This is a genomic window from Pseudarthrobacter sp. MDT1-40-2, from assembly GCF_059383595.1.
The window spans coordinates 686,846-744,516 of record NZ_JBWZCL010000001.1 but is presented as its reverse complement, the minus strand read 5'-3'; the positions used below and the strand labels follow the sequence as shown (position 1 = coordinate 744,516).

50 protein-coding genes and 1 tRNA gene (2 of these 51 running past the window's edge) are annotated in these 57,671 nt (G+C 64.3%); 36 read left to right on the top strand and 15 right to left on the bottom strand.

Annotation, left to right across the window (positions count from 1 at the left end):
• The 8 genes from glmS to AC50X5_RS03400 all read left to right on the top strand — a co-directional run.
• Positions 1 to 320, top strand: partial view of a glutamine--fructose-6-phosphate transaminase (isomerizing) gene (glmS, locus tag AC50X5_RS03435; RefSeq protein WP_494974729.1) — the 3' end only. 1,573 nt of this gene lie to the left of the window's left edge; 320 of the gene's 1,893 nt are visible here — the last part of the coding sequence; its start codon lies off the left edge, out of view; its stop codon occupies positions 318 to 320.
• Between the two features lie 4 nt (positions 321 to 324).
• A complete protein-coding gene (locus tag AC50X5_RS03430) occupies positions 325 to 672 on the top strand; it encodes a holo-ACP synthase (RefSeq protein ID WP_463934625.1) in 348 nt (115 codons plus the stop codon).
• A gap of 14 nt (positions 673 to 686) precedes the next feature.
• On the top strand, positions 687 to 2,303 hold the full coding sequence (locus AC50X5_RS03425; RefSeq protein ID WP_494974728.1) for an NAD(P)H-hydrate epimerase: 1,617 nt from the start codon (positions 687 to 689) through the stop codon (positions 2,301 to 2,303).
• Positions 2,304 to 2,372: 69 nt separating this feature from the next.
• The gene (gene glgX, locus AC50X5_RS03420; protein WP_494974727.1) at positions 2,373 to 4,631 is read left to right on the top strand and encodes a glycogen debranching protein GlgX; all 2,259 of its coding nucleotides are present in this window, start codon (positions 2,373 to 2,375) and stop codon (positions 4,629 to 4,631) included.
• A complete protein-coding gene (gene treY, locus AC50X5_RS03415) occupies positions 4,628 to 6,955 on the top strand; it encodes a malto-oligosyltrehalose synthase (protein ID WP_494974726.1) in 2,328 nt (775 codons plus the stop codon). The genes glgX and treY overlap by 4 nt, the downstream gene beginning before the upstream one ends.
• Positions 6,952 to 8,730 carry a malto-oligosyltrehalose trehalohydrolase gene (treZ, locus tag AC50X5_RS03410; protein ID WP_494974725.1) on the top strand — a complete coding sequence of 593 codons (1,779 nt, stop codon included), beginning with the start codon at positions 6,952 to 6,954 and terminating at the stop codon, positions 8,728 to 8,730. The genes treY and treZ overlap by 4 nt, the downstream gene beginning before the upstream one ends.
• 177 nt (positions 8,731 to 8,907) lie before the next feature.
• On the top strand, positions 8,908 to 9,936 hold the full coding sequence (gene mgrA / locus AC50X5_RS03405; protein WP_494974724.1) for an L-glyceraldehyde 3-phosphate reductase: 1,029 nt from the start codon (positions 8,908 to 8,910) through the stop codon (positions 9,934 to 9,936).
• Positions 9,937 to 10,102: 166 nt separating this feature from the next.
• Positions 10,103 to 11,188 carry an inositol-3-phosphate synthase gene (locus tag AC50X5_RS03400; RefSeq protein WP_494974723.1) on the top strand — a complete coding sequence of 362 codons (1,086 nt, stop codon included), beginning with the start codon at positions 10,103 to 10,105 and terminating at the stop codon, positions 11,186 to 11,188.
• Positions 11,189 to 11,242: 54 nt separating this feature from the next.
• Here AC50X5_RS03400 and AC50X5_RS03395 read toward each other — a convergent pair whose 3' ends face one another.
• From AC50X5_RS03395 to mshA, 3 genes are all read right to left on the bottom strand, one after another.
• A complete protein-coding gene (locus AC50X5_RS03395; protein ID WP_494975221.1) occupies positions 11,243 to 11,740 on the bottom strand; it encodes a uracil-DNA glycosylase family protein in 498 nt (165 codons plus the stop codon).
• 816 nt (positions 11,741 to 12,556) lie between these two features.
• Positions 12,557 to 14,236, bottom strand: coding sequence for a formate--tetrahydrofolate ligase (locus AC50X5_RS03390; RefSeq protein WP_494974722.1), 1,680 nt, complete (start codon positions 14,234 to 14,236; stop codon positions 12,557 to 12,559).
• Between the two features lie 68 nt (positions 14,237 to 14,304).
• A complete protein-coding gene (mshA, locus tag AC50X5_RS03385; RefSeq protein WP_494974721.1) occupies positions 14,305 to 15,615 on the bottom strand; it encodes a D-inositol-3-phosphate glycosyltransferase in 1,311 nt (436 codons plus the stop codon).
• A gap of 102 nt (positions 15,616 to 15,717) precedes the next feature.
• Here mshA and alr point away from each other — a divergent pair, with 102 nt between their 5' ends.
• The 5 genes from alr to tsaD are packed head-to-tail and all read left to right on the top strand — an operon-like array spanning position 15,718 to position 19,931.
• Entirely contained in the window at positions 15,718 to 16,962 is a 1,245-nt protein-coding gene (gene alr / locus AC50X5_RS03380; RefSeq protein WP_494974720.1) for an alanine racemase, read from the top strand.
• A complete protein-coding gene (tsaE, locus tag AC50X5_RS03375) occupies positions 16,959 to 17,654 on the top strand; it encodes a tRNA (adenosine(37)-N6)-threonylcarbamoyltransferase complex ATPase subunit type 1 TsaE (RefSeq protein WP_494974719.1) in 696 nt (231 codons plus the stop codon). Before alr ends, tsaE begins: the two co-directional genes overlap by 4 nt.
• Entirely contained in the window at positions 17,654 to 18,316 is a 663-nt protein-coding gene (tsaB, locus tag AC50X5_RS03370; RefSeq protein WP_494974718.1) for a tRNA (adenosine(37)-N6)-threonylcarbamoyltransferase complex dimerization subunit type 1 TsaB, read from the top strand. The genes tsaE and tsaB overlap by 1 nt, the downstream gene beginning before the upstream one ends.
• A 59-nt stretch (positions 18,317 to 18,375) precedes the next feature.
• On the top strand, positions 18,376 to 18,846 hold the full coding sequence (rimI, locus tag AC50X5_RS03365) for a ribosomal protein S18-alanine N-acetyltransferase (RefSeq protein WP_494975220.1): 471 nt from the start codon (positions 18,376 to 18,378) through the stop codon (positions 18,844 to 18,846).
• On the top strand, positions 18,843 to 19,931 hold the full coding sequence (gene tsaD / locus AC50X5_RS03360; RefSeq protein WP_494974717.1) for a tRNA (adenosine(37)-N6)-threonylcarbamoyltransferase complex transferase subunit TsaD: 1,089 nt from the start codon (positions 18,843 to 18,845) through the stop codon (positions 19,929 to 19,931). The genes rimI and tsaD overlap by 4 nt, the downstream gene beginning before the upstream one ends.
• Positions 19,932 to 19,971: 40 nt before the next feature.
• Here the strand turns inward: tsaD and AC50X5_RS03355 are convergent, their stop codons facing one another.
• Positions 19,972 to 21,123, bottom strand: a complete 1,152-nt coding sequence (locus tag AC50X5_RS03355; protein ID WP_494974716.1) for a glutamate--cysteine ligase — start codon at positions 21,121 to 21,123, stop codon at positions 19,972 to 19,974.
• Between the two features lie 258 nt (positions 21,124 to 21,381).
• Between AC50X5_RS03355 and AC50X5_RS03350 the strand changes: the two genes are divergently transcribed.
• Genes AC50X5_RS03350 through AC50X5_RS03335 form a run of 4 tightly spaced genes read left to right on the top strand, consistent with a single transcriptional unit; the run spans position 21,382 to position 25,064 of the window.
• Positions 21,382 to 22,941 carry a glycoside hydrolase family 3 N-terminal domain-containing protein gene (locus AC50X5_RS03350; RefSeq protein ID WP_494974715.1) on the top strand — a complete coding sequence of 520 codons (1,560 nt, stop codon included), beginning with the start codon at positions 21,382 to 21,384 and terminating at the stop codon, positions 22,939 to 22,941.
• 37 nt (positions 22,942 to 22,978) lie between these two features.
• Positions 22,979 to 24,070 carry a GTP-binding protein gene (locus AC50X5_RS03345; RefSeq protein ID WP_494974714.1) on the top strand — a complete coding sequence of 364 codons (1,092 nt, stop codon included), beginning with the start codon at positions 22,979 to 22,981 and terminating at the stop codon, positions 24,068 to 24,070.
• The gene (gene ykgO, locus AC50X5_RS03340; protein WP_494974713.1) at positions 24,067 to 24,189 is read left to right on the top strand and encodes a type B 50S ribosomal protein L36; all 123 of its coding nucleotides are present in this window, start codon (positions 24,067 to 24,069) and stop codon (positions 24,187 to 24,189) included. The genes AC50X5_RS03345 and ykgO overlap by 4 nt, the downstream gene beginning before the upstream one ends.
• Positions 24,190 to 24,236: 47 nt before the next feature.
• Positions 24,237 to 25,064 (top strand): shikimate 5-dehydrogenase, encoded by an 828-nt coding sequence (locus tag AC50X5_RS03335; protein ID WP_494974712.1) that lies wholly within the window; start codon positions 24,237 to 24,239, stop codon positions 25,062 to 25,064.
• 6 nt (positions 25,065 to 25,070) lie between these two features.
• On the opposite strand, the gene AC50X5_RS03330 is transcribed toward AC50X5_RS03335, so the two are convergent.
• Positions 25,071 to 26,318, bottom strand: a complete 1,248-nt coding sequence (locus tag AC50X5_RS03330) for a THUMP-like domain-containing protein (RefSeq protein ID WP_494974711.1) — start codon at positions 26,316 to 26,318, stop codon at positions 25,071 to 25,073.
• A gap of 90 nt (positions 26,319 to 26,408) precedes the next feature.
• Between AC50X5_RS03330 and AC50X5_RS03325 the strand changes: the two genes are divergently transcribed.
• The gene (locus AC50X5_RS03325; RefSeq protein ID WP_494974710.1) at positions 26,409 to 26,795 is read left to right on the top strand and encodes a hypothetical protein; all 387 of its coding nucleotides are present in this window, start codon (positions 26,409 to 26,411) and stop codon (positions 26,793 to 26,795) included.
• 9 nt (positions 26,796 to 26,804) lie between these two features.
• Here AC50X5_RS03325 and AC50X5_RS03320 read toward each other — a convergent pair whose 3' ends face one another.
• A complete protein-coding gene (locus AC50X5_RS03320) occupies positions 26,805 to 27,740 on the bottom strand; it encodes a DMT family transporter (protein ID WP_494974709.1) in 936 nt (311 codons plus the stop codon).
• Positions 27,741 to 27,966: 226 nt separating this feature from the next.
• Here AC50X5_RS03320 and groES point away from each other — a divergent pair, with 226 nt between their 5' ends.
• From groES to AC50X5_RS03295, 5 genes are all read left to right on the top strand, one after another.
• Positions 27,967 to 28,263, top strand: a complete 297-nt coding sequence (gene groES, locus AC50X5_RS03315) for a co-chaperone GroES (RefSeq protein WP_463934603.1) — start codon at positions 27,967 to 27,969, stop codon at positions 28,261 to 28,263.
• 80 nt (positions 28,264 to 28,343) lie between these two features.
• Positions 28,344 to 29,954 (top strand): chaperonin GroEL, encoded by a 1,611-nt coding sequence (gene groL / locus AC50X5_RS03310; RefSeq protein WP_463934602.1) that lies wholly within the window; start codon positions 28,344 to 28,346, stop codon positions 29,952 to 29,954.
• A gap of 240 nt (positions 29,955 to 30,194) precedes the next feature.
• Positions 30,195 to 31,718 carry an ATP-dependent DNA ligase gene (locus AC50X5_RS03305; RefSeq protein WP_494974708.1) on the top strand — a complete coding sequence of 508 codons (1,524 nt, stop codon included), beginning with the start codon at positions 30,195 to 30,197 and terminating at the stop codon, positions 31,716 to 31,718.
• Between the two features lie 307 nt (positions 31,719 to 32,025).
• Positions 32,026 to 33,537, top strand: coding sequence for an IMP dehydrogenase (gene guaB, locus AC50X5_RS03300; protein WP_494974707.1), 1,512 nt, complete (start codon positions 32,026 to 32,028; stop codon positions 33,535 to 33,537).
• Positions 33,538 to 33,542: 5 nt separating this feature from the next.
• Positions 33,543 to 35,399 carry an ABC transporter ATP-binding protein gene (locus AC50X5_RS03295; protein ID WP_494974706.1) on the top strand — a complete coding sequence of 619 codons (1,857 nt, stop codon included), beginning with the start codon at positions 33,543 to 33,545 and terminating at the stop codon, positions 35,397 to 35,399.
• Positions 35,400 to 35,434: 35 nt separating this feature from the next.
• On the opposite strand, the gene AC50X5_RS03290 is transcribed toward AC50X5_RS03295, so the two are convergent.
• The 3 genes from AC50X5_RS03290 to AC50X5_RS03280 are packed head-to-tail and all read right to left on the bottom strand — an operon-like array spanning position 35,435 to position 37,671.
• Positions 35,435 to 36,082: a hypothetical protein gene (locus AC50X5_RS03290; RefSeq protein ID WP_494974705.1), complete on the bottom strand. Its 648-nt coding sequence runs from the start codon at positions 36,080 to 36,082 to the stop codon at positions 35,435 to 35,437.
• Between the two features lie 5 nt (positions 36,083 to 36,087).
• Positions 36,088 to 36,711 carry a hypothetical protein gene (locus tag AC50X5_RS03285; RefSeq protein WP_494974704.1) on the bottom strand — a complete coding sequence of 208 codons (624 nt, stop codon included), beginning with the start codon at positions 36,709 to 36,711 and terminating at the stop codon, positions 36,088 to 36,090.
• 51 nt (positions 36,712 to 36,762) lie between these two features.
• Positions 36,763 to 37,671, bottom strand: coding sequence for a WXG100 family type VII secretion target (locus AC50X5_RS03280; RefSeq protein ID WP_494974703.1), 909 nt, complete (start codon positions 37,669 to 37,671; stop codon positions 36,763 to 36,765).
• A gap of 109 nt (positions 37,672 to 37,780) precedes the next feature.
• Between AC50X5_RS03280 and AC50X5_RS03275 the strand changes: the two genes are divergently transcribed.
• The 7 genes from AC50X5_RS03275 (at position 37,781) to AC50X5_RS03245 (ending at position 48,821) form a co-directional block, all read left to right on the top strand.
• Entirely contained in the window at positions 37,781 to 38,917 is a 1,137-nt protein-coding gene (locus tag AC50X5_RS03275) for a GuaB3 family IMP dehydrogenase-related protein (protein ID WP_493984369.1), read from the top strand.
• 131 nt (positions 38,918 to 39,048) lie between these two features.
• On the top strand, positions 39,049 to 40,788 hold the full coding sequence (locus tag AC50X5_RS03270) for a glycerol-3-phosphate dehydrogenase/oxidase (protein WP_494974702.1): 1,740 nt from the start codon (positions 39,049 to 39,051) through the stop codon (positions 40,786 to 40,788).
• Positions 40,789 to 40,833: 45 nt separating this feature from the next.
• Positions 40,834 to 41,322, top strand: a complete 489-nt coding sequence (locus AC50X5_RS03265) for a PTS sugar transporter subunit IIA (protein WP_463934593.1) — start codon at positions 40,834 to 40,836, stop codon at positions 41,320 to 41,322.
• Between the two features lie 59 nt (positions 41,323 to 41,381).
• Complete coding sequence (locus tag AC50X5_RS03260; RefSeq protein ID WP_494974701.1) at positions 41,382 to 42,239, top strand: SURF1 family protein; 858 nt, start codon at positions 41,382 to 41,384, stop codon at positions 42,237 to 42,239.
• Entirely contained in the window at positions 42,232 to 42,738 is a 507-nt protein-coding gene (locus AC50X5_RS03255; RefSeq protein ID WP_494974700.1) for a DUF3817 domain-containing protein, read from the top strand. The genes AC50X5_RS03260 and AC50X5_RS03255 overlap by 8 nt, the downstream gene beginning before the upstream one ends.
• An 82-nt stretch (positions 42,739 to 42,820) precedes the next feature.
• Positions 42,821 to 44,410 carry a glutamine-hydrolyzing GMP synthase gene (guaA, locus tag AC50X5_RS03250; RefSeq protein WP_494974699.1) on the top strand — a complete coding sequence of 530 codons (1,590 nt, stop codon included), beginning with the start codon at positions 42,821 to 42,823 and terminating at the stop codon, positions 44,408 to 44,410.
• 115 nt (positions 44,411 to 44,525) lie between these two features.
• Positions 44,526 to 48,821: an AAA family ATPase gene (locus AC50X5_RS03245; protein WP_494974698.1), complete on the top strand. Its 4,296-nt coding sequence runs from the start codon at positions 44,526 to 44,528 to the stop codon at positions 48,819 to 48,821.
• A 20-nt stretch (positions 48,822 to 48,841) separates the two neighbouring features.
• Here the strand turns inward: AC50X5_RS03245 and AC50X5_RS03240 are convergent, their stop codons facing one another.
• The 3 genes from AC50X5_RS03240 to AC50X5_RS03230 all read right to left on the bottom strand — a co-directional run bounded on the left by AC50X5_RS03240 (position 48,842) and on the right by AC50X5_RS03230 (position 50,828).
• A complete protein-coding gene (locus AC50X5_RS03240; RefSeq protein ID WP_494974697.1) occupies positions 48,842 to 49,432 on the bottom strand; it encodes an RcpC/CpaB family pilus assembly protein in 591 nt (196 codons plus the stop codon).
• Between the two features lie 369 nt (positions 49,433 to 49,801).
• Positions 49,802 to 50,077: an FmdB family zinc ribbon protein gene (locus AC50X5_RS03235; RefSeq protein ID WP_494974696.1), complete on the bottom strand. Its 276-nt coding sequence runs from the start codon at positions 50,075 to 50,077 to the stop codon at positions 49,802 to 49,804.
• Between the two features lie 118 nt (positions 50,078 to 50,195).
• The gene (locus AC50X5_RS03230) at positions 50,196 to 50,828 is read right to left on the bottom strand and encodes a 5-formyltetrahydrofolate cyclo-ligase (RefSeq protein ID WP_494974695.1); all 633 of its coding nucleotides are present in this window, start codon (positions 50,826 to 50,828) and stop codon (positions 50,196 to 50,198) included.
• A gap of 73 nt (positions 50,829 to 50,901) precedes the next feature.
• Here AC50X5_RS03230 and galU point away from each other — a divergent pair, with 73 nt between their 5' ends.
• The 5 genes from galU (at position 50,902) to AC50X5_RS03205 (ending at position 54,425) form a co-directional block, all read left to right on the top strand.
• Positions 50,902 to 51,807, top strand: coding sequence for a UTP--glucose-1-phosphate uridylyltransferase GalU (galU, locus tag AC50X5_RS03225; RefSeq protein WP_494974694.1), 906 nt, complete (start codon positions 50,902 to 50,904; stop codon positions 51,805 to 51,807).
• 7 nt (positions 51,808 to 51,814) lie between these two features.
• Positions 51,815 to 52,432: a GNAT family N-acetyltransferase gene (locus tag AC50X5_RS03220; RefSeq protein WP_494974693.1), complete on the top strand. Its 618-nt coding sequence runs from the start codon at positions 51,815 to 51,817 to the stop codon at positions 52,430 to 52,432.
• A gap of 298 nt (positions 52,433 to 52,730) precedes the next feature.
• Complete coding sequence (locus AC50X5_RS03215; protein WP_494974692.1) at positions 52,731 to 53,462, top strand: hypothetical protein; 732 nt, start codon at positions 52,731 to 52,733, stop codon at positions 53,460 to 53,462.
• Positions 53,463 to 53,475: 13 nt separating this feature from the next.
• Positions 53,476 to 54,297, top strand: a complete 822-nt coding sequence (locus AC50X5_RS03210) for an SDR family oxidoreductase (protein WP_494974691.1) — start codon at positions 53,476 to 53,478, stop codon at positions 54,295 to 54,297.
• A 55-nt stretch (positions 54,298 to 54,352) separates the two neighbouring features.
• Positions 54,353 to 54,425: transfer RNA gene (locus AC50X5_RS03205), tRNA-Ala, on the top strand.
• 15 nt (positions 54,426 to 54,440) lie between these two features.
• Here the strand turns inward: AC50X5_RS03205 and corA are convergent.
• Genes corA through AC50X5_RS03190 form a run of 3 tightly spaced genes read right to left on the bottom strand, consistent with a single transcriptional unit; the run spans position 54,441 to position 56,453 of the window.
• Complete coding sequence (gene corA / locus AC50X5_RS03200) at positions 54,441 to 55,436, bottom strand: magnesium/cobalt transporter CorA (RefSeq protein ID WP_494974690.1); 996 nt, start codon at positions 55,434 to 55,436, stop codon at positions 54,441 to 54,443.
• A 25-nt stretch (positions 55,437 to 55,461) separates the two neighbouring features.
• Complete coding sequence (locus AC50X5_RS03195) at positions 55,462 to 55,887, bottom strand: DUF1761 domain-containing protein (protein WP_494974689.1); 426 nt, start codon at positions 55,885 to 55,887, stop codon at positions 55,462 to 55,464.
• A 41-nt stretch (positions 55,888 to 55,928) separates the two neighbouring features.
• Complete coding sequence (locus AC50X5_RS03190) at positions 55,929 to 56,453, bottom strand: Lrp/AsnC family transcriptional regulator (RefSeq protein WP_494974688.1); 525 nt, start codon at positions 56,451 to 56,453, stop codon at positions 55,929 to 55,931.
• Between the two features lie 166 nt (positions 56,454 to 56,619).
• Here AC50X5_RS03190 and AC50X5_RS03185 point away from each other — a divergent pair, with 166 nt between their 5' ends.
• Positions 56,620 to 57,671, top strand: the 5' portion of a protein-coding gene (locus AC50X5_RS03185; RefSeq protein WP_494974687.1) for an MFS transporter. The gene runs 202 nt beyond the window's last position; the window shows 1,052 of its 1,254 coding nt (coding positions 1-1,052); its start codon is at positions 56,620 to 56,622; its stop codon lies off the right edge, out of view.

Here is a 57,671-nt window from a genome sequence, read left to right as displayed (position 1 = left end):
TCGCCTTGATCGATGATGGCCAGCCGGTGTTCGTGGTAGTACCGTCGCCGCGCGGCCGTGACTCGCTGCACGCCAAGGTGGTCAGCAATATCCAGGAAGTCCGGGCCCGTGGCGCGCGTACCCTGGTCATTGCCGAGGAAGGCGACACGACAGTTCAGGACTACGCCGAGTACGTGTTCTACGTACCGGGGACTCCCACACTGCTGATGCCGCTCCTCACCACGGTTCCGCTCCAGATCTTCGCCGCCGAGCTGGCCTCCGCCAAGGGTTACGACGTGGACCAGCCGCGCAACCTGGCCAAGAGCGTCACCGTAGAATAGCCGCATGATTGTTGGCATAGGCGTTGACGTTGTGGACATCGAGCGGTTCGGACGGCAGTTGGAGCGGACCCCCGGGCTGCGCGACAGATTGTTCGTGCCCGCAGAGAGGGAACTGAACACCCGTTCCCTCGCTGCCCGGTTTGCCGCTAAGGAGGCTGTCGCCAAGGTACTGGGCGCTCCGGCCGGCATGAACTGGCAGGACTGCTGGATCGGCCTCGACGAGCACGGCCCAACCATCAAGGTCAAGGGCACCGTCCTGGCGGTAGCCGAGTCCAAGGGAGTCAAGCGGTGGCACCTCTCGATGAGCCATGATGGCGGAATTGCCACCGCAACGGTCCTGGCCGAAGGCTGAGCCCTGACATCACCATGATCAGGGCGCATACCGGAACCAGCGTTCGAGCCGCTGAAGAGCCGCTTCTAAGGCAAGGTAGCGGCCGCATCCTGATGGAACGGGCCGCCTACGGCCTGGCCAACGCCACCATCCGTGAGTTGCAGGGGCGGAGCCGCCGGCTCTACGGCGGCTCCGCCGTCGTGCTGGTGGGGAAAGGCAACAACGGCGGAGACGGACTTTTCGCAGCTGCCATCCTGTGCCGCCGGGGACTACGTACCACGGCGATCCTCACCTCTGCAGACGCGCACCCTGCCGGCCTGGCAGCTTTCAAGGCCTCCGGCGGGATCATCCAACAACTCACCGAACGTTCGACGCCGGAACTCGCTGAGCTGTGCTCCCGCGCCGATGTTGTCATCGACGCTGTCCTGGGTACCGGTGCGCGCGGCGGTCTCCGCGGTCCTGCGGCCGCGCTGGTGGCGGCCGTAGCCGCCGCCCCGCCCCAACTGGTGGTGGCCTGCGATGTCCCGAGCGGCGTGAGCGCTGACACCGGGGAAGTGGCGGGTCCAGTCCTCCCGGCAACCTTCACCGTGACGTTCGGCGCCGCAAAGGCCGGGCTGCTGGCCGATCCCGGGGCGGACTATGCCGGCCGGATCGTAGTGGTTCCCATCGGTATTGAATCGTGGCTGGGAGAGCCGTCGGTGCTGCGACTGGAAGCGGCCGAGCTTGCCGGGCTGCTGCCGCAGCCGGCCCGCAGGTCGCATAAGTATTCCCGCGGCGTGCTCGGCATCGTGGCAGGAACCCGGTCCTACCCCGGGGCTGCGGTGCTGGCCTGCCAGGGGGCGCTGGCCGCCGGAGCGGGCATGGTGCGCTACCTGGGGCCACCGGCCGTCGCCGCGTTGGTGCAGCAGGCCTGCCCGGAAGTGGTGTGCTCCACGGGCGAAGTCGCCGATGCACATGTGCAGGCCTGGCTGGTGGGACCCGGGTTGGTGCCGGCGGGATCCGGCTCTGCTGCAGGGGCCGACGCCGGCGGTAATGAACACCAACTGCGGCGCGCGCAGGATGCCGTAGCCTCAGGCCTGCCCGTGGCCGTCGACGCCGGCGCCCTGACCGGGCTGGCGTCATCGCTGGGACCGCAGGCCGTCCTGACACCGCACGCCGGCGAACTCGCCACGTTGTTAACCCGTCTGGGCTACGAAACCGAACGGGCCGCCGTCGAGCATTCCCCCCTTGGAACCGTTGCCCTCGCTGCTGAGATGACCGGCGCTACCGTGTTGCTCAAAGGCGCCACCACCCTGGTGGCCACCCCCGGTGGCGGCGTATTCAGCCAAGCCGAGGGCACACCGTGGCTGGCCACCGCCGGAAGTGGCGACGTCCTTGCCGGGATCATCGGCGCACTGTTGGCGCAGGCAGAATCCGACGTCGGACGCCACCGGGCACTGGGCATCAGCGATGCCGGACGCTGGGCTGCACTGGCCGCGCTGGCAGCCTCCCTCCACGGGCTCGCAGGGTCTTCCGCATCGGCGGTTTTAAACGGCGGACCGATTACCGCCTCGGACGTCGCCGGCGCCTTACCCCAAGTCCTGGGTAAAGTCAGCATGCTTAGTAACGCTGTAACCCATTCACGTAACAGTCAGGGCCTGCCAATAAGGTAGGCAGTAGTTCGCACCGTAACAGCAGGGAGATTCACTCCTCCCGGCTGGTCATTACCAATGAGGAGCATCATGGAAGTTTGGCCTGGAAGCGCCTACCCGCTGGGAGCCACGTACAACGGCACCGGCACTAACTTCGCGCTGTTCAGCGAGCGTGCCGAAAAAGTGGAACTGTGCCTTTTTGACGATGACGGCAAGGAAACGCGTGTCACCCTCGACGAGGTGGACGGCTACGTCTGGCACTGCTACATCCCCCAGATACAGCCCGGCCAGAAGTATGGCTACCGCGTGCACGGTCCTTACGATCCCGCCTCCGGCAACCGCTTCAACCCCAACAAGCTCCTGTTGGACCCTTACGCCAAAGCAGTCCACGGGCAGATTGACTGGGACCCGGCTCTCTTCACCTACAATCTGGGTGAGGGTCCCGAGACCATCAACAACGAGGACTCTGCGCAGCACATGATGATGGGCGTGGTCATCAACCCCTTCTTCGACTGGGACGGCGACCAGAACCTCCGCATCCCGTACCACCAGACGGTGATTTACGAAGCCCACGTCAAGGGCCTCACCCAGTTGCACCCGGAGGTACCGGAAGAGCAGCGCGGCACGTACGCCGGCGTGGCGCACCCCTCAGTCATTGCCCACCTGCAGAAGCTCGGCATCACCGCCATCGAACTGATGCCCGTGCACCAGTTCGTCAATGACGGCACTTTGCAGGACAAGGGGCTCAGCAACTACTGGGGCTACAACACCATCGGATTCTTTGCCCCGCAGAACACCTACAGCTCCACCGGAGACGCAGGCCAGCAGGTCCAGGACTTCAAAGCTATGGTGCGCGCCCTGCACAAGGCAGGCATCGAAGTCATCCTCGACGTCGTCTACAACCACACAGCCGAGGGCAACCATCTGGGCCCCACCCTGTCCTTCAAAGGCATCGACAATGCCGCGTACTACCGTCTGATGGAAGATGACCAGCAGTATTACCGGGATTACACCGGTACCGGCAACACGCTGAACGTCCGCCAGCCGCACTCGCTGCAGCTGTTGATGGATTCGCTGCGCTACTGGGTCACCGAAATGCACGTGGACGGCTTCCGCTTCGACCTCGCATCCACGCTGGCCCGCGAGTTTTATGACGTGGACAAGCTTTCCACCTTCTTCGAGCTCATCCAGCAGGACCCGGTCGTTTCCCAGGTCAAGCTCATCGCTGAACCTTGGGACGTTGGCCCGGGTGGTTACCAGGTGGGTAACTTCCCGCCCCTGTGGACGGAATGGAACGGCGCTTACCGCGACACCGTTCGCGATTTCTGGCGCGGCGAGCCGTCCACTTTGGCCGAATTCGCGTCGCGGATTACCGGCTCGGCTGACCTCTACGAGCACTCCGGCCGCCGTCCTGTGGCGTCCATCAACTTCGTCACCGCCCACGACGGCTTCACCTTGGCTGACCTCGTCTCCTACAACGAAAAGCACAATGCGGCCAACGGTGAGGACAATAACGACGGCGAGTCCCACAACAGGTCCTGGAACTGCGGGGTCGAGGGTCCCACCGACGATCCCCAGGTGCTGTCGCTTCGGGCCCGGCAGCAGCGCAACTTCATCGCGTCGCTGTTGCTTTCCCAGGGCGTCCCCATGCTCCTGCACGGTGACGAGCTGGGCCGTACCCAGCGGGGCAACAACAACGGCTACTGCCAGGACTCCGAGCTGACCTGGATTAACTGGGATGCCATCGACCAGCCACTGGTGGAGTTCACTGCCGCCGTCAACGCGTTGCGGGCTAAGCACCCCACCTTCCGCCGCAGCCGCTTCTTCGACGGGAGCCCGGTCCTGCGGGGTGAAGGCGAACGGCTGCCGGACATCGTATGGCTGAACCCGGATGGCGAAACAATGAAGCCCGAAGCCTGGCACAGTGGCTTTGGCCGGTCCATCGGCGTGTTCCTGAATGGTTATGGCATCCAGGGCAAGGACGCACGCGGCCGCCGGATCACGGACGTCAACTTCGTGCTCTACTTCAACGCCCATGACGACGTCGTGAACTTCACCTTGCCGTCTGACGAATACGCTCCGGCCTGGGACATCATCATTGACACCGCCGGGAAGAACGCAGACACTGTACCGGTCATGGCCGGGGATACCCTGCCGGTGGAAGCGAAATCCCTTGTTGTCCTGCGTGCACACTCCATGCCTGAAACTGAGCCTGACCACTCAGTAGCCGCCTCGCTGGCCGCCCTGACCCAGGCCACCAGCAGCGAAACCGAGTCACTCAGCACGCCTGCCGTCGCCGAGCCAGGTAAAACCACCAAGGTGGGGGAGCGGAAGGACGAGGCCAAGTGAAGACTCCTTTATCTACCTACCGTCTGCAGATCCGGTCGGAGTTCACGCTTCAGGACGCCGCCGCTACGGTTCCGTACCTCAAGGACCTGGGTGTGGACTGGCTCTACCTGTCTCCCATCCTCACGGCAGAAAAGGGCTCGGACCACGGCTATGACGTCACCGACCCGTCAGCCGTGGACCCTGACCGTGGCGGACCGGAAGGGCTCCTTGCCGTTTCCCGTGCAGCCCGGGCAGCCGGCATGGGCGTGTTGGTGGACATCGTCCCCAACCACGTGGGCGTAGCCTCGCCGCCCCAAAATCCCTGGTGGTGGTCGCTGCTCAAGGAGGGCCGCCAGTCACCGTATGCGGAAGCGTTCGACGTCGACTGGGACTTCGGCGGCGGACGCATCCGGATTCCGGTGCTGGGGGATGACGACGAACTGGACCAGCTGGAGATCAAGGACGGCGAACTCCGCTACTACGGGCACCGCTTTCCGCTGGCCGAAGGCAGCTACCAGCCTGGGGACAACCCCCGCGATGTCCACGGCCGCCAGCACTATGAGCTGGTCGATTGGCGGCGGGCAGACTCCGAGCTGAACTACCGCCGGTTCTTTGCCGTGAACACGCTCGCGGGCATCAAGGTGGAAGTTCCCTGGGTATTCGACGCCGCCCACGCTGAGGTGAAGCGCTGGTTCGATGAAGGCCTGGTGGCCGGCTTGCGCGTAGACCACCCCGATGGTTTGGCAGACCCCGCCGGCTACCTCAAGCGGCTCAAGGAGGTCAGCGGGGGTGCCTACATCCTCGTCGAGAAGATCCTGGAACCGGGTGAGGACCTGCCCGAAGACTTCGAATGCGAAGGTACCACCGGCTACGACGCCCTTGCTGACGTCGACCGGCTCTTCGTGGATCCCGCCGGCAAGGCCCCCTTGACACGGCTCGACTCACGGCTCCGGGGGCGCGCCGGCGCGGCTGATTATGAGGACATGATCCACGGCACCAAGCGGGACATGGAGGACGGCATCCTCCATTCCGAGATCCTCCGGTTGGTCCGCCTGCTTCCGGACAACAGCGGTCTGACGGAGGACGAGGCAGCTGAAGGGCTGGCCGAAATCATCGCGGCTTTCCCGGTCTACCGGACCTACCTTCCGGAAGGCGCCGGTGTCCTGAAGGATGCCTGTCAGAGTGCCAGCGAGTCCCGTCCGGACCTTGCCGGCGCCATCGAAAAGCTGTTGGTACTCCTGGCCGACCCGGAAAAGGAACTGGGACGCCGCTTCCAGCAGACCTCAGGGATGGTCATGGCCAAGGGCGTGGAGGACACCGCTTTCTACCGGTACACGCGGCTCGGTACGCTCACCGAGGTAGGCGCCGATCCCACCGAGTTCTCCCTCGCCCCGGAGGAGTTCCACCGGCGGATGGAACGGCGGCAGGAGAAGCTGCCGCTGTCCATGACCACGCTGACCACCCACGACACCAAGCGCAGCGAAGATACCCGCGCCCGAATCTCGGTCATCTCCGAAATGGTGCCGGAATGGTCCGCCACGCTGTCCAAGCTGCGCGAACTTGCGCCGCTGCCGGACGGCCCGCTCGCCGCCCTGTTGTGGCAGGCCATAGCCGGTGCCTGGCCGGCAGGCCGCGAAAGGCTTCGCAGCTACGCGGAAAAGGCGGCCCGCGAAGCCGGTAACTCCACCACCTGGACCGACCCCGATGAGGACTTCGAGGCCAAGCTGCTCGCCGCCGTCGACGCCGTCTTCGACAACCCTGAAGTTCGGACCGAGCTGACGGCGTTCGTTGCCCGGATCGAACCGCACGGAGCGTCGAACTCGCTCTCCGCCAAGCTGATCCAGCTCACCATGCCCGGTGTGCCGGATGTCTACCAGGGCACCGAGTTTTGGGACCGCTCCCTGGCGGATCCGGACAACCGGCGCACTGTTGACTTCGACAGGCGCCGTACTGCCCTGGCTGAACTGGACGACGGCGTGTTGCCGGCGTCCTACACGGCAGAATCGGCCAAGCTGCTGGTTACCTCCAGAGCGCTGCGGCTCAAGCGGAACCGGCCCGAACTGTTCGCCGGCTACCGGCCGCTGACAGCCACCGGACCGGCGGCACATCACTTGGTCGCTTTTGACCGCGGCGCAGCAGATGCTGTCGGGGCCGTTGCCTTGGCTACCAGGCTCCCCTACGGACTGGAGGAATCGGGCGGCTGGGCCGATACCGCCGTCGAACTTCCTGTCGCCTTAACTGACGAACTGACCGGCCAGCAGTTTGGTCCCGGCAAGGTGGAGGTTTCAGAGATCCTCCGCGTATATCCCGTGGCTTTGCTGGTACCTGAAGGAGGCATGGCATGACACTTCACAGCACAGGAGCGGAGCGCTTCGACGTATGGGCGCCCAATGCCAAGCAGGTGACACTGCAGGTCGATGACCGGGAACTGGCAATGGTCCGCGTGGATCGTGGCCCCGGCGCTGATGGCTGGTGGACGGCGCCCGAGGCTCCTGAAACCGGAGAAGTCGATTACGGCTACAAGCTGGACGGCGAACCGGCGCTGCCGGACCCCCGGTCGCGTCGGCTGCCGCAGGGAGTCCATAAGCTTTCGCGGACCTTCGATCCAACCGTTTACGCCTGGCAGGATACTGCCTGGCGGGGACGGGAACTCAAAGGTGCAGTTATCTACGAGATGCACCTGGGCACGTTCACCCCCGAGGGCACCCTGGACGCTGCCATCGAAAAGCTGGGCTACCTCGCGGATCTTGGCGTGGACTTCGTTGAGCTGCTGCCGGTCAACGCCTTCAACGGCACGCACAACTGGGGTTATGACGGTGTGCAGTGGTATGCGGTCCACGAAGGGTACGGCGGCCCTGCTGCCTACCAGCGGTTTGTGGACGCGGCACACGCCGCCGGCATCGGGGTCATCCAGGACGTCGTCTACAACCACCTGGGACCCAGCGGCAACTACCTGCCCAGCTTCGGACCGTACCTGAAGCAGGGCGACGCCAACACCTGGGGAGATTCGGTCAACCTGGACGGTCCGGGATCGGACGTCGTCCGCGAGTACATCCTGGACAACGTCGCGATGTGGCTTAGGGATTTCCACGTGGACGGGCTCCGGCTGGATGCCGTCCATGCGCTTCGTGATGAACGGGCAGTACACCTGCTGGAGGAGTTCGGTGCTTTAGGTGACACCATCGCAGCCGAGACCGGACTTCCCAAGACACTCATTGCGGAGTCGGACCTGAACAACCCCCGGTTGCTGTACCCGCGCAACGGGAACGGTTACGGGCTCACGGGGCAGTGGAGCGACGACTTCCACCACGCCGTGCACGTCGCCGTCAGTGGCGAAACGGAAGGGTACTACGAGGATTTCGAGTCGCTGGAGGTGCTGGCCAAGGTCCTGAAGGACGGGTTCCTGCATGACGGCAGCTACTCAAGCTTCCGCGGCAGGCACCATGGGCGTCCCATCAACACTGCTTTGGTTCATCCGTCCGCGCTGGTGGTCTGCAACCAGAACCACGACCAGATCGGCAACCGGGCGGTGGGCGACCGGTTGTCGCAATCACTGCCGTACGGCCGCCTTGCGGTAGCAGCCGTGCTCACGCTGACCTCTCCGTTTACGCCGATGCTGTTTATGGGCGAGGAATTCGGCGCCACCACGCCTTGGCAATTCTTCACCTCGCACCCCGAGCCCGAACTGGGCAAGGCTACCGCGGAAGGTCGCATCAAGGAGTTCGAGCGGATGGGGTGGGATCCCGACGTCGTGCCCGATCCGCAGGACCCGGAAACCTTCCAACGCTCCAAGCTGAAGTGGGAGGAAGCTGCTGACGGCGACCAGGCGCGGCTGCTGAACCTGTACCGCTCACTGATCGCGCTCCGACGCGAATACCCTGACCTCGCCGGGCTGGGCTTTACGGAAACCAAGGTCGTTTTTGATAACGACGCCGGCTGGTTGCGTTTTCAGCGCGGATCTGTCGAGGTGCTGCTCAACGCCTCCGACGAAACGGTCCGGCTGCAGGACGCGGCGGGCGCGCTGGTCCTCGCAACCGAGGACGTCACGGCGCTGGAAGACGCTGTCCTGACCCTGGCACCGTGGAGTGCTGCCATCGTGGCGGTCGCTGCGCGTTCCTGATCCGGTCTAAGCGGGAATTGGTCGAAGACCGATCCCTGAAGGGCTGCTTGTGGGGGTCCCGGCTGTGCGCCCATGGTGGCTGCAGTCGGGACGTCCGGCAGAGCGCAAGCGTCAGCCGGGGGCTTAATTGTTTGGATTTGTGATGTTGTGCGGGTCACAACTGGCAGGATAGTAAATATGACTTATATCGCTGCGGAAAACCGCTACGACACCATGCCTTACCGCCGCGTTGGCCGCAGCGGTCTCAAGCTTCCAGCAATTTCCTTGGGACTGTGGCACAACTTCGGAGACGACAAGAAGTTTGAGGACCAGCGTGCCATCCTGCGCCGTGCCTTCGATCTGGGCGTGAACCATTTCGACCTCGCCAACAATTACGGGCCGCCGGATGGTTCTGCCGAGACCAACTTTGGCAGGCACCTCGCCGACGACTTCAAGCCTTACCGGGACGAACTGGTCATTTCCACCAAGGCGGGCTATTACATGTGGCCGGGCCCGTACGGGGAGTGGGGATCCCGCAAGTACCTGCTGTCCAGCCTGGACCAGTCGCTGCAGCGCATGGGCCTGGATTACGTGGACATCTTCTACAGCCACCGGCCGGACCCGGACACCCCCATGGAGGAAACAATGGGGGCCCTGGACCACGCCGTCCGCTCAGGCAAGGCGCTATATGCGGGCATCTCCTCCTACACCCCGGAGCAGACCCTGGAGGCAGCCCGTATCCTGAAGGAACTGGGTACGCCGCTGCTGATTCACCAGCCCAGCTACTCCATGCTCAACCGCTGGACGGAGAACGGCTCGCCCAACCTGTATGAAGCGCTCGAGCAGGTAGGAGCCGGCTCGATCGCGTTCTCGCCATTGGCCCAAGGCGTGTTGACCGACCGTTACCTCAAGGGCATACCCGAAGACTCCCGGGCAGCGAAGGCCCGCTTCCTCTCCGAAGCGGCCATTACGGAGGACACCCTCAACCGGGTCCGGGGCTTGACGGAGATTGCCGGGGGCCGCGGCCAGAGCCTGGCGCAAATGGCCATTTCCTGGATACTTCGTGATCAGCCCAAGGGCACGCCTGTCACATCGGCGTTGGTGGGAGCATCCAGCGTCCGCCAGCTCGAAGACACTTTGGCTGCCATCAATAACCTCGGCTTCACCGTTGACGAACTGGCTGCAATTGATAAGTTCGCTGCCGAATCGGATATCAGCGGGCGCTGATTCGCCGGTGGTCAGGGCTGTGCCGGGCGGGGAACATTACCCCGTCCGGCACAGTTGGTAGAATGTAGAGGCGCCGTATGGCGCTGCGATTGCCCGCCGTCCCCTCTGGAGCCTATGGTTCCGCCGCAGGAACGGCTGCACCAGACGTTTGTTCCTAAGGAGTTCCGTGTCTTCGAATCCGATCCGTGTAGCCATTGTTGGAGTGGGCAACTGCGCCGCCTCGCTGGTCCAGGGTGTCCACTACTACCGGGACGCCGATCCCCAGGCCACGATTCCGGGGCTGATGCACGTTGAATTTGGCAAGTACCACGTTAACGATGTCCAGTTCGTCGCAGCATTCGACGTCGACGGTAAAAAGGTGGGAGTTGACCTCGCCGATGCCATCCTCGCCAGCGAGAACAACACCATCAAGATCGCCGATGTGGCACCCACCGGTGTCACCGTGCAGCGCGGCCACACCCTTGACGGCCTGGGCAAGTACTACCTGGAGACCATCGAGCAGTCCACGGAGGAGCCTGTTGACGTTGTCCAGGCCCTGAAGGATGCCCAGGTTGACGTTATGGTTTGTTACCTTCCGGTCGGATCCCAGGAGGCTGCAGAGTTCTACGCCCAGTGCGCCATCGATGCCGGCGTCGGGTTTGTCAACGCACTCCCCGTCTTCATCGCAGGCACGAAGAAGTGGGCTGACAAGTTCACCGCTGCCGGCGTCCCGATTGTGGGCGACGACATCAAGAGCCAGATCGGCGCCACCATCACCCACCGCGTCATGGCCAAGCTGTTCGAAGACCGTGGTGTCACCCTGGACCGCACGTACCAGCTGAACGTCGGCGGCAACATGGACTTCAAGAACATGCTCGAGCGCGACCGCCTGGAATCGAAGAAGATCTCCAAGACGCAGGCCGTCACCTCCAACGTTGAGGCTGAGCTTGCTGCCAAGGACGTGCACATCGGCCCGTCGGACTACGTCCAGTGGCTTGACGACCGCAAGTGGGCCTTTGTGCGCCTCGAAGGCCGCAACTTCGGTGACGCCCCGGTTTCGCTGGAATACAAGCTTGAGGTCTGGGACTCGCCTAACTCGGCAGGTGTGATCATCGACGCCATCCGCGCCGCCAAGATCGGCCTGGACCGTGGCATCGGTGGTCCGCTGCTCTCTGCATCCAGCTACTTCATGAAGTCCCCGCCGGAGCAGTTCAACGACGATCTCGCTCGTGAAAAGGTTGAAGCCTTCATCCGCGGCGACCTCGAGCGCTAGAGGTCACCACAACGCTCCCTCACCATCAGGTGGGGGAGCGTTGTGCTTTAAGCGCTAGCGCCGTCCGGCCTGGAGACCAGCGCGGGCCATCGCATCGGCGTAGGAGCGGCCCATGTCGATCAGCAATTCGGTGTGGCGCTCTTTTGAGCCGGCAAACGTGCGGCCGTGCAACGGGCGGGCCTTGTAGACCTTCAGGCCGCGACGCCAGATCATCGGGTTATCCGTCTTGAGGAGCATCTGTGCCAGGCGGTTGGCTTCCGTCCCGTGGGCGACGATGGCCGAGACGCGGGGAACAAGCCTGAGGAAAGAGATCAGCGGCTTGAGGCCGGCGCTGACCTGTTCAGGCGTCAGCCTGCCATTGGGCTCGCCCGGGGTGAACCAAGGGTGGGTGTTCCACGGCATGATCCATTCGGGACGCAGGCCGAGCTGAAACTGCAGGCCCAGCAGTCGGGTGGCGGCGGCATCGTCGCCGGCCCACACAACACCCCGGGGGGAGGCCTCGCCGGTGTTGGAGAACAGGGACACAATGCGGCATTCGTCTACGGAATGCATCGGGTCCACGTAGGGAACCTCGAAACCGGGGCGGAGTTTGCGCAGGAACTCCACATGCTGGTTGACCGGTGCTATGTGCGGGGCGAAGAACGGGCTGTCCGGAACCGGGGGGATGTCCAGGCCAACCGGCGCTTCATCCGCCGGGACTGTCTCAGCAGCCCCAACCGCAACCGGAGCCGTTTCCGCAGCGGGAGGGGTGGCCGGAGGGGCGGCAACAGGCGCAGCCGCAGTCACCTTCCGCGTGATAACAGGACCGGCCTTGGGCGCGGTCCGGGAGGGCGCCTTCTTCGGCGCAGCAGTCTTCGCGGGCGCTTTAGCGGGAGCTGGCTGCCTTACAGGGGTCCTTTTCGCCGCCTTGGCGGGGGTATCGAAGTCGTCATCGTCGTCGTCATCCTCGAAAAATCCGTTGAGGAGCTTGTCGAGTTCGTCAAAGCCGGAGTCGTCATCGTCGTCGAGTTCGGGACCCTGCCCGAAGCCTTCTTCGTACCGGGTGTCAAGGTCGCTGCGGTAGTCCTCGAAATAGTTCGGTTCAGCCACGGTGGTCATGAGGGCAGGGGTCTCCTCGGGTAAGGCAGGTGCCGGCCTCCGGGCGCGGGGGGACGCGTCGGTAGCGGGCAGGTGTGTGGGGGAGGCTCCCCGGGGTGCCGGTGGAGCCTTTAGATCTTAGCAAGGACCGGACCCCAAATATTCTCCTGTTGTTCAACATGACAGGCGGGCATGGTGCCGTTGCGCGACCGCGATGTCCGGACTGCGGTGAAGATCACCCGGGTTCATGCCCGGCAAGGCGAATGAGCCGGCCGAAGGGGCGGCCATTGGTTAGAAAAGGCCGGTGATTTGGCCTGCCTCGTCGACGTCCATCCGCATGGCAGCAGGCTCCTTGGGCAGACCGGGCATGGTCATCACTGCGCCGGTGAGCGCCACGATGAAACCGGCGCCGGTGCGTGGCAGCAGGTCGCGCACATGAATGGTGAACCCCTTCGGTGCTCCAACACGCGTGGCATCATCGCTGAACGAATATTGGGTCTTGGCCATGCAGACAGGCAGCCCGGACCAGCCGTTGCGCTCAATCTCAGCCAGGCGCCGCAACGCCGGAACGGAAAAGTCGACGTCGTCCGCGCCGTAGATGTCCTGGACAATCGTCCTGATCTTTTCCTCTACGGGCAGCTCCAGCCCATACAAATGCCGGAAGTTATGCGGCGTAGCCAGCGCCTGGTCCACCAGGGCAGCGAGCTCGTCACCGCCGTCACCGCCTCCGCCGCGGCCCCAGATGTCGGCCACGGCGGCCGGCACACCCTCCGCGCGGCACCATGTGAGAAGCCAGTCGAGTTCTGCCGCGCTGTCGGAGGAGAAGCGGTTGATCGCGACCACGGCCGGCACGCCGAACCGCGCCACGTTGGTCAGGTGCCGCTTCAGGTTGCAGGCGCCGGCAGCCAGGGCATCCACGTCCGGGGACTGCAGCCGGTCCTTGGCCACCCCGCCGTGCATCTTCAGTGCCCGGACCGTGGCAACAACCACGACGGCGGAAGGCGCCACGTCCGCGATCCTCGCCTTGATGTCCATGTACTTCTCGGCCCCGAGGTCTGCACCAAACCCCGCTTCCGTAACCACAATATCCGCGAGCCTGCGGGCCGTCTGGGTGGCGATGAGGGAGTTGCAGCCATGGGCGATGTTGGCGAACGGCCCGCCGTGAACCAGGGCAGGCGTGCCGGCTATGGTCTGCACCAGGTTGGGCTTGATCGCCTCCTTGAGCAGCATGGTCAGTGCGCCCTGGACGCCGAGCTGCGCCACCGTCACGGGCTGGCGATCATGGGTGTAGCCAAAGGTAATCCGGCCGAGGCGATCGCGGAGATCCTCCAGCCCGGTGGCCAGGCAAAAAACGGCCATCACCTCGGAGGCGACGGTGATGTCGAAACCGTCCTGCCGGGGAACTCCCTGCGCCGGCCCGCCCAGCCCGATTACCACCTCCCGAAGGGAACGGTCGTTGATGTCCAGGACCCGCTTGAAGGTCATGCGGCGCGGATCGATGGAGAGTTCGTTGCCCTGGAAGATGTGGTTGTCCACAAGGGCCATGAGCGCGTTATTGGCGGAGGTGATGGCGTGGAAGTCGCCGGTGAAATGCAGGTTGATCTCGTCCATGGGCAGGACCTGGGAGTAACCGCCTCCCGTGGCGCCGCCTTTCATTCCCAGGACCGGTCCCAACGAGGGCTCCCGGAGGGCCACCATCACCTTGCGTCCTGCGCGGGCCAGCGAATCGGCCAGGCCTACAGTGACGGTGGACTTGCCCTCGCCGGCGGGGGTGGGGGACATCGCCGAAACCAGCACTACCTTCCCGTGCGGCTCCGGGGCAGTGAGCCGGGCGGGGTTAATTTTCGCCTTATAGTTCCCGTAGCTTTCCAGCGCCGCGGCATCGATTCCGGCAGCCTCGGCCACTTCCGTGATCGGCCGCAGCCGTGCCCCCTGCGCAATGGCAAGATCCGTCAGCATTCCTTCAGACATCGTTGTCCTTTCTGGTGGTGCTTCTTCCGGCGGCCGGCTAGCGGGATCACGGCTGACCGGCCAGATGCCTACCGCATCTGCGTTGTGGGCAGCAGCGACGTTCCGAGGAAGCTGCCCAGCGCGGCGTGGTAGCTTTCCAGCGTAATGGCCGCCGTGCGGTTCCAGCCTGATTCTTCGGCACGGATTGACGCGGCGCGTCCCATGTCGTCGCGGGTGGCGGGGTCGTCAAACAGCGCCTCCAGGGCGTCGGCCCAGTCCTCGGGATGGTGCCCGTCCACCAGCAATCCGGTCCGGCCGTGGCACACGGCCCTGGACAAGCCGCCCACCCGGGTGGCCAGGACGGGTGTTCCGCAGGCCTGCGCTTCGAGTGCCACCAGCCCGAACGATTCACTGTAGGAGGGCATCACTACAACGTCGGCAGAGCGGAACCAGCCCGCAAGTTCCTGGGCGTTCACCGGCGCGAGGTGGGTGACGACGTCGTTCATTCCTGCCTCGGACACCAGAGTCTTGAGGTTGAAATCCTTGCTACCGCTGAGGGCGCCCAGGATAGTCACGCGAAGGTCTATATCCGGACGGCGCCCGCGCAGGATGGCGGCGGCCCGCACCAGGATCTGCGGTCCTTTGAGGCGCTGGATACGGCCGGCGAAGACCAGGTGGAACGCCGTGTGGCTGACATTCCGTTGCATCCTTGACCGCGAACGGAAAGCGGGATTGAACACATCGAGGTCAACTCCGGGCGGGGCGATGTCGATGACATCAATGTCGGCGCCGTAGTGCGACACCAGCTCCTTGGCCTCCGCCCCCGTGTTTGCGATCAGCCGGGACGCGGCGTTGACAATCTGGTGCTCACCCAGCTCGCGCCGCCGCGGCTCGGGAAGCTCGCCCGGGCCAAGATGCAGGTTCTTCACCCGCGCCATGGTGTGCATGGTGTGCACCAAGGGCACGTTCCACAGCGCGGAGAGCTCCAGTCCGGCAACCCCGGAAACCCAGTAGTGCGAATGGATGATGTCATACCGGCCATGCGGCTGCCGCTGCCGGATCTGCTCAATTTCGGCAACCATGCTGTGCAGGAGTTCGGGCAGGTGCTCCTTGGGCAGCCGCTTGGGCGGTCCCGCCAGGACGTTATGGACGCAGACGCCGGGCATGGGATGTTCGACGGCGGCCTGGCCGGCTGAGGTGGAACGCGTAAAGATCTCCACTTCGACGCCGGCCGCTGCCAGTGAGAAGGCAAGCTCGCGAACGTATACGTTCATCCCGCCCGCGTCCCCGGAGCCGGGCTGCTCCAGCGGGGAGGTGTGGAGGGACAGCAGCGCTACTCGCCGGATCAACGCTTCGGCTCTCCTTCCACGGCCGGTGGCCCGGCCGAACTGCAGATGCATCGGATAAAACTTTACTCCTGCGCCGGCCCTGGGTTTTCGGTGGTGCGGACCGGAGAGGGTCCGGCGGCACTCCGGCCACATGGCCCCAGTAGAATTGATCAGGTGACTTACCCAGCAACACAGGCAAACGACCCTTCCGCGCCTTCGGCCGGCTACGAACGTTCAGCGACCATCGACCTCGCGGCCATCCGGCACAACGTGGCCCGGCTGGCCGCCATCGCCTCACCCGCCAAAGTAATGGCCGTGGTGAAGGCAGATGCCTACGGGCACGGCGCGGTTCAGGTGGCCCGGGCCGCCCTCGAAGCGGGCGCTGCCTGGCTGGGAGTCGCACACATCTCCGAAGCACTGACGCTCCGGGCGGCCGGCATCGAAGCCCCGCTCCTGGCCTGGCTTCACACTCGTGAGAGCAACTTCGGCGCTGCCGTCGCGGCCGGCGTTGATATCGGCTGCTCAGGCTGGGAGTTGGACAGCATTGTGGCGGCAGCACGGGAACAGCAGCGGCCCGCGAGGGTGCACCTTAAAGTGGACACCGGTTTGGGGCGTAACGGTGCCACGATCGAATCCTGGGACCGGTTCCTGGGCGAGGCGATGGAGCACCAGGACAGCGGCGTGCTGCGTGTGGTTGGTATCTTCTCCCACCTGGCCGTTGCTGACGAACCGGACCGCAAGGAAACCGACGAACAACTGGCCGTCTTCCGCGAAGTCCTGGCTATGGCAGAGGACGCGGGCGTTGACCTTGAGGTGCGGCATTTGGCCAACACGCCCGCAACACTGTCCCGCCCTGACACCCACTTCGACCTGGTCCGCGCAGGCCTGGGAATCTATGGCCTGTCCCCGTTCGAGGGGCAGACCTCGGAGGAACTGGGGCTGCGTCCGGCGATGACACTGCGCACCCTCGTCTCGCACTGCAAGGATGTTCCGGACGGGCAGGGCGTCTCCTACGGCTTGAACTACCACACGGACGGTGCCAGCACGCTGGGCCTCATCCCGATGGGCTACGCGGATGGCGTGCCCCGGGTTGCAACCGGCGGTCCGGTCCTCGTTGATGGCGTCACCTATCCCGTGGTGGGACGGATCGCGATGGACCAGATGGTGATTGACGTGGGGAACCGGCTGGTCAGCGTTGGCGGACCCAGCCTGCTGGGCGCCGAGGCCGAACTCTTCGGAGACGGCCGGAACGGCGGCCCGACGGCGGATGACTGGGCCCGGGCGGCCGGCACCAACAACTACGAAATAGTCACCCGGATCAGCCAACGCGTCCCGCGGATCTACGTCAATGAAGGCGCCGCGGTTGAAACCGGGGCGGTCGCTTCCGGCGGACCCGCCAATGAGGCAGGCACCAGGTGACGCCGCACGACATTACCCCGGACGATGCACCCCTGTGGGAGCAGCGGATCGTTGTTTCCTCGGCGGAGGAAACCCAGGAGATCGCTGCGGCGCTCGGCAGCCAGCTGGAAGCCGGCGACCTGCTGGTCTTGACCGGCGAACTCGGCGCGGGAAAAACCACCTTTACCCAGGGCCTGGGGCAGGGCCTGGGGGTCCGGCCGGGAATCATCTCGCCCACGTTCGTACTGGTCAGGATCCACCCAAACCTGCCGGACGGTCTCCGTCCCGGTGGTCCTGACCTGGTCCACGTTGACGCCTACCGGCTGGCATCGGCGTCGGAGATTGACGGCATCGACCTTGAGAACACCCTGGACTCTGCAGTCACCGTGGTGGAGTGGGGCCGCGGCCGGGTCGAGCACCTGAGCGCCAGCCGGCTGGACATCGAGTTGCTGCGCGCAACAGGGCTGGCCGGAAACCCCGGCGTACCGGCATCCTCTGACACCCCCGCGTCACCCGCTGCTGCCACACCGGGAGGTGTGCTCGATTTCAGTGGGGAAGAGGACGACGAACCGCGCACCCTGATCCTTCGCGGCTATGGCCCGCGCTGGGCAAGCCAGCCCTCGCTCCGGGACGCGCAGCACGCCGGCGCGGAATCCCGCAACCCGGAATCCCGCAGTACCGAATCCCGCAGCACAAGCAAAGGGAATAGCTGATGCTGATCCTCGCCATTGACACGTCCGCCACTGCCAGTGCCGCGCTCGTATCTGAAAGCGGCATCGTCGGCCGTTTTTCCACCGAAGATACCCGCAGCCATGCAGAGGTCCTGGCACCGGGCATTCACCAACTGCTCGCCTCCACCGGCACCCTGGCGGCAGATATCGATGCGGTGGTCACCGGCGTCGGTCCTGGCCCTTTTACCGGCCTGCGCTCCGGAATCGCTACGGCCAGGACACTCGCCTTTGTCTGGGACAAGCCCCTTTACGGAGCCGTAAGCCTGGATGCCATTGCCTTGGAAGTCGCCGAGTCAGAACATCGGGTTCCCGAGTTCCTGGTGGTTACCGATGCCCGGCGCAAAGAGGTGTACTGGGCCAGGTATGCCCTGAACGACGACGGCGTCCCGCACCTTGCGGACGGACCGCACGTCAGTGCCGCGGAACAGCTCCCGGCGCTGCCGGCTTTCGGAGCGGGCGCAGGCATTTACGATCAGGTGCTGGCGGCCCACCCCGGGTTCCGGGACCGCCAGCCGGACGCAGCCTCGCTGGGCAGGACTGCCCTGGCAACGCTGGCTGCAGGACAGGCCCTGCCTGATTCCACCCCGCTGTACCTGCGCGAATCCGATGCGCAGGTCCCCGGCCCCAGAAAGCGCGCGCTGTGACCGGGATCGATCCTCCGACTGACGGCAGCGGCTTGGCTCCGGGCGTGGAACTGCGGACCATGACCGCTGATGACATTTCCTCAGTGCACGCCATGGAAACGCGGCTGTTCCCCTTGGATGCCTGGCCGGTGTCCATGTTCTTCGACGAGCTCCGCCAGACGGACACCAGGCACTACCTGGTGGCAGTAGCGGGCGGCAGGATAGTGGGCTATGCGGGCCTGATGTGCGTGCAGCCGATCGCCGACGTTCAGACCATTGCGGTGGAACCGGACGCGGAGGGCCGCGGAATCGGCTCAGCGCTGCTGGAGTCGTTGATCCAGGAAGCCCGGCAGCGGGCCGCGGAGGATGTCCTGCTGGAAGTGCGGGCGGACAACCCCCGGGCTCAGCGACTGTACCTCAGGTTCGGTTTCGAGCAGATCCATGTCCGCCCGCGCTACTACCGCGACGGCACGGATGCGCTGATCATGCGATTGCAGCTCGGCGCGGAACAGCCACAAGGTGAAGAGAGTAAGGAAACCCGCCAGCCATGAACACCACGCAGCCGTTGGTCCTGGGGATTGAATCCTCCTGTGATGAGACCGGCGTCGGAATTGTCCGCGGGACCACCCTGCTGACCAACACGGTGTCATCGTCCATGGACGAACATGTCAGGTTTGGCGGCGTGATTCCGGAAATCGCTTCACGGGCGCACCTGGACGCCTTTGTCCCCACTCTCCGGGCGGCGCTCGCGGACGCCGGTGTTGGCCTGGATGACCTGGACGCGATTGCGGTGACCTCGGGCCCCGGCCTGGCGGGCGCCTTGATGGTAGGAGTCTGCGCAGCCAAGGCGTTGGCCCTGGCAACCGGCAAGCCGCTCTACGCCATCAACCATCTCGTGGCGCATGTGGGAGTGGGGCTGTTGGATTCAGAAAGGGACGACGGCGGCGCGCTGCCGGATAACCTGGGGGCCCTGCTCGTCTCCGGCGGCCACACCGAGATCCTGAAGGTCAACAGCATCACCGACGACGTGGAATTGCTGGGTTCCACCATCGACGACGCCGCGGGCGAAGCCTACGACAAAGTTGCCCGGATCCTGGGGCTGGGTTATCCGGGCGGCCCGGTGATTGACAGGCTGGCCCGCCAGGGCAATCCCAAGGCCATCCGGTTCCCGCGCGGCCTCAGCCAGCCGAAGTACATGGGTACGGCGGAGCAGCCCGGACCACATCGGTACGACTGGTCATTCAGCGGACTCAAGACCGCCGTCGCACGTTGCGTTGAACAGTTTGAAGCCGCAGGGCAGCAGGTCCCGGTGGCGGACGTCGCAGCCGCATTCCAGGAAGCGGTGGTGGACATCATCACGTCCAAGGCCATCCTGGCCTGCCGGGAACGCGGTATCACCAGCGTGCTGCTGGGCGGCGGGGTAGCGGCAAACTCACGCCTGCGGGAACTGACGGCCCAGCGCTGCGCCTCTGCCGGAATCACCCTGACGGTTCCGCCGCTGGACCTCTGTACGGACAATGGCGCCATGGTAGCTGCCCTTGGCGCTCAACTGGTGATGGCCGGCGTCGAACCCAGCGGCATTGAGTTCACGCCGGATCCGTCCATGCCCGTGACGACGGTGTCGGTACCCGGATAACCAGGCTGCCCTGCCTGGTCCTGGAAAGCCCTGCTGGCGCCTAGGCAGCAGGCCCGTTGCGCATCTGCCGCACCAGATCCAGCACCACAGCCTGCAGGTTTCCGCCGTTTGCCTCGGCCACCCGGCGTTGGCGCTGGTACCCTGCGCCGCGGCGGATGATATTTTCGACGTCGGCAAGTTCGTCGCTGCAGCCCAGCCGCTTGGCTACCGGCTCCAGCCGGTTGAGGGTCTCCATGATGTGGTCCGTCACCAGTTGCTCGTTGCCTTTGGCATCGAGGATGATGATGGCGTCCAGGCCGTAGCGTGCGGCCCGCCACTTGTTTTCCTGGACATGCCAGGGCTGCATGGTGGGGATGCTTCCATCGTCGTCGAGGGTGTTGGAGAAGTCCTCCACCAGGCACTGGGTCAGCGCTGCGATGGCGCCAACTTCCTCCAGGGTTGCCAGGCCGTCACAGATCCGCATCTCGATGGTGCCAAGGTTAGGAACAGGACGGATATCCCAGCGGATCTCTGACAGGGTGTCGATCACGCCGGTGGTGGTCATGTCCTGGACATAGTCCTCGTACTGCTCCCACGTAGCGAACTGAAATGGCAGGCCCGCGGTGGGCAGCTGCTGGAACATCAGGGCGCGTTGGGAGGCGTAGCCGGTGTCCTCGCCGCCCCAGAACGGGCTGGAAGCAGACAAGGCCTGGAAGTGCGGAAAATAGTTGATCAGGCCGTCGAGGACCGGAAGGGCCTTGTTCTTGTTATCCAGCCCCACGTGCACGTGCACGCCGTAGATCACCATCTGCCGGCCCCACCACTGGGTGCGGTCGATCAGTTTGGCGTAGCGTTCCTTGTCCGTGACAGGCTGCAGCTGCGGGGGGCTGAAAGGATGGCTGCCCGCGGAGAACAGCTCCACACCCATGGGGTCCGTGATTTCCCGGACTGCCGCCAGTGAGCGGCTTAGGTCTTCCTTGGCCTCAGCCGGGGTGTTGCAGATGCCGGTGACCAGTTCCACGGTGTTAAGCAGCAGTTCCTGCTTGATGTGTGGATGCTCGTCGTCTTCAGTCAGGCCGGGATGCCGGGCCGCCACGCCGCGAAGGACCTCGTTGGCCACGGAGGCCAGTTCGCCGCTCCGGCTGTTGACCAGGGCAAGTTCCCATTCCACACCAAGAGTTGATTGCCGGGATGAAGCGAAATCAATCTTCATGTGTACACCTAACTGTTCTGTTGTTCATCCTCCGTCTTTGACGATAAGGCGTTCCAAGTCTAGTGCAGGCGTAGCATCGTGTTGATGACATCACTCGCACGGCCATGGCACGGTAAGCAGCGGTTCCGGGGGCAGCCGTATGCTGCCTGGGCCGCCATACTTCTCCTGCTGACTGCTTGCACCGGGACGCCTGCGTCGCAGCCGGCGCCTGAAAGCAGCCCTGTGTCCTCCAGCCAGCCCAGTACGGAGGCGAAATCCATGGCGCCTGCCAGCCAGGGACCTACGGCCAGCCAGGAACCTACGGCCGATCCCGGGAGCGCACCTTTGGGCTGGGGCCCGGAGCAACGCGATGCCGACGCCGCCGCAGCAGCGACCGCAGGCATGTCCGTTGACCAGAAGGCCGGTCAGGTCCTGCTTGCCTTTTACTCCGGCGCGGACCCTTCTGCCCAGGCGGCCACCGTCAAGAGGCTCCACCTCGCAGGCAGCATTGTGATGGGGGACAACGTGCCGAAAGCCGCAGATGGAACCGCTGACGCAGGAGCCATGGCCAGGTCTGCAGCCGTCCTGCAGGATGCGGTGAGGGCGGACGGCCGCACCTGGCCCGGAATCGTCGCCGTCGACCAGGAAGGCGGTCCGGTGGCCCGGCTGCGCGCTCCATTGACGGAGTGGCCCGCCGCCATGGCTTACGGTGCGGCAGCTGATCCGGCGCTGACGCGCGAGGCAGGCCGTGCAATGGGGACGGAACTCGCCGGCCTGGGGTTCACCATGGACTTCGCCCCCGATTCAGACGTCACCATCGGCCCGCAGGATCCGGTGATCCAGTCCCGCTCCTTTTCCGATGACCCGGACACTGTTGCTGCACACGCGGTAGAAATGTCCGCCGGGCTCCTTGATGCCGGTGTGCTCCCGGCCCTGAAACACTTCCCGGGCCACGGATCCGTCACTGTCGACTCTCACCACGGCCTTCCGGTCCAGGGGGACGCAATTGCAGAGCTCGAGTCGCGGGACTGGAAGCCGTTCAGTGCGGCAGCCAAGGCCGGGCTGCCCGTGGTAATGACGGGTCACATTGACGTACCCGCGCTGGAACCGGGCGTTCCGGCGTCGTTGTCCAAAGCTACCTACGCGCAGCTCCGAGGCCTGGGCTTTAACGGGGTTGCGGTAACGGACGCCTTGAACATGGGGGCTATTGAACAGAACTATTCACCGGCAGATTCCACAGTGAAGGCGCTGGCGGCCGGCGCGGACCTGTTGCTGATGCCGTCCGACGTCGACGCCGCCCACGCGGCGATCGTTGCCGCCGTCGCGAATGGCTCGCTGCCCGAAGAGCGGTTGAATGAGGCGGCGGGCAGGGTTGTCACCTTGATGACATGGCAGGGCCGCAAAGGTGCCACTGTACCGCCGGCAGCTCCCGGAGCAGGCGCGGCGGTTTCAGCAGCTGTCTCCGCCAAAGCCGTGACCGTCTTGGCGGGCCCCTGCAAAGGCGCGCTGGTGGGTGATTCCGTGCAGGTCCAGGGCGGCTCGGAACTTGACCGTGCACGCTTCACGGCCGCGGCAGCGGCTGCCGGGATCTCTGTTGGCAGTGGGCCCGTGGTACGCCTTCTGGGGGCGGGCGAACCCGGAGGCGGAGGTGACTTTGATGTTGCCCTTGACGCACCGTGGGCGTTGGCGGGCTCATCGGCCGGGAGCGTCATCGCCGTCTACGGCCGTTCCCAGGGATCCTTTGCGGCTCTGATGGGGGTCCTGACGGGTACGGCGCCGGCGTCGGGAAAGCTGCCGGTGGCAGTCGGCAGCTGGCCACGGGGCGCCGGTTGCCCATAGTTACTGATGAGAATCATTTTCATATAGACTGACGAGCATGCACCTTTCGCTTGTCAGCTCCCTCGACTCACACTGCCGCCAGGAAGCCACATCCCGCCTGGCCCGCAGCCACCCGGACTCCGTGGTGGTTCACCATGACCTGCTGGAGGGCTCCATAGTCCTGCGGAGGATCTTCCGGAACGGACAACTGGTGGAGCGGGCGGAGAACGTTTTGGAGCACGGCTGCCTAAGCTGCACGGTCCGCCTCGATGTGATCCCCACGGTCCAGCGACTGCTCGACTATGGGTCCCGCAACGTGGTCCTGGGGCTGCCGCCCGGTGTGGCCACCGGGCAGGTAGCCGCCGGGCTCATGTCCGGTGTGGGCAGCGGGGTGCGCGTGGAAAACGCTGTGCTGGCCCTGGACCCGGTGGAGCTGGAAGACCAGATCTGGGACCGGCACACCCTGTTCGAATCAGGCTTCACCTCCATGCCTGGCGATGACCGGACAAGCGGTGAATTCCTGGTAGGCGAGTTCGCCCACGTGGATACCGTGCTGACGCACCAGGGGCTCGGGGCGGAGCTGGCCGGGCGGCTCGGGACGGACAGCCCTGGCTGGGGTACCGGCGTCGACCTCCTGTCCCAATTGGTGCCGCACGCTGCCGTGATTGGCGTGGAGGAAGAGTTCAAGCCCAGTTGCTACGACCCCCGGGAAGCTGCGGCGCGAAGCAGGCCCGGCGATGTCCGGGTGCCCCTGCGCACCCAGGCGGGCGCTTTCCGGACGGTGACGCACGCCGTCGGACGTCCCTTGCATCCTGAAAGGTTCCGGGAGGCGCTGCCTCAGCTGGCGGCAGGATCGCACTGGCTTCGGGGGAGGCTGTGGATGGCTTCTGCTCCCGCTGAACGGATCGGGCTGACGGGGGTGGGGCCGCTGGTCTGGCTGGAGAACACGGGCCGCTGGAGTGGTTCCACTCCCGACGCCGTGACGCTCCAGGGCTGGAACCCGGGTTTTGGCCACCGGTCCAGCGTAGTGGCGGTCACGGGAAGGAAAGAGGACGTCCAGGCGCGCGAGGTCCGCGAACTCCTGGACGGTTGCCAGCTGACCGCGAAGGAAATAGAGGAAACGAAAATAACGATGAAAGGACAACCATGAAAGTCAGAAACTCGCTTCGGGCACTCAAGAAGAGGCCGGGTGCCCAGGTGGTGCGGAGGCGCGGCCGGACGTTTGTGATCAACAAGAAGAATCCGCGGATGAAGGCACGGCAGGGCTGACGCTCCCTCGGTGAGAGGCGGCCGCGGCAAGGAGGTTTAATAGGGACGTGCCTATCCTGAATAAAGACATGACGCTCTGTATCTCCCTGTCGGCCCGCCCCAGCAACAACGGGACCCGTTTCCACAACCACCTTTATGAGCAGCTGGGCCTGAACTGGATCTACAAAGCTTTTGCTCCTGCCGATCTGGCACAGGCTATAGCCGGAGTCCGGGGTCTGGGGATCCGAGGTTGCGCCATATCGATGCCATACAAGGAGGACGTCATCGCGCTGGTGGATGAAATGGACGCCTCCGCGTTGGCCATCGAATCAGTCAACACCATCGTCAATACGGACGGCACCCTTCGCGCCTACAACACCGATTACACGGCCATCGAACAACTCCTGGCACGCAACTCGGTGCCAACTGACTACACGGTGACTGTCCAGGGCGCCGGCGGGATGGCCAAGGCCACGGTCGCTGCCCTGCGCGACGCCGGCTTCAGCCGTGTGACGGTGGTTTCCCGGAATGAGGCGGCAGGCCGGTCGCTCGCCGGACAATACGGCTTCAGCTGGAAGCCGGAGTCCGAAATGCCCGGAGAGTCACCGGCGGACATGATTATCAACGTCACCCCGTTGGGCATGGCGGGAGGTCCGGACGCCGGCACCCTCTCCTTCCCACAGGCCGTTATTGACGCCGCCCAGGTGGTGTTCGACGTCGTGGCGTTGCCGGCTGAGACTCCGCTCATCGCCGCAGGCCGGGCCGCCGGAAAGACCGTCATTACGGGAGCGGAAGTGGCCACCATCCAGGCGTTGGAACAGTTTGTCCTTTACACCGGCGTGAGGCCCACTGACCAGCAGGTCCGCGCCGCGGAAGAGTTCACGCGCGCTCAGTAAAGGTCTTTATCCGGTTGCATGGCCGGTTGTCCTGACCGGTTCCACCGCAATTGCCACCCTGGTTTCGCCGATCCTCGTGAGCACCAGGGTGGCGGAGCGGGCCTTGCCGGCCTTCGCAGCCGCGCCCTGCAGCAGTTGCTTCCTCAACTCCTCGGGCGTCGTGGAGATACCGCGTTTCTTGATCTCCAGAACTCCGATGCCGTGTGCTTTGACCCACTGCTTGAGCACCTTGACGTTGAAGGGCATCACTTCCAGCACCCGGTAGGCGCGGGCAAACGGGGTGTCCCGGAGCTCAGGGGCACAGATGTAGGCGATGTGTTCGTCCAGCAGGTGCCCGTCCAGTCCAAGTGCGACGTCGGCCACCAGGCCTGCGCGGATGACGGCGCCATCGGGTTCGTACAGGTATCCGGATGCCGGGCCGATCGGCGCTTTGGGGCCTTCGCTGAAGTCCTGGCCGCTGCTTATTTCTGCGGCACCCTGCGGGCCGATCACGAGCGCTGACCGGCGGACGCCGGGGCGCTGCAGTGCGTTGAACCAGAGGGCCACCTCCGTCACATCTCCGTTGACCGAAACCCACTGGGCCTCGCAGCCCGCCGGGATGGATTCGTGGGGCATGCCCGGGCCGAACTTCACTCCTACTGCCTTGCCCGTCGCTGCAAGGGACTCCACAAAGGACAGCGGCGGCGAAAACGCCTCCGGGTCCCAGATCCGGGTGGTTCCGGACGTCGAAGTGCTGCGCCGCGCAGGATCCAGCCACACGCCGTCGACCTCATCCAATGGAACGTTCATGGCGTCAGCGTGCACCACCGCGGCGTGCGGGAATGGCAGAAGGTTGACCGTGGCGCAGGCGGCGGTGACCTCATCAAGTTCGACGGCGGTCACGGCGATCTCCAGCGACGCCAGCGCCAGGGAATCCGCGCCCAGGCCGCAGCCAAGGTCCGCGACGTGCCGTATCCCGGCCCCGGCAAAACGCGCAGCGTGGCGGGCCGCAACGTTGAGCCTGGTTGCTTGTTCGAGGCCGGCCTGCGTGAACAGCATCTGGCTGGCAAACTCGCCAAACTTGGCTTCGGCCTTGGTGCGGAGGCGGGACTGGGTCAGGACGGCGGAGACCAGTTCGGGGGAGTGGCCGGCCTTGCGGAGGCGCGAATTCAGCTCAAAGGCTTCATCTTCCCGGTACGGTCCGAGGGATGCCAGCAGCTCCCAGCCTTCACTGCTCAGCAGCGGTTCGATCTGTTCACGGGGGGCACCAACCATGCGCTCCACCCTATAGGAGAGGCCGGTTCAGCTTGGTGCGCTTCTCCAGCGCGGGAAGCGGACCACGCTGAGCGCGGCTAGGGTTGAAGGATGGAAAAGCGAACACCCCCACCGCCTGCTGGCCATCCCCAAACACCGGCGCAGCGCCTGGCGAAGTTCGCAAAGCCCGCGCTGATTGCCGGTGTCGTAATTGCGCTCGTCTGCGGTGCATTGCTGCTGATTATTGCCGGGCTGGACGCCTTTAACGCGACAGTCTATTCAGTGGACGGCAACAGCATCACCGACGAAACGGAAGAGGCGCGGCAGATCCGGGGGCTGTATGCGGGCGCGCGGACAGGCGGGATCATCTTCCTGATACTCGGGCTGCTTTCCGCAGTGGCCGGCGGCATCATCGGATATCTCAACCGCAACGAAGCCCGGGAAAATGGCGGTGTCGACGGCGACGAAGACGTGGATTTCGAAGACCTGGGCCGCTAACGGTCCCTGTTAATCGTCCCGACCAGACCGGATCCGGCTGCCCGTGGGGTTGCTGCGTGCAGGGTCGCTGCCCGCTGCGGGTGGGCCCTGGCGTTTCCTGGCGCTCGTCAACAGGACCCCGGAAATCACCAGGACCCCGCCCAGGATCTGCGGCACGGTAATGGGCTTACCCATCAGCACAGTGATGATAGCGGTGAACACGGCGATCAGGTTCAGGTAATTGCCGGCGTTGGCAGCGGTGGTGGTCTTCAAAGCCAGGTTCCACAGCAGGTATGAACCCAGTGACGGGAACAGCGCCACAAACGCGAGCGACCAGCCCTCTGACGGCGTGGTGGGAAATCCGGTCCCGGTGACCAGCGCGAACGGACTGAGCATCACGGCGGCCATGACCACCTGAATGGCGGTTGACGTGATGGCGGGGACGGACAGCCGCCGGGCAATGATCGTGTACAGCCCCCAGACGGTGATGGCGCCCAGCATCAGCAGCTCGCCGACGCTGATGGAGAAAGTGAGCAGCTTGTGCAGTTCGCCGCCGGTAAGGACCAGCAACACACCCAGGAGCCCCAGACCGATCCCCACCCAGTTCAGGGGACGCGGCCGGTCCCGCAGCAGGATCACGGCCATGACCACAATCAGCGCGGGGTTCGCTGCAGTGATGAGCGAGGCGTTCAGGGCCGAAGTATGTTGCAGGGCGCTGTACAGAAGCAGCGTGTAACCGCTCATGCCCAGGATGCTGAGGAGCAGCAGCGAGGGCCAGTGCCGGAGGGCTGCCCGCCAATCCGGCCGGTCGATGGCATGCGCAAGGAGCAGCAGTGGAACTGCTGCCAACGTCCAGCGCCAGAACGTCAGCTCAAGGGGCGCCATGGTTTTCAGGACAGCTTCGCCGACGACGAAGTTTCCGGCCCAGAAGAGGGCGGCGAGGGTCAGGTACAGGGCGGCGCGCACTGCTTAAATCTACAGGCATGATTTCCGCCGCAGACGAAAATCTGGCACTCGCCTTGACCGAGTGCTAACCACTACATAGAGTCTTCATTAGCACTCTCCCATGGAGGGTGCTAATACATGAGAACTGCCAGCCAGGCTGCTGCCGGCACCGCGACGACGGTTTGCCAGCCTTATGCGGGCGGTTTCTTCAAGTCCATGAATTTGCTGACGAAAAGGAGAGGTCCGAGTGTCGGTCTCTATTAAGCCTCTTGAGGATCGTATTGTTGTCCGCCCGCTCGAAGCCGAGCAGACCACGGCTTCCGGCCTGGTCATCCCGGACTCCGCGCAGGAGAAGCCGCAGGAAGGCGAAGTTGTTGCAGTAGGCCCCGGCCGCTTTGACGACAACGGCAACCGGGTTCCCCTCGACGTCGCTGAAGGCGACGTTGTTATCTACTCCAAGTACGGCGGAACCGAAGTCAAGCACAGCGGTACTGAGTACCTCGTGCTGTCCGCCCGCGACGTTCTGGCGATCGTCGCTAAGTAACACTCCAAGGACCCCGCGCTGCTGATCCACTTCCGTTGTGATCGGCCGCGCGGGGTTTCTGTCTTGAAAGGACAACACCCATGGCAAAGCAGCTTGCGTTCAATGACGCTGCCCGCCGGTCTCTTGAAGCCGGCATCGATAAGCTCGCCAACACCGTCAAGGTGACGCTCGGCCCGCGCGGCCGCAACGTCGTCCTGGACAAGAAGTGGGGCGCTCCCACGATCACTAACGACGGCGTCACCATCGCCCGCGAAGTTGAGCTGGACGACCCTTACGAGAACCTTGGCGCGCAGCTGGCCAAGGAAGTCGCCACCAAGACGAACGACGTCGCCGGCGACGGCACGACTACCGCTACGGTTCTGGCCCAGGCCCTGGTCAAGGAAGGCCTGCGCAACGTTGCTGCCGGCGCAGCTCCCGGCCAGATCAAGCGTGGCATCGAGGTTTCTGTTGAAGCCGTTGCCGCACGTCTGCTGGAGAACGCACGCCCCGTTGAAGGCACCCAGGTCGCCAACGTGGCCGCTATTTCGGCCCAGAGCGACGAAATCGGCGAGCTCCTGGCCGAGGCATTCGGCAAGGTCGGCAAGGATGGTGTGATCACCATCGAGGAGTCCTCCACCACGCAGACCGAACTGGTCCTGACCGAGGGCATGCAGTTCGACAAGGGCTACCTGTCCCCGTACTTCGTCACTGACGCGGAACGCCAGGAAGCAGTCCTCGAGGATGCCCTCATTCTGATCAACCAGGGCAAGATCTCCTCCGTCCAGGAATTCCTGCCGCTGCTGGAAAAGGCGCTGCAGAGCTCCAAGCCGCTCTTCATCATCGCTGAAGACGTCGACGGCGAGGCTCTGTCCACGCTGATCGTCAACCGCATCCGCGGAACCCTGAACGTTGTTGCAGTCAAGGCTCCCGGCTTCGGCGACCGCCGCAAGGCCATGCTCCAGGACATCGCCACCCTCACCGGTGCCCAGGTTGTTTCCCCTGAGCTGGGCCTGAGCCTGGATTCGGTAGGCCTTGAGGTGCTGGGTACTGCCCGCCGCATCACGGTCACCAAGGACAACACCACCATCGTTGACGGTGCCGGCTCTGCAGAGGACGTCGCAGCACGCGTTGCCCAGCTGCGCGCCGAAGTAACCCGCACCGACTCGGACTGGGACAAGGAAAAGCTCCAGGAGCGCCTGGCCAAGCTGGCCGGCGGCATTGGTGTTATCAAGGTCGGTGCAGCCACCGAAGTTGAGCTCAAGGAAAAGAAGCACCGCATCGAAGATGCAGTGTCCTCCACCCGCGCCGCCCTCGAAGAAGGCATCGTGGCTGGTGGCGGTTCCGCCCTCATCCACGCCCTGAAGGCACTGGACGAGGATCCGGCCGTCAAGGCGCTCGACGGCGACGCTGCAGCTGCCGTGGGCATCGTCCGCCGCGCGCTGGTCCAGCCGCTGCGCTGGATTGCCCAGAACGCCGGTTTCGACGGGTACGTTGTCACCGCCAAGGTTGCCGAGCTGGAAACCAACAACGGTTTCAACGCCAAGTCCGGCGAGTACGAGGACCTGATCGGCGCCGGTGTCATCGACCCGGTCAAGGTCACGCGCGCTGCCCTGCGTAACGCTGCGTCCATCGCTGCCCTGGTTCTCACCACCGAGACCCTGGTGGTTGAGAAGCCTGCTGAAGAAGACGAGCACGCTGGCCACAGCCACTAGTCCCCACCGTCTCCCTCACCTCGCTTCGCTCGGTCAGGGAACCCTGACGGCGTGGGCCCAGCGTCTCCCTCACCTCGCTTCGCTCGGTCAGGGAACCCTGACGGCGTGGGCCCAGCGTCTCCCTCACGGGTAGGCTCAGCAAAAGACCGGTCCGGCATCTGCCGGGCCGGTCTTTTTTGTGTCCGACGGCAGTCCTCTCCATCTCAGCGGCGCACGCCGATCCCATGGCAGACTGATGCCATGCTGCTCGAGGAGCTCGTGAAAACCGCGGAGACCGTCGCGTCGACCCGCTCCCGTCTTGCCAAGGTCGACGCACTGGCCGATCTGCTGCGCCGTCTTGATCCGCTGGACATTGCGCCGGCCATTGGTTTGCTCACCGCCAAGCCGCGGCAGGGCCGTGTGGGGATCGGTTGGCGCGGCATGTCTGCGGCAACGGGGAAGCCGGCCGACGAGCCGAGTCTTACTGTCGCTGACCTTGACGCAGCGCTGGACAGGTTGCTGGGTATGAGCGGGGCGGGATCTGCGGCGGAGCGGACGGCCGCCCTCCGGTCCCTGCTGACGGCTGCCACCGGTCGCGAGCAGACGTTCATCAGTGGGGTGCTGCTGGGAGAGCTGCGGACCGGTGCTCTCGAAGGAGTGCTGACAGATGCCGTGGCCCGGGCCGCTGATCGGCCGGTGGAGGTTGTACGCCGCGCGGCGATGCTCTCAGGGGACCTCGGCGGGACTGCCCTGCTGGCCATCACAGGGACGCCGGCTCAGCTTGATGCCGTTGGCCTCGTCGTCGGCCGTCCCGTCCAGCCCATGCTCGCTGCAACTGCGGCCACCGTCAGCGAGGCCCTGGCCGTCACCGGAGAGGCCTCCGTGGAATACAAGCTCGACGGCGCGCGGATCCAGGTGCACCGCGTCGGCGACGACGTGCACATCTATACCCGCAACCTGGCCGACGTAACCCATCGGCTGCCCGAGCTGGTGGAAATGGTGCGCGGCCTGCCGGTACACGATGTGATTCTCGACGGCGAGACCCTCGCCCTCGACGAGGACGGCGGTCCGCGGCCATTTCAGCAAACCATGGCGCGGTTCGGCGCTGATGCGGCACGTGCCACAGTGCTGCATCCGTGGTTCTTCGACGTGCTGCACGTCGACGGGCGGGACCTGCTTGACGAACCGTTGTCGACCCGCATCGCCGTCCTTGAGCGAATCGCTCCCGGGCACCGCATACCCGGGGAGATCACAGGGGATGCGGTTGTTGCCGAAAGAGTGTCACGCGACGCGCTCGCCGCGGGTCATGAGGGAGTGGTCGTGAAGGCGGTCGGATCCGCCTATGCCGCCGGGAGGCGTGGTTCCAACTGGATCAAGGTGAAACCGGTGCTCACCTACGACCTTGTGGTGCTGGCGTGCGAGTGGGGGTCGGGACGACGTACCGGTCTGCTGTCCAATCTGCACCTCGGAGCACTGGACCCGACCGGCGAGTTCGGCGATCCCGGCGGTTACGTGATGGTGGGCAAAACGTTCAAAGGCCTGACTGACGCGTTGCTGCGCTGGCAGACGGAGAGGTTCCAGGAGCTGGAGGTCCGGCGTAAGTCAGGCACCGTCTGGGTAGAGCCGGTCACCCTGGTCGAGATCGCAATCGACGGCGTGCAGTCTTCCTCGCGCTATCCCGGCGGAATCGCCCTCCGGTTCGCGCGGGTCAAGCGCTACCGGGAGGACAAGACAGCGGCAGAGGCCGACACCATCCAGACCTTGCGCGCGCTACTGCGTCCCTGAGCGGCCGTCGACTTCGATGGTCAGGCCGTTACCGCTCGGTAGAATGGATGCTTTAGTTGTCTCGGAGTGGTTTCTGTGTCCTGACCGTTGACCGTTGACCGGCTCCGGGCGAGCCGTGCCATTGCTCACATCCGGCACGCGGAATAGGGGGATTCACCGCAAGGTTCTAATATTTATAGAACAGCTCTACCCGTCCCGGCAGCAGTTCGCCGGACCACTTCTGCACAGGCCAGACCCGTAATGACGGGCTGGTCATCGGCTGCAACCCCTACCCGTAACCCGGCAACTTAAGGTAAGAGGCGCACTCATGACCCAGCCCGAACACAACCCCTTCGGCTTCATCGGCCTGACCTACGATGACGTCCTGCTCCTTCCCGGACACACTGATGTCATCCCGTCCGAGGCCGATACCTCCTCGCGGATCTCAAAGCGGATCACCGTGCAGACTCCGTTGCTGTCGGCCGCCATGGATACCGTCACCGAATCCCGCATGGCCATCGCCATGGCCCGCCAGGGCGGACTGGGCGTGGTGCACCGCAACCTCTCCATCGTGGACCAGGCAGACCAGGTGGACCGCGTCAAGCGCAGCGAGTCCGGCATGATCACCAACCCGCTTACCATCCGCCCCGAGGCCACGCTCCAGGAACTGGACAACCTCTGTGCCCAGTACCGCGTTTCCGGCCTTCCCGTGGTTGATGCCGAAAACCGTCTTTTGGGTATCGTCACCAACCGGGACACCGTTTTTGTGCCGGAATCGGATTACCCGCTGCGGTTGGTCAGCGATGTCATGACCAAGATGCCGCTGGTCACCGGCCATGTCGGCATCAGCCGTGACGAGGCCTCACACAAGCTGGCCACCAACAAGATCGAAAAGCTTCCACTGGTTGACGAACAGGGCCGCCTCAAGGGCCTCATCACCACCAAGGATTTCACCAAGGCAGAGCAGTACCCCTTGGCCACCAAGGACGACGAAGGCCGGCTGCGGGTCGGTGCGGCAATCGGCTTCTTTGGCGATGGCTGGGAGCGGGCCATGACACTGGTGGAAGCCGGCGTCGACGCCCTCTTCGTTGACACCGCCAACGGCCACTCGCAGGGCGTGCTGGACATGATTGCTCGGCTCAAGGCCGAGAAGTCAGCCGCGCACGTGGACATCATCGGCGGCCAGGCTGCCACCCGCGAAGGCGCGCAGGCACTGATCGACGCCGGTGCCGACGGCATCAAGGTGGGTGTTGGCCCCGGTTCCATCTGCACCACCCGCGTGGTGGCCGGCGTCGGCGTTCCCCAGATCACCGCTATCTATGAGTCTGCCAAGGCAGCGATTCCGGCCGGCGTTCCGCTCATCGCCGACGGCGGGCTGCAGTACTCGGGCGACATCGGCAAGGCACTGGTTGCCGGCGCCGACACCGTGATGCTGGGCTCGCTGCTGGCAGGCTGCGACGAATCGCCGGGCGACCTGATCTTCGTCAACGGCAAGCAGTTCAAGTCCTACCGTGGCATGGGCTCGCTGGGGGCGATGCAGTCGCGCGGAAAGAACACGTCCTTCTCCAAGGACCGCTACTTCCAGGCGGACGTCTCCGGTGACGACAAACTGATCCCCGAAGGCATCGAAGGCCGGGTGGCGTACCGCGGGCCCTTGTCCTCCGTTGCCTACCAGCTGGTGGGTGGCCTGCGCCAGACCATGTTCTACGTGGGCTCGCCGACTATCCCGGAGCTGAAGGCGCGCGGAAAGTTCGTCCGCATCACCTCTGCCGGGCTCAAGGAATCCCACCCGCATGACATCCAGATGACGGTGGAAGCGCCTAACTACGGGTCGCGCTGACCCGGATGCCTGAACCCCGCCATCCCGCCGGGCTGAACGGGAAGAAGCCCCAGCGCAAGCTGGCGCTGAAGCCGTACGCCCGCGCGGTGGCGCAGGTGCTTCGGGTCAGTTTCAGGGCGTCGCCGGCTGCCGTCATCATGAAGGTGGCAGGCTCCCTCATCTCCGCCACGCTGCCATTGGTCACCACCTACTTCGCGGCGTTAACCACTACAGCGCTTGCCGCTGCTTATGCAGGGGATGCCGTGGCCGGGCAGCAGGCCATCGTGTATGTCATTGTGACCGCGGCGCTGGGGCTCTTTTGGGGTTCGTTCAGCAGCATCGACCGCTACATCCAGCAACTGATGAGCTTCCGGGTCGGGGCAATCGTGGGTGACCTGATGTACGAGCGCTTCCTGGCGCTGGAGTTCTGGCGGTATGACGACAAGGACACTGTGGACCTGTACGACAGGGCCAAACGGTTTTCGGATTCCTATGCCAGGGTCCTGGACAGGATCGCTGCCATCTTCACCCAGCTGGTGTCGGTGATCCTGGCCATCGGCGCGCTGCTGCTGGTGAGCTGGTGGATCGCAGTGATTGTGCTGGTAGCCATTGTGCCCAGCGTGTACCTGCAGTTCAGGCTGTCCCGTGAGCAGATTGCGCACTGGAATACCCAAGTGGATTCCCGGCGCAAGCGGCGCATGATCGAGAACAACCTGCTGCGGCCTCAGCACATCGCTGAAATGCGGCTGTACGGGATCGTCGGCTACCTTATGGACTTACGTTCCCGGCTGCGGGACGAAGACGAGAAACGGCGCCTTGATTTCCAGAAGCGCTATATTCCCAAACAGCTTGCGGCAGATGCCCTGCAATACGGCGCCGAGGTGGTGTCGCTGATTTGGGTGGTGGGCCAAATCATCGCCCGTGCCCAGCCCGTGGGCCAGTTCCTCTACGTCCAGCAGATTGTCAGCCGTGCCCTGTCCACGGCGAACAACCTGGTGTCCTCGCTGAGTTCCATCGACGAGGACCTTGCCAACCTCAAGGACTATGAGCAGTTCATGGAACTGCCGGTGCACTCGGACCATGCGCCCGCGCTCCAGGACACGCCGCAGGAAGTGGAACTGCGGAACATCCGGTTCACCTACACCGGCAGCGAAGCCGAAGTGATCAAGGGCATTAATCTGACCATCACTTCCGGACAACACATTGCGATTGTGGGGGAGAACGGCGCCGGAAAGTCTACGCTGATCCGCATCCTCGCCGGACTCTACCGGCCCGACTCGGGGCAGGTAATGCTCGACGGCGTGGACCTCGCCGCCGTCGACGTCACCTCCTGGCACCGCCACCTGGCAGTTCTGAGCCAGGAGTTCCTGAAGTACGAGTTCGCCACGGCTGCCGAAAACATCCGGTTCGGCGACGTCGACGCGCCGCGCGATGATGATCGGATCCGGAGATCCGCAGCCGATGCCGAGGCCCTGGAGTTCATTAGCAAGTTGCCCAACGGCCTGGATAACCATGTCAGCAACTGGATGGAGGACCCCCGCGGACGGAAGGGCAGCGGCCTCAGCGGCGGTCAATGGCAGCGGCTGGCGATGGCCCGGAACTTCTACCGGCGGGCCTCCTTTATGATCATGGACGAACCCACGTCAGCAATTGACGCGCTGGCTGAACACCGTATTTTCACGAGGCTGTTCGCGGACCGCAGCAGCACTATCATCGCCATCAGCCATCGCCTGGCCACGATCGAAAAAGCCGACGTTGTCTACATGCTCGAGGATGGCCGGATCGTGGAGCAGGGCACTCATAAGGAACTCGTGGCCTTGCACGGCCGATACTTCAGGATGTTTGAGTCGCAGCTAAGCGTCGATGATGCCGGCGTCGCCTGAGGTCTTGGTTCTCGGCAGCGGAGCAGCGCTGTGCGTCACAGCGGGCCGTAGCTTGCGTTGCCGTACGGGTCGCGCCAGGTGGCAAGGTCCTTTTCCACGGCCATGCGCAGTTCCGGGTTCGCTTGGACCCGCAGCCGGAACGATTGTCGGGCCCGGCCCATCACCGCGGACGGGACCACAATGCACGCGACCAAGACGGCCAGAATGAGCACGAATGACCCCACTAGCGTTATGGCCGTACCGTCGTCCTTCGAGATGGCCAATGGCAGGTAGATGGACAGGATGCCACCCAAAGCGACCGCCAGCACGGCCACCATGGTGATTCCGCCGCGGGCGTTACCGGGGCCTCGGGTGATGAGCAGCTTGTTCGTATCGGGAAGCATGTCGCGCACCCGTTTCAACGAGATCAGGCCGAGTACCATGAGGGCGGCACCCATTGGGCCGAGCACCAACCCCGCGACAGGGTTCGCTGACACGGCTGAGAAGAACACGCCTGCCATGGCCAGGACGGACCCGCCGGCGATTGCGCTGCTCCAGGCTGCCGCTCGGGTGCCTTGGGCATCGGCCAGTTGCCGTAAACGGGACGGCGCGTTTGGCGGACTGATTCTGGCCAGTTCGGGGGAGAGCCAATAGTCCAGGGAATGTGCGGGCTGGGGAGCCCAGCGATCAACAGGAACTGACATCTGCACTACAGTCCAAGGCCTTCACGCAACCGCACATCCAGCTCTTCGGCACGCAAGGGTTCGGAGGGAAGATTTTCGCCTTCACCAGTCGCCAACGCCAGGGAGCCATCTGGTTCGACTTTCACGTGGACGACCCGGAATTGATTGCCGGGAAGATGACGGCGCAGCGTGCCGGCCGCCGGACGCCCGTCCGGGGCGGTGCCAAGGTAGAAATTGACCATTTCGATGGCAGTCGTGAACATTCCGTCGGCATCGGTGAGCGGCCGTAGTTCGTGTACTCCATACTTGCTCAGGCTCAGGACCAAGGCGCCATCTGCCGAGCCGAAGAGAAAGTAGACATGTTCAGATTTTGGGGTGACGAGGGCGACTTCCAACCAGGCGTCGGAAGTGGCAAGCACGCCTGTTATGGCGACCGCAGGGCCAACCGGAACGAGGGCCTCGTTTTCCACCGTCATAAGGCCCCGCTCCATAAGAGTGGCAATTCCGGCCTGCTCCAGCGGAGCACCGGCGGCGTGGTCAAGGCGGAACATGGTCTGGCATTTGAGCGCACCGGTAGTTCCGGCCAGTGCGACAAGGGCGATAAGTTCGTGCTCCGTGATTAGGACGGGAGCGTCGTCTTGGGTGGTCATGAAAGCCTTTTTGTAGACGGGTATCGGATTCAGTCTAGGGAAGTCGAGTCATCAGGTGACCCAGCCCCACACTTTTTTAGCTCCGTCGGCTACAGCATCCACTGCTTCCTTGGCGCCGTCAGCCACACTGCTGGCAACGTCCTGTGCCCCCTCCCAGACGTGCTTCGCGCCGTCGGCGACCATTTCAGAAGCTGAGCCATATCCGAGGTGTGTCGCCAGTAGTCCCATGCCGCCCCAGGCAATGCCGGCCACCGCAAAGAATGGGCCCACGCCTGGTATGAAGCTTCCGCCAGCCAGGACTGCTGAAATGCCGCCGTCAATGGCCATCCCCGTGTTTCCGGTGTGAATGCCCTGTGCAATTTGGAAACCTCCGGTGACGACACCCAAGACTCCAGACAACCGGCCGAGCATCGCCGTCCCATTGAGGGTCTGAGTTCCCCGCATGTAGCCCATGCCTGGGGTCTGACCGTACTGTGCGTTCAACCAAGGCCAGTTGGTCAGTTTGGTGAGGAGCCCGCCCTTGGACATGGTGGCCAACAGATCGTCGGCATAGAGACCCGCACTGGTAACGGCGGCATTCGCTGCCCACCATCCTGGGCTGGCGACCACCGACAGGAGGCCCTCCAACCCGCTGGTTGGCGTATCGGATGGGCTTCCCGAAGATCCAGGGCCGCTGCTGCCGCTGCTGGCACTTTGTTGCTCATCAGCTTGAACCAGCAGCATCTTTGAGGCGTCGCTCAGCGATTGTGATGCCCGGTGAAGCATAGGCCGCAGATTGCCGCTCCATTCGCGGCGGAACTGCTCTCCGTCGTTGCCCTTCCAAACGGCGCTGCCAACGAGGCTGTTAATTTGCTGTTCCGTGGTCCGAAGCCGCGTTCCGGACTGCGCCATTGATTTGGACAACGCCCGAAGCTGCGCGATGTCTGCCCCGTACAAACCTGGCGCCAAGATTTCCCCCATGTGTGTGAACTAAGAATGCTGCAAAGTGAACCGCTTCATCACGCTACCTGTTGCCGGAGCCAGCCGCGATGGGGACAGGTTCCCATGTGCCCTGGGATAACCTAGAGCAGTGACTTACGAGATTGAGATCGGCCGTGGCAAGCGTGGGCGTCGTGCCTACTCCCTGGATGACATTGCGATTATCCCCAACCGTCGTACCCGTGACCCCAAGGATGTTTCCGTCTCGTGGCAAATTGATGCCTACAAGTTCGACATGCCGGTGATCGCGGCTCCTATGGACTCGGCCATGTCCCCGCAGACCGCCATAGCGCTTGGCGGCCTTGGTGGCCTGGGAGTGCTGGACCTGGAGGGCCTGTGGACCCGTTACGAGGATCCGCAAAGTGTCCTTGATGAGCTCGCTGCCCTGTCCGGTGAGTCCAGCAACCCGGCTGTGACGCGAAAAATGCAGGAACTTTACAACGCACCGATCCAGCCTGAACTCATCACCTCCCGGCTGGCGGAGATCCGTGCCGCGGGGGTCACCGTTGCTGGTTCCCTGACCCCGCAGCGCACCCAGGAGCACTACAAGACGGTGCTGGCTGCCGGCGTCGATATTTTTGTGATCCGCGGTACCACGGTGTCGGCCGAGCACGTATCCAAGGACCACGAGCCGCTGAACCTTAAACAGTTCATCTACGAACTGGACGTTCCGGTGATCGTGGGAGGCGCGGCAGGCTACACCCCCGCGCTGCACCTCATGCGTACGGGCGCAGCCGGCGTCCTGGTGGGCTTCGGCGGCGGTGCCACCACCACGACGCGCCGTGCCTTGGGCATCCATTCGCCCATGGCGTCCGCCATCTCCGACGTCGCCGCCGCACGGCGCGATTACATGGATGAATCCGGCGGACGGTACGTCCACGTCATTGCCGACGGCGGAATGGGCACCTCCGGGGACATCGTCAAGGCAATTGCCATGGGCGCCGACGCCGTGATGCTGGGTACCGCGCTGGCGCGCGCTGAAGAGGCGCCGGGCAGGGGCTGGCACTGGGGCCAGGAGGCCCATCACCTGGAACTTCCGCGCGGAGACAGGGTCAACGTGGGAACTGTTGGTCCCCTGGACGAGGTATTGTTCGGACCCGGCCACCACACCAACGGAACGTCCAACCTGATCGGTGCGTTGCGCCGCTCCATGGCCACCACAGGGTATTCGGACCTGAAGGAGTTCCAGCGGGTCGACGTCGTCGTTTCGCCGTACTCAGGCAACTAGCACGGCGTCTATCAGAATTCTGCCGGAAGGGCAGGGGGAGTGGCTGGATAAACGCAGCCGGTCCGCCCTGCCCTTCCCCGTCTCCGCGAAGTAGGGTTAAGGCACCAGACCCCGCGTGATGGAGGCTTTCGATGTCGAACGATCCGAGCAGCAACGGCACATTGGGACCCGACGCCCGGGCGGTTTCGTTGGAACGGCTCAGAGCCACCAGCCAGCCCGGCCAGGAGCTGGATATCCTGATCGTCGGCGGCGGGATCGTCGGCACCGGTGCTGCACTGGATGCAGTAACCCGTGGCCTTAGCGTCGGCATTGTCGAGGCCAATGACTGGGCTGCCGGCACGTCCTCCAGGTCCTCCAAGCTCATCCACGGTGGCCTGCGTTACCTGGAGATGCTGGATTTCGCCCTGGTGAAGGAGGCCTTGCAGGAGCGGGGCCTCCTGCTGTCCGAACTGGCGCCGCACCTGGCCCGTCCGGTCCCCTTCCTGTACCCGTTGACCAAGCCCTTCATTGAGCGCCCGTACGTGGGCGCCGGGATCGCCCTGTATGACATCCTGTCCGTTTCGGGCGGCCACAGCAGGGGGGTGCCTTTCCATAAGCACCTCAGCCGCCGCGGCACACTGCGGGCGGCCCCCAGCCTGAAGAAGGATGCCTTCGTTGGCTCCATCCGGTATTACGACGGCCAGGTGGATGACGCAAAATATGTGGCTAACCTCATCCGGACGGCTGCGTACTATGGCGCCCACGCGGTCAACCAGATGTCCGTCGTCAACTTCCTGCGTGAGGGCGAACGCGTGGTGGGCGCCAAAGTGGTCAATCACGAGGACGGCGACACGTTCGACATCCGGGCCAAGCAGGTCATAAACGCCACCGGCGTCTGGACGGATGAAACGCAGGCCATGGTGACTGAACGGGGCCAGCTGAAGGTGCGGGCCTCCAAAGGTATCCACCTGGTGGTGCCACGCGACCGTTTCCAGTCCACGGTGGGACTCATTCTTCGCACCGAGAAATCGGTGCTGTTCGTCATTCCGTGGGGGCGGCACTGGATCATCGGCACCACGGACACCGACTGGCACCTGGACAAGGCTCACCCGGCCGCCTCCAGCAAGGACATCGACTACATCCTCGAACACGTCAACACCGTGCTGCAACGTCCCCTCACCCGCGAGGATGTGGAGGGCGTATATGCGGGGCTGCGTCCCCTGCTGGCCGGTGAAAACGACTCAACGGCAAAGCTCTCCAGGGAACATGTGGTGGCGCACCCGGTCCCGGGCCTGGTGGTAGTGGCTGGCGGCAAATGGACCACCTACAGGGTGATGGCAAAGGATGCCGTGGATGAGGCAACCAGGAGCATGGACGAGCGAGTACCACCCAGCTGCACGGAAACCATCCCGCTGCTGGGCGCCACTGGATACAAGGCAGCCTGGAACCGCCGCAGCCGCACGGCCGAGGAATTTGGTGTGCACGTTGCCCGCGTGGAGCACCTGCTTAACCGGTATGGATCCATGGCCAATGAGGTGCTGGCGCTGATCAGGGAAGACCGTTCGCTGGGCGAGCCCCTGCCCGGTGCAGACGACTACCTGCAGGCTGAGGCCGTCTATGCTGCCACCCACGAAGGCGCACGCCACGTCAATGACGTCCTCACCCGCCGGACCAGGATTTCCATCGAGGCCTGGGACAGGGGTGTTTCTGCTGTTCCCGTGGTCGCTAAGCTTATGGGGAACATTCTTGGCTGGAGTGATGCACAGCGCGAGAACGAGATCAAGCACTACATCGCACGTGTGGAAGCCGAACGCCTGAGCCAGCAGCAGCCGGACGATGAATCGGCGGACGCCGCGCGGATGGGAGTGGAAGACATCGTCCCGCTGAAGTGACGCCGTCCGGCATGTATGAACGATTCCACTTTGAAGGGACCTGCCTTGGCGGAACCATTTGACCGGTATGACGCGGAACTGACCACCCCGGAAATGGTGGTCCTGGAACTTGTCGCAACGGACAAAGCGGACGCCGCGCGTCAGCTGGCCGAGCGTCTCCACGCTGCCGGACGGGTAACCGACCTGCCCAGGTTCCTGGACCACGTCAACGCCCGTGAACACCAACTCGCCACCGGCCTGCCGGGCGGTATCGGCCTCCCGCACGCGCGCAGTGAGTTCGTCAAGCAAACGTCCATTGCCGTGGGAATTACCAAGTACGGGCATGCACTGGACTTTGGTGCCTCGGATGGACCTGCAACTGTAATCCTGCTGATCGCCACACCAGCCAGTTCCTTCTCCGAGCACCTTGAGGTCCTGGCCACCCTGGCCAGGTCACTGTCCAAGGAATCGTTCCGGGAGTCCCTGCGCCGTGCGTACGACGCCGAGGTTATTGCCGAGCTCATCAACTCCAGCCTGGTCTTCTTCGATCACTGACTGTGGCCGGACGGCTCCACGTTTAGTTGTTCTACAGCGGAACGAAGTACGGTTAAGGGGTGTGGAAAACAGCCCTTAAGCCGCAGTGGATCGCAGGATTCATTTTGGCGATCGTTGTTTCCGGGGTGTTTGTCCTCCTTAGCCAATGGCAGTTCGGCCGTTCAACCACGCCCGAAATTCCGGTCAATCCGGCTACCGAAGACGTACGCCCGCTGACCGAAACTCTGGAACCCGGCAGCTTCTTCCCGGGTTCCGTGGCTGACCAGATGGTCACGGCCAGCGGATCCTATGACCCCGCCAGGCAGGTACTGGTAGCGGAGCGGCTCAATGACGGCGTCAAAGGCTATTGGGTGGTTGACGCCTTTAAGGTGGACGGCGCCCCTGCCCTGCAGGGCGTGGCTGCCTCGCCCCATACCTGGATCCCGGTAGCGCGCGGCTGGGTGGCGGATCCTGCCAGCGCTCCGGCACCGCCGTCGGGAACCATCAGCCTTACCGGACGGCTGCTGCCGTCCGAGGCCCCGGTTGCCAATGCCGATCCAGGGCCGGGCCGGGCCAGCGCCGTCTCCACCGCTGAACTGATCAACGAATGGAACGTCAGCAGCTACCCCGCGTTTATAGCCGCAACCACCGAACTGGGGGCCGGCGCGGATGTCTCCGCTGCCGCCGTCGAAAGTCCCCTGAAGGCCCTGGAGATCGGTCCGCAGCCGCCCGCGCAAAAGGTCAACTGGCTCAACCTTTTCTACTCTGTGGAGTGGGTTGTCTTCGCCGGGTTCGCACTGTTCATCTGGTGGCGGCTGGTTAAAGACGACTACAACCGGGACCGTGAAGAGGAACTGGACGATGACGAACACTACGAAGACGGCGCTGGCCAGCCCTCTCTTCCCCCTACACACCACAGCGAGGTACACCATGATTGACCCCAAACCTGCCGTCCCCGCCGAAGAGTCTGCCAGTGCCCCCCGGCCCAAGGAGCGCCGCTTCGGGGGGACGGCAGCGCAGATTCGGTCCGCCCTGACGTTCTACAAGGTGCTCGCCTACCTGACCGGAGCCATGCTGTTGCTGCTGTGCGCCGAGCTGATTGCCCGTTATGGGTTTGGCAGCTACCTGTTCGCCGGCGGAACCGATGCCGTGACCGGCCAGGCTTTCGGACTCGGGTTTGCCGACGCTGAACCGCCGGGCGTGATCGGCGGTCTCAACCTTTCCGTAACGGTCCTGATTGTGCACGGCTGGATGTATGTGGTGTACCTGATGGCCACGTTCCGGCTCTGGTCACTGATGCGCTGGTCCTTCGTCAAGATGATCGTGCTGGCACTCGGCGGCGTGGTCCCGTTCCTGTCCTTCATCGTGGAGAAGAAGTTCCACCGCGAGGTGGAAGCCGAACTCGCAGCGAATCCCGCAGCTTCAAAACGATACTGATTGCCGCTGCCTGGAAGTCTGCTGCGTCACAGCGGAGCTCCTGAAGATGCGCGGGGGCAGCGGCGCCAAGTAGTCTTGATCGGTGACTACTCCCACTGCATCCCAGACTTCCCAGAAGCCGGTGCTGGTTGTTGACTACGGTGCCCAGTACGCGCAGCTGATTGCCCGCCGCGTCCGGGAAGCGAATGTGTATTCGGAAGTAGTTCCGCATACCTACACCACCGATCAACTCCTGGCCAGGAATCCTGCCGCCATCATCCTTTCCGGCGGTCCGGCAAGCGTCTATGCCGACGGTGCCCCCAGCGTGGGTGCAGACCTCTTCGAAGCCGGCGTCCCCGTCTTCGGTATCTGCTACGGCTTCCAGGCCATGGCCAACGCCCTTGGTGGCAAGGTCGACAAAACCGGCCTGCGCGAGTACGGCTCGACGGAAACCACCCTCCTGGGTGAGGGACGCTCCGTGCTCGAAGGAATGCCGCAGCACCAGAAAACCTGGATGAGCCACGGCGATTCCGTGCATGAGGCTCCCGAAGGCTTTGAAGTGCTGGCCACCACCGCCGGTGCCGAAGTTGCTGCCTTCGCCAACGAGGAAAAGTGCCTTTACGGCGTGCAGTGGCACCCGGAGGTCAAGCACTCCGCCTATGGCCAGCAGGTCCTCGAGAACTTCCTGTTCAAGGGCGCCGGGCTGGAGCCTAACTGGACCACGGGCAACATCCTCGAAGAGCAGGTTGACCGCATCCGCAAACAGATCGGCGACGCCAAGGTCATTTGCGGCCTCTCCGGCGGTGTTGACTCGGCAGTAGCCGCAGCATTGGTCCAGCGCGCTGTCGGCGATCAGCTGACCTGCGTGTTCGTTGACCACGGACTGCTGCGCGAAGGCGAAGCCGAGCAGGTGGAGCGCGACTTCGTGGCGGCCACCGGCGTCAAGCTGTACGTTGCCAATGAGCAGGAGCGCTTCCAGGCCGCCCTCGCCGGCGTGAGCGATCCCGAAACCAAGCGCAAGATCATCGGCCGGGAATTCATCCGCGCCTTCGAGGAAGCCGAGCGTGCAATCGTGGCCGAGGCCGCCGCGCATGGCGAGAAGATCAAATTCCTGGTCCAGGGCACCCTGTACCCGGACGTCGTCGAATCCGGCGGCGGTGAAGGCGCAGCGAACATCAAGAGCCACCACAACGTGGGCGGCCTTCCGGAGGATCTGCAGTTCGAGCTCGTGGAGCCGTTGCGTGCCTTGTTCAAGGACGAGGTTCGTGCCGTAGGCGCGCAGCTCGGCCTGCCGCAGGAAATCGTCGGCCGCCAGCCTTTCCCGGGCCCTGGCCTGGGAATCCGCATTGTTGGCGAGGTCACGAAGGAACGTCTGGACCTGCTGCGCAAGGCCGATGCCATTGCCCGCGCGGAACTGACCGCTGCCGGGCTGGACAACGAAGTGTGGCAGATGCCCGTGGTGTTGCTTGCGGACGTCCGCAGTGTGGGCGTTATGGGCGATGGCCGTACCTATGGCCACCCGATCGTGCTCCGGCCGGTTTCGTCCGAAGATGCCATGACAGCCGACTGGTCCAGGCTTCCCTATGACCTGTTGGCCCGCATCTCCAATCGCATCACCAATGAGGTGGACGGCGTCAACCGCGTCGTGCTGGATGTGACCAGCAAGCCGCCGGGAACCATCGAGTGGGAATAGCGATGTGAGCGGCCGGCCCCGGAAGGGGCCGGCCGCTTCGTCTTTCCGAGGTCAATTCGTTCCATACAGTGTTGCGGTCTCTCACTGCCTGCGGATTCCGGCTACTCTCGAATGCATGCCGGTATGGTCCAGGGCGTCACGTGTAAACGCAGAAAAGAAGGCAGTAGTGTCAGTTGGTCAAGGCCAAACAGAGGGTTCCGAGGAGTTCCGGAAATGGCTCTCGGGGCTCAAACCTGTCACCGGGGCAGATACACTGCTGCGTTTCACCAAAACACCCGAAGGCTGCATCGATCTGACATCCGCGCATCCCTCCGGTCTGGCGCAGCTGATGGCAGGGCGACGCACCCGCCTCTCCACACTGATCCGCGACAGGCAGCAGTACGTTGTCGCCGCCAGGGCCTCGCGGAACCTCCGCTCCAAGATCTTTGAGCTCGGCAATGACCGTGGCATCGATGCCGGTTACTTTTCCGCAGGCACGGTCGTATGGACGTCCGCGGTCGGGGGGAAGCCGCAACGCGTTTCGGCCCCGGTCATGCTTGCCGGAATCTCACTGACTATCCGACCGGGCGAGGACGATTACGAACTCCAGCTGACCGAACAGGCCAGCTTGAACCCAGCCCTGGTCCGGCACCTGAAGAACATCCACGGTATCGTCTTCGACGTCAACACCCTGACTCGAATGGCCTACAGCACAGCCCGCTTCGACCCGCAACCCGTTTTGGATCGCCTCGCGTCCATCGTCCAGCCGATCCACGGTGCCGAGGTCCAGCACAATCTCCTGGTTTCGACCTTCGCGGACCTGTCCGGGAACCTGGATGACCCCTGGATCAATGAGCGCAATCCACTTGTATCCGCCCTCGCCAAGGCAGCGGCCGGTGAGGCCCCCGCCGTCGAACCAGCGGACCCCCAACGTTTTCCCGGCGTCGATGAACGCCACCCTGCCGGCGAGCTCCTGCTTCTGGACGCCGACGCGGACCAGCAGTACGTCCTTGATACCGCGCGGGCCGGTGAATCATTGGTGGTCAGCTCGCCGCCAGGAACCGGGCAGACCCAGACTGTCATCAATACCATCGGCACGCTGGTTGACGCCGGCAAGACCGTCCTGGTGGTAGGGGACCGACGGGCCAGCCTTAACGAGGTGGCGGCCCAGCTCGAAAGCCTTGGCCTGGATTCCGCGCTCCTCCAACTGACCGGCAACAGTTCACCGCAGCAGCTGAAGGCCCAGCTGGTCCGTGCCATTGTCCGGAACGAAAAGTCTTTGGAACCGCAGCTGGACAACCTGCACAAGACCCTCACCGAACACCGTCACGCCCTCGTGGATCACGTGTCCTCGCTGCATAACGTACGTGAGCGCTGGGGCTGTTCGCCCTACCAGGCCATGCAGTCCCTGGCCGAGCTGACGTCCATCCAGCCCGCCCCTGCCACCACCGTGCGCCTGAAGAGAAGCGTCCTGGACAGCATCCGCGACCGGAGCGAGCTAGCCGGCCGGCTGAAGCGGGCGGCAGAGCTGGGCAGTTTCAGCAAGGCCTCCACCGCCAGCCCCTGGCACGGAGCACGGCTGCTCACACGCAAGGAAACTGAAGAGGCGCAGGAGCTGGCGCGCTCCGTGGAAAAGAACCTCCCGCTGCTGCGCGACCGTATGAAGGCAGTTGCCGACCATGCGGAAATCAGGCTTGGCACCACGTTCGCTGAATGGGGCGAGCAGCTGGACCTGCTCATCGCGGTACGTGAGAGCCTGGACAAGTTCACGCCGGACATTTTCGACAGGCCAGTCAACGACCTCATTTCAGCTACCGCGTCCTCAGCCTGGCGCCGGGAGCGCAATATCGAGATGGCGTCCATGCAGCGTTCGCGGTTGCGGCGCGTAGCCAAGGAATATGTCCGTCCGGGCGTCCATATTGCAGATCTGCACAGTTCGCTGGTGCTGGTGCAGGAACAGCGGGCTCTCTGGGCCGGCTACGCCACAACCCAGCGGCATCCGGCAGTGCCGTCCGGCTTGGCTGAGATCAATGTTATGTACCGCTCACTGGGCCGCGAGCTGACCGGCCTGGGCGAGGCCCTGAAGCATACCGAGGACGGCGGCGACCTTGAGTCCACGTCCTACAAGGAGCTGCTGGCGCGTGTCCAGGCCCTGACGGCGGACACCCATACCCTGGAGACGCTGCCGGAACGTACCCTGTTGGTGGAAAACATGCGGGAGCACGGGCTCGGTGAGCTGCTGGCAGACCTGGCCGAACGTGAAGTTCCGGCAGAAGCCGTAGCCGCCGAGTTGGATCTTGCCTGGTGGCAGTCGGTCCTTGAAGCCATGATCAGCGGCGACGATTACCTGGCCATGTCCGACGGCGATGCCCTTCGCAAGTTGGAGGCCGAGTACCGCCTGGCTGACAACGCACACATCGCCAGCGGCGCGGCACGGTTGCGTTGGACCCTTGCCGAGCGCTGGCGCACCGCAATCGGCAGCGAGCCCAGGCAGGCCGATCAGCTCCGCGGGTTGCTTAAGGATGGCCGTGTAACGCTCGGAGCGCTGGGTGCCCTTGCGCCGGACATGGTCTCCACGCTGGTACCGGTCTGGGCGGTCAGCCCGTACCTGATGACCGGCCTGCTGCCGGCCAGCCAGGGTTTTGACGCCGTCATCATCCTCGACGCCGAGGCGACCTCCCTGCAGGCGGTGCTGCCCGCCATCGCGCGCGCTAAGCAGGTTATTGCCTTCGGCGATGACCGCATCGCCAGCCCAAGGACTTTTACCGTTGGCGTCGAGAGGCTGGCGGCCGGTGAACCTGCCCACCAGCAGGTGCAAAGCGCCTTCGCAGCCTTGTCCGAGGTGCTGCCGGCTTGGCGGTTGCGGTTTGTGTACCGGGCCATCGACGAGGACCTGGTCCTTCAGCTGAGCAGGAGCTTTTACGACGACGGGCTGCGTCGCCTTCCGGAGGGCCAGACCGCCACCGGACTGGATCGTTCCCTGGTGGTTGAGTACCTGCCGGACGGCACCGGATTGCCCAGTGCCGACCACGACAGTGTGGAATCCGTGGTGGCCGAAGTCAATCGCGTGGTGGAACTGGTGTTTGAGCATGCCCGTCTGCGGCCGCGCACGTCGCTGGCCGTGGTTACGGCAAGCTTGCGCCACGCGGCCAGGATTGGTGAGGCCATCCGCCTGCAACTGCCCAACTATCCCGGCCTTTCCGGTTTCTTCTCGGCCGGCAGCGAATCCTTCCGCGTGGTGGATCTGGAACGGGCCCAGGGAATGGTCCGTGACCACGTCATCTTCTCCCCAGGTTTTGGCCGCACCCCGCATGGCCGCGCCCTGCACGGGTTTGGACCCCTGTCAGCCGAGGGCGGCCGGGCGAAGTTTGCACTGGCCATGACTCGCGCCCGCCGTTCCATGCACGTTCTGAGCTGCTTCCGGCCCGAGGACCTGGACCGGACCCGGTTGAGCCACGGTGCCGTGGATCTGTATGAGCTGCTGGACCGGGAAATTGCCGGGAACTCCGACCTGGGAAGCCCGGTCTCCCGTGCGGCGGCGAGCGAGCAGTCGTTGGGTGCCGATCCTTTGGTCGCCGACCTCGCTGAACGCCTTCGTGCCCGCGGAGCCAGGGTCTGGCACCAGTACGACGGCGTTTTGGACGTTGCCGCTGCAGCGGATCCCCTGAGCACCATGGGCAGGGACGACAGCGAGATCCCGCGTCCGGTTGCTATCGAATCTGATGGCACGGAACGGTACCGGGCCATGAGTGTGCGTGAACGGAGCCGCCTGCGCCCGCAACTGCTGGAGCGACTGGGCTGGCGCTATATGCCGCTGTGGACCATTGAAGTCTTTACGGATCCTTCCTCCTGTGCTGACCGCATCGCGGGTTATCTTGGATTGGAGAACGTTCCCGTCACTGCCCGGCATGGCGCTGCTGGCGGGTTCTTCGATGACGACGTTGAGCGCCTGACGCTGGAAAGCGCCGCGAGCGACCACGCTGCCGTGCAGTCAGGCAGCCAGCAGGGCGGCCTGCGCCAGCGCCACGGCCGTCAGCCGGCGGCCGCCGGACACGGCCATTACGAAAAGCACGAACCAGCCGGTCAGGATGAAGAGGCCGGCCGGAAGGATCACATCATGAACCAGCAGCACGCGAACGACGCCGAGGCTTCCGCCACCGAAGCCTCAGCAGTTCCGGCAAACACAGGATCCGTGCAGGAGTCAGGCCTCTCCGAAGCTGCCACATCCGAAGCCGCCACCTCCGCGGCTTCCTCGTCCGCAGCTTCTGACAGGGAACCGGCAGTCGGGCAGGATTACGATCGTCAGCCGCTCCACGCCGTGAGCCTGGTTCCGAACAAAGCCGCCGAGGATGATCCCCGGCGTTGGGGCGACACCTCGGATCACGATCACGATGCCTGGCTGCGGGAGCAAAAGCCGCCGCACTGGGGCTAGGCATGGCCGGGGTGCGGTACCTACGGGCCCGCTCCAACCATCACAAAGAACAGCTTCCCCTGACTGGAGGCCCCGGCCAGCCGCCCGGCCTGGTCGGGGCCGGCAGCTACCACCACCAGTCCTTCGGTCTCACCTGATCCAAGCCATTCGCTGCTTTCTCCGCCCTTGCCTGAGGTCCAGAGGACGGCCACGCCTTCTGCAAGGACCTCCGAAGGCACCCCGCTGTTGTAGCCGCCGTCCGAAGACTTCACAATGTTCACCAGCTGGCCGGGGGACAGGAGCTGGATGGACGCAGGGTCCGCCATTCTCAGCGGAACTGCGGCAGAGCCCTCCGGTGCTCCCGCAAGGAGGCCCTGGCCCACCAGCTGGGCTGTGGTAAGGATCTGGCTCTGGAGGACCGGTGAGGCCAGTTGCTTTCCCGCGAGGTCAGGCAGGTCGGTGAACGTCCCGTCCACCAGGAGCTCCGGGGGAACGCGCAACTGCCTCAGATCCGTAGCGCCAAGGGTGGCGCCTGCCGGGAGGTCGCGTGCCGCGGCGAGAACCGTCGCTGTACTGGTGGGAGCGGGCGTGAGCTGGTGGACTGCCAGCCCCGCAGCGAGGCATAACAACATTGCTATGGCAAGACGGCGCCTGCCCCGAAGCCAACCAAGAATACCGGCGCGTGAGTGGTGGCGGGTGCCGGGTGCACGACTGCCGGGTCCACGGAATCGGTTCAGGGCCTTCGTCCTGGAGATGCCTGGTAGGGGAAGCTGCAATGCCGCTGGGCTATTGGAAGCCCGGGCACCCGAAGGGCGCACCCGGCGGCAGAAAGCAGCGTCCGGCTGCGGGTCTGCTGGCGTGTACGGGAAGACTGGCATACAGGAACCGTAGGTCCGCGTGCCGCACCTGCTGAAGGAGTCCGACGTCGTATGTGGATAACCCGTGGTGTTGCGATATAACCCGGATGCAGGAAGAGCTGGCCCCAGGTGGAGGCAGGGCGCCTAGCTCGCCGTTGCCGCCGCTGCAGCAGGGGCAGGTGACGGAGCCGCAGGCGCACCGGAGGCGGCAGCCGGGGCTGCGGAAACAGTGCTGCCCTTCGAATCGCGCGAATCAGTGCGGTAGAAGCCGGTGCCCTTGAAGACGACACCGACGCTGTTGAACTTCTTGCGCAGGGAGCCCTGGCATTCAGGGCATTCGGTCAGCGTGCTGTCAGTGAAAGACTGAAAGATGTCGAAGTCGTTACCGCAATCTTTGCAGGCGTATGCATACGTGGGCACTGATGATCCTCCTCTGGGGCAAACGTAAGGTCCTGCCTGCCAACGCCGGGATCTCTCCGCGGCCTTAGCAGTCTCAGGGCCTGAGTGCTAATTCTAACACTGGGCGGGCCGGCGTCGTCTAGGAAAAGGCGACAAGTCCCCCGGGGGTCAAGGCTGCCTGCACCTTCACGTCGAACGTTTCGGCGGGGATGGTGCCGGCAGGCAGGACTTCGTCGTCGTAAACAACAGCAATGGTGGGCGGGATATTTCCCTGCTCCTGGAGCGGGGCCAGGAAGGAATCGTAATATCCACCTCCTTGGCCGATCCTGTTGCCGGAACGGTCGACGGCGGTGGCCGGCAGGATGATTCCGGCCAGTCCCGTCGCTCCCGGGCGGCCCGACGTGGCAGCCTCCAGATCCAGTTGTTGACCAACAGGTTCCATCACCGGCGCGAAGCGGCTGCGTGCAAACGTGGAGTGCGGGGTCCATTCCACCCAGAGCAGGCGGCGGCCAGGTTCGCAGACTGGCAGCAGCACGGTGTAGCCGTTGGCGTGCAGGGACTCCAGGAGAGCGCCCGTGGCCGGTTCGGTGCCCACGCCGAGGTAGACGGTGAAGGAGGTAAATCCGGGACGGGCCACCGTCCGGGCCCATGCCAACCCGTGCCGTGCAATGCCAACGCCCTGGGCTTCCCGGTCCTGCCCGGCGTGCAGGGCGCGCGCCAGGCGGTGCCGGGCCCTGATTTCGGCTTTGGTCGCGGCGGCATCGGGAGTCATTGTGCCCTCTTTCCCTGCAGTTGCAGATCCAGTACGTTTACCGGATGTCTGTGCTCTCCGTTAGATTAGTCCAGTGACTACCACTAACGCTCCAGTACGCAAGGCCGTTATCCCTGCCGCGGGACTCGGCACCAGGTTCCTGCCCGCCACCAAGGCGATGCCGAAGGAAATGCTCCCGGTCGTGGATAAGCCGGCCATCCAGTATGTGGTGGAAGAAGCCGTTTCCGTGGGACTCCACGATGTCCTGATGATCACCGGCCGGAACAAGCGCGCCCTGGAAGATCACTTCGACCGCGTGCCAACGCTTGAAGCCACCCTTGAAGCCAAGGGCGATACCGCCAAACTCGCCTCCATCCAGGCAGCCAGCAATCTTGGTGACATCCACTACGTCCGCCAGGGAGATCCCAAAGGGCTGGGGCACGCAGTGTTGCGCGCCCAGCAGCACGTGGGGGAAGAGCCCTTCGCTGTGCTCCTTGGCGATGACCTGATTGACGCCCGGGACGAACTGCTCAGCGTCATGATTGATGTTCAGGCCAAGACCGGCGGCTCAGTAGTGGCACTGATCGAGGTGGATCCATCTCAGATCAGCGCCTACGGCTGTGCGGACATTGAAGCAATCGACGGTGAGGACTACTTCCGCATTAACAAGCTGGTAGAGAAGCCGGACGTGGCCGACGCACCGTCCAACCTGGCCGTCATCGGCCGTTACGTCCTGCACCACTCGGTGTTCTCCGTTCTGGAGAACACCGCCCCGGGCCGCGGTGATGAGATCCAGCTGACGGACGCCCTCCAGGAACTGGCAGCAGGCGAAGGCGAAGGCTACGGCGTCTACGGCGTGGTTTTCCGCGGCCGTCGTTACGACACAGGAGACAAACTGAGCTACCTGAAGGCATGTATCCAGCTCGGCATCGACAGCGACGACCTGGGACCGGGCCTGCGCGAGTGGCTGCCTGGTTTCGCCGCCGGCTTGTCTGACTAGCCTTACGGTGCGGGGCAGCCCCATCTGGCCGGTAACGCTGGAACACGGTGACCTGGTCCTGCGTCCCATTCGGTACCGGGACCAAAAAGAGTGGATGTATGTTCGGTCACTGAACACCGAGTGGCTGACGCCGTGGGAAGCGTCAAACCCGGCGCCTGGAGGGTGGCTGCCAGGCTACCGGCACATGGTCAGGTCGCTTAAAAGCCAGGCTGCCCAGGGGACGGCCCTTCCGTTCCTGATCACCGAGCGGACACCCGGATACAGCAGGCCGCGGATCGTGGGCCAACTGACGGTGTCCTCCATCGTCTGGGGCTCGGCCATGATGGCCACCCTGGGGTACTGGATTGACCAGCGCCGCGCCGGGCAGGGGATCGTGCCCACAGCAGTGGCCATGGCTACCGACCACTGCTTCAACACTTTGGGCCTGCACCGCATGGAGATTAACATCAGGCCGGAAAACGGCCCCAGCCTGCGCGTCGTAGAGAAACTCGGCTTCCGTGACGAAGGCCTCCGTGAGCGGTTCCTGCATATCAACGGGCAGTGGGCCGATCACCGTTCTTTTGCACTGACCACGGAGGAAGTTCCGGACGGCGTGCTGAAAAGGTGGCTTGATTCGCGCCGTTGAGTGCCGCCGTCGTACTTCTTTGATCCGTTCACCTACGTTCGACGCGACACACCGCCGCTAATGCCGCGGGCAGCCGCCGATTGCTCATACGGTTTTGATTGTGGACTTTCCCCTTAGCAGCTCAGTGATTCTTGTCATCACTGTTGCCCTGTGGATTTTTTGGGTTGCCCCGCATTTCCTTCGTAACCGCCTGCGCCACCAGGCGGCGGGGGGAACAACAGCGGAGAGGTTTTCCGCCCCTTCATCAGACCCGCAAGCCGGGATGGTCATGACAATGGCCTCCCAGCAGGAGACAGTCATGGACAACAGGAAGAGCACCGCACCCGAACCCGGCGTGCCCGCAACCCGCGGCCCGGGCACGTTCCGGATCCGCTATGGCCGGTGTGCTATCGCTGCAGCAGGGCTTCTTGCGTTGTTGACTGCTGTTGTGACCGTGCTGCTCCTGGCCTTTGGCGTAGTGAGTGGTGCCGTTCCTGCCGTGGCCGCATTGATCGCTGTAGCATCCGTTGCCCTCCTGCGCACCCTCGCTGTCCGTGATCGCCGGACGAAGATGCGACGGGCATTTGCAGATGCCATGTCCTCCGCTCCGGAAGCCACCCGGGTTTCGGTGCCACAGAAGCCCGCTGCATCGCCTGCCTCATCGGCTGCAAAGTCAGCTGAAAAATCCGTTGCTCCGTTCGACGCCGAGTCGGAAGAGGAAACGGTCAAACCGCTCACGCCCAACGAGCTGCGGGCCGCAGCGCTTGCTGTCGCCGTTGCTGCCGGCGATCCGTCCGCCGGATCCAAGCCGCTCGCTCAGCCATCAGGGACACCTTGGGAGCCCGTGCAGGTACCCAAGCCCGTGTACGTGGATGCAGCGAAGGCCGAGCGTCCCGCGCCGGAGCCGTTGGAACTTCCCGAGGCACCAAAGGCCAGCGCCAAGACTCCGCTTAAGCAGTCTGCAGCCGCCGAGCCGCGGATTGTGGCGCCAGCCAAACCTTCGAGCGCGCTAAGCAACCTCGACGACGTCCTCCAGCGCCGCCGCGCCTGATCCTGGAACCCTCATGGCGCATATCTGTGTGGCGGGCGGAACCGGCCAGGTAGGTCGCGAAGTAGTGGCCCAGGCCGCGCAGCAGGGCCACCAGGTAACCGTCATCAGCCGCCACCCGCCGTCGCCCACTGACCAGGGAAGGCACGACGGCGCCACGTACTTTGCCGCGGATGTCACCACCGGAGAAGGCCTGGAAGTTCCGCTCGCCGGAGTGGACGTCCTGATCGATTGCCTGGAGGGCAAAGCGGGAAGGGCGTTGCGTACCTATACTGCAGGAGGATCGCGGCTGTTGGTTGCGGCGGCCGCCCAGGGCGTAGCAAGGGCCGCGGTGCTGTCCATCATCAACTGCGACCGAAGCAGCAGCGCTTTCTACCGCTCCAAGGCGGCCAAGGAGGCTGTTTATGCCGCGTCCGGACTGGCGACAGTGGCGGTGCGTGCCACCCAGTTTCACAGCCTGCTGGACATGATCTTCGCCGCCGGCAGGCCCTTGCGCCTGATCCCGGTTTTCAAGGGCACCCGATTCCAGCCGATCGCCCCGGCAGAGGTTGCCTCGGTGCTCCTGACGGAGGCCCTGGCGGATCCCGGCCATGCAACCCCTGGAGCTCATCGCGTAGTAACAGCGGCCGGGCCGGAGGTCGCCGGCATGCTCGATTTTGCTATCGCCTGGCAGGAAGCCACTGGCGCGCGGGGGCGCGTCCTGGAATTTCCGCTGCCCGGCGCAATGGGGGCGTACTTTCGTGCGGGGTTGAACCTCGCGCCGGAGCAGTGCGCAGGCCAACAGACGTTTGGGGCGTGGCTCGGGGCCCGGTTGGCAATGCGCGGAGAAAATTTATAGCCTTAGGGAGCCGGTCCGCTTCCGGTAGCAAAATCTGCGCGGGGAGCGGTCATCCGGGGCTATAGCTCAGTTGGTAGAGCGCTTCGTTCGCATCGAAGAGGTCAGGAGTTCGAATCTCCTTAGCTCCACATTTTTCCTGCGGGCTACAGCCAGCCCTTCTTCTTGAACACCGCGTACATGACTCCCGCCGTCGCCACCATCAGGCCCAGGGCCATGGGGTAGCCGAACGACCAGTGCAGCTCAGGCATGTAATCGAAATTCATGCCGTAGATGCCGGCAACGAAGGACGGCGCAAAGATGATGGCTGCCCAGGAGGAGATCTTCTTAACCTGCTCATTTTGTTCTGCACTGGCAAGGTTCTGCCGGTTTGCCGTCAGGGTGCCGTCCAGCGTCAGGGCGTTCTGCAGCAGCTCACGGAATGAATCCGCCCTTGAGATGACCCGCTCCACGTGGTCCTCGACGTCGCGCAGCTTGTGCCGCAGCTCGCTGCCTACCTGGTATTTTTCGAAGCCCCTGCCCAGTTGCAGCATCATTTCCGGGAGAGGATGGATGGCGCGCTGGAACAGGATCACTTCCCGGGCCAGTTCGTAGATTCGCCGGGACACCGTGGAGTCGCCGCTGAACAGCTGGTCCTCGATTTCGTCGATGTCGTTCTGCAGGCCTGCGGTGACAGGTTGGTAGTCATCCACCACCTGGTCCAGGAGGGCATAAAGCACGGCCTCGGGGCCATGCCGCAGCAGTTCGGGGCGGGCTTCCAGCCGCTGCCGGACCTGGCCCACTCCGCTCATTTCCGCGTGCCGGACCGTGACGACGAAGTTGGGCCCGGTGAAGATGTGCAGTTCACCGAACTCGACGATTTCCTCATTGTCCAGGTAACGGGCGGGCCTCAGCACGGTGAAGAGGCTGTCGCCATAGCGTTCAAGCTTGGGCCGTTGGTGGGCGGAGACGGCGTCTTCCACCGCGAGCTCGTGCAGCCCGAACTCACGGGCCACTGCCGCCATTTCCTCCACGGTGGGGCGGTACAGGCCGATCCAGGCCATGCCGCCGTGGTGGGCGAGGGTCTCGATCGTCTGCTCCATGTCCAGCGGTTCGGCGACACGGACGCCGTCAACGTAGACGGCGTTATCGATGATTGTCACAGTGCTCTTCCTGAAAGTTTCATGCTCAGGACATTGCCCCGATGATGACGCCGGCAACCGTCATGGCCAGGACGTCATGTCCGGAATCGATGAGTGTGACCGCCACCGGGCGCCCGGCAAAGCCATTGTGGATCACGTGCCCGCCGGCTCGGAACACCACGGCCAGGACCAAAGCGAACAGTCCGCCCGTGACGGCGTTGTCCAGGCCCAGCGCGCCGATCAGCACCGCCAGGAGGATCGCAGTCAGCGCCGCGGCAGCCGTCATGGGCAACCAGATACCCGCGCCGCCGTCGATGTTCTTAAGGTCTTCTTCAGTCTTGCCGATGGCCTGCATCCAACGGTTGCCCAGCACAGCGGGCAGGTACCAGACAAAGCCGATCACCATGGTGGCCACGAAAGCCAGCAGCACGGCGAGCCAATTGATCTGGGAGGTGTATGAGAGCCAATCCATACAGGAATCCTAGCCGCGATGACCCGGACTCCCGCGGCGGCTCAGCGGGCGGACGCCTGCGGCTTTGCGGCGTGGGCAGTTGTTGACGGAGCGGCGCCGGGCTGGACCAGCCGGCTGATCAACGGTTCGGTCCGGTAGGGGATATGGGTGTGCAGTGCCAGGACCGTTTCCGTGCGGATGACGCCCTTGATCCGCAGGACGGACCGCAGCGCCGACTGCAGGTTGTGGGTATCGGTAGCAACCACCCGGCACCAGACGTCGCCACGGCCGGAAATTTCATGCACCTCCAGCACCTGGGGGATCAGGCGCAAGGCGCCCACAACTCCGTCCAGTTCCCGGTGTGTCACCTCAATCGTCACGAAAGCGACGACGTCGTAACCCACCGCCGCGAGGTCAATCTCCCGGCCGCCGTCGTGCAGTATGCCGGAGCGGAGGAGGCGCCGGACCCTCGCCTGTGCGGTATTGCGCGCGATGCCCAGGGTGGTACCCAAATCACCGATCTGGATGCGCGGATCGCGAACCAGTTCCAGAAGGATGCGCAGGTCAGTGGTATCCAAATTGCTCAAATTGTCACTCCGGGTCACTTTGCGGGATCAGCATTGGCGGTTTTGCCCAATTTACCTCAAGAATTACGCCGATATGGGGCGGGTTCCTTCATTCTTTAGATGATCCCAGTACGCTGGCCGCCGCGACCCACAAGGACGCCAAGGCCTGTCCCGCAGAGGCAACCACATGACTGTCTTGAGTGAATTCCGGATGCAGGCCCCCGCTTCCGGCCGTTACGGCTGGGATGCCTCCAACACCACCCGGCTGGTCCTGGCCGGCGCTGTCATATTTACTCTGCTGGTGGGCGCCAACCTGGCGACGCCGCTGTACCCGCTGCTTCAACTGCAGCTGGGTCTGTCGCCGCTGGGCACAACTGCGGCCTTTACCAGTTACGTCGTGGCTCTGATCGCTGCGCTCGTTGCCGCGGGGCACTGGTCCGATCACATCGGACGCCGGGCCGCGCTGCTCCTGGCGGTCCTCGTGGGGCTGGCGGGCGGGGCTGTCTTCGCAACTGCAGACAACCTGGCCATGTTGTGCGCGGGCCGCGCCCTGCAGGGTATCGCCGTGGCACTGGCTACCGGAGCAAGCTCAGCAGCCCTGCGCGAGCTCCTGCCGTCCCGGCCTGAGTGGGCCTCCCGATTCACCCTGCTGGCCTCGGCCGGGGGTGTGGCTGCCGGACCGGTGCTCGGTGGCCTGCTGTCGCTGCTGCCCGGAGCCACGTCGGCGCCGTACGTTGTGCATTCACTGGTGCTGCTGGGACTCCTGGTCCCGCTGTACGTCCTCAAGGCCCACCCCGCCATTAATGTTGTGGACCCCGGCATGGTTAACCCACGCCAGCGGATCCGCGCCCTGGCACCGCGGCTGCCGGCAGTATCGCGGGAGGCGCGGGGTGCCTTTTGGTTCGCCTCCGCCGTCGGCTTCCTGAGTTTTAGTGTTTTTGGTTTCTTCCTGTCGCTTGCGCCGGGTTACTTCGCCGAGTCGTTCGGTCTCGACTCCCGCGTGGCAATCGGTGCTTTGGCGGGCCTCGCCCTCGCTGCATCAGCGCTGAGCCAGTTCTTGAACATCAGGGGACGGCTGGCGGTAGGCAGCGGCATGGTGGTACTGGCAGTTTCCGTGGCACTCCTGCCGGTGGCCGCTGCCAGCGCCAATATGTTCCTTTTGGTGGCCGCCGGGACCGGAGCCGGCCTGGGCCAGGGCGTAGCCTTCCGGACGGCGTTCAACAACGTAGCCGGCAAGGT

Coding starts and splice junctions, on each gene's coding strand:
- AC50X5_RS03430 (WP_463934625.1), top strand. CDS start 325: ATGATTGTTGGCATAGGCGTTGACGTTGTGGACATCGAGCGGTTCGGA.
- AC50X5_RS03425 (WP_494974728.1), top strand. CDS start 687: ATGATCAGGGCGCATACCGGAACCAGCGTTCGAGCCGCTGAAGAGCCG.
- glgX (WP_494974727.1), top strand. CDS start 2,373: ATGGAAGTTTGGCCTGGAAGCGCCTACCCGCTGGGAGCCACGTACAAC.
- treZ (WP_494974725.1), top strand. CDS start 6,952: ATGACACTTCACAGCACAGGAGCGGAGCGCTTCGACGTATGGGCGCCC.
- mgrA (WP_494974724.1), top strand. CDS start 8,908: ATGACTTATATCGCTGCGGAAAACCGCTACGACACCATGCCTTACCGC.
- AC50X5_RS03395 (WP_494975221.1), bottom strand. CDS start 11,740: ATGCATTCCGTAGACGAATGCCGCATTGTGTCCCTGTTCTCCAACACC.
- AC50X5_RS03390 (WP_494974722.1), bottom strand. CDS start 14,236: ATGTCTGAAGGAATGCTGACGGATCTTGCCATTGCGCAGGGGGCACGG.
- mshA (WP_494974721.1), bottom strand. CDS start 15,615: ATGCATCTGCAGTTCGGCCGGGCCACCGGCCGTGGAAGGAGAGCCGAA.
- tsaB (WP_494974718.1), top strand. CDS start 17,654: ATGCTGATCCTCGCCATTGACACGTCCGCCACTGCCAGTGCCGCGCTC.
- rimI (WP_494975220.1), top strand. CDS start 18,376: ATGACCGCTGATGACATTTCCTCAGTGCACGCCATGGAAACGCGGCTG.
- tsaD (WP_494974717.1), top strand. CDS start 18,843: ATGAACACCACGCAGCCGTTGGTCCTGGGGATTGAATCCTCCTGTGAT.
- AC50X5_RS03355 (WP_494974716.1), bottom strand. CDS start 21,123: ATGAAGATTGATTTCGCTTCATCCCGGCAATCAACTCTTGGTGTGGAA.
- AC50X5_RS03350 (WP_494974715.1), top strand. CDS start 21,382: ATGGCGCCTGCCAGCCAGGGACCTACGGCCAGCCAGGAACCTACGGCC.
- AC50X5_RS03345 (WP_494974714.1), top strand. CDS start 22,979: ATGCACCTTTCGCTTGTCAGCTCCCTCGACTCACACTGCCGCCAGGAA.
- ykgO (WP_494974713.1), top strand. CDS start 24,067: ATGAAAGTCAGAAACTCGCTTCGGGCACTCAAGAAGAGGCCGGGTGCC.
- AC50X5_RS03330 (WP_494974711.1), bottom strand. CDS start 26,318: ATGGTTGGTGCCCCCCGTGAACAGATCGAACCGCTGCTGAGCAGTGAA.
- AC50X5_RS03325 (WP_494974710.1), top strand. CDS start 26,409: ATGGAAAAGCGAACACCCCCACCGCCTGCTGGCCATCCCCAAACACCG.
- groL (WP_463934602.1), top strand. CDS start 28,344: ATGGCAAAGCAGCTTGCGTTCAATGACGCTGCCCGCCGGTCTCTTGAA.
- AC50X5_RS03305 (WP_494974708.1), top strand. CDS start 30,195: ATGCTGCTCGAGGAGCTCGTGAAAACCGCGGAGACCGTCGCGTCGACC.
- guaB (WP_494974707.1), top strand. CDS start 32,026: ATGACCCAGCCCGAACACAACCCCTTCGGCTTCATCGGCCTGACCTAC.
- AC50X5_RS03295 (WP_494974706.1), top strand. CDS start 33,543: ATGCCTGAACCCCGCCATCCCGCCGGGCTGAACGGGAAGAAGCCCCAG.
- AC50X5_RS03290 (WP_494974705.1), bottom strand. CDS start 36,082: ATGTCAGTTCCTGTTGATCGCTGGGCTCCCCAGCCCGCACATTCCCTG.
- AC50X5_RS03285 (WP_494974704.1), bottom strand. CDS start 36,711: ATGACCACCCAAGACGACGCTCCCGTCCTAATCACGGAGCACGAACTT.
- AC50X5_RS03280 (WP_494974703.1), bottom strand. CDS start 37,671: ATGGGGGAAATCTTGGCGCCAGGTTTGTACGGGGCAGACATCGCGCAG.
- AC50X5_RS03270 (WP_494974702.1), top strand. CDS start 39,049: ATGTCGAACGATCCGAGCAGCAACGGCACATTGGGACCCGACGCCCGG.
- AC50X5_RS03255 (WP_494974700.1), top strand. CDS start 42,232: ATGATTGACCCCAAACCTGCCGTCCCCGCCGAAGAGTCTGCCAGTGCC.
- AC50X5_RS03245 (WP_494974698.1), top strand. CDS start 44,526: ATGCCGGTATGGTCCAGGGCGTCACGTGTAAACGCAGAAAAGAAGGCA.
- AC50X5_RS03240 (WP_494974697.1), bottom strand. CDS start 49,432: ATGTTGTTATGCCTCGCTGCGGGGCTGGCAGTCCACCAGCTCACGCCC.
- AC50X5_RS03230 (WP_494974695.1), bottom strand. CDS start 50,828: ATGACTCCCGATGCCGCCGCGACCAAAGCCGAAATCAGGGCCCGGCAC.
- AC50X5_RS03215 (WP_494974692.1), top strand. CDS start 52,731: ATGGACAACAGGAAGAGCACCGCACCCGAACCCGGCGTGCCCGCAACC.
- AC50X5_RS03210 (WP_494974691.1), top strand. CDS start 53,476: ATGGCGCATATCTGTGTGGCGGGCGGAACCGGCCAGGTAGGTCGCGAA.
- AC50X5_RS03195 (WP_494974689.1), bottom strand. CDS start 55,887: ATGGATTGGCTCTCATACACCTCCCAGATCAATTGGCTCGCCGTGCTG.